At 55.5% G+C, this 57671-nt stretch carries 55 protein-coding genes (2 of these 55 running past the window's edge); 13 read left to right on the top strand and 42 right to left on the bottom strand.

The window, feature by feature from the left end; translation table 11 throughout:
- Together ptrB and BJ887_RS05035 are read right to left on the bottom strand one after the other, a co-directional pair.
- On the bottom strand, positions 1-99 hold the 5' end (the start) of the coding sequence (gene ptrB / locus BJ887_RS05040; RefSeq protein ID WP_121339443.1) for an oligopeptidase B. Its footprint begins 1962 nt before the window's first position; the window shows 99 of its 2061 coding nt (coding positions 1-99); the start codon lies at positions 97-99; the stop codon falls past the left edge of the window.
- Between the two features lie 85 nt (positions 100-184).
- Positions 185-835 (bottom strand): tellurite resistance TerB family protein, encoded by a 651-nt coding sequence (locus tag BJ887_RS05035; protein ID WP_014170628.1) that lies wholly within the window; start codon positions 833-835, stop codon positions 185-187.
- A 170-nt stretch (positions 836-1005) separates the two neighbouring features.
- On the opposite strand from BJ887_RS05035, the gene purT reads away from it, so the two are divergent.
- Positions 1006-2184: a formate-dependent phosphoribosylglycinamide formyltransferase gene (gene purT / locus BJ887_RS05030; RefSeq protein WP_121339441.1), complete on the top strand. Its 1179-nt coding sequence runs from the start codon at positions 1006-1008 to the stop codon at positions 2182-2184.
- 41 nt (positions 2185-2225) lie between these two features.
- Here purT and kdgA read toward each other — a convergent pair whose 3' ends face one another.
- The 3 genes from kdgA to zwf form a co-directional block, all read right to left on the bottom strand.
- Positions 2226-2867, bottom strand: a complete 642-nt coding sequence (kdgA, locus tag BJ887_RS05025) for a bifunctional 4-hydroxy-2-oxoglutarate aldolase/2-dehydro-3-deoxy-phosphogluconate aldolase (RefSeq protein WP_020883402.1) — start codon at positions 2865-2867, stop codon at positions 2226-2228.
- Positions 2868-2906: 39 nt separating this feature from the next.
- Positions 2907-4718, bottom strand: coding sequence for a phosphogluconate dehydratase (gene edd, locus BJ887_RS05020; RefSeq protein WP_121339439.1), 1812 nt, complete (start codon positions 4716-4718; stop codon positions 2907-2909).
- A 234-nt stretch (positions 4719-4952) separates the two neighbouring features.
- A complete protein-coding gene (gene zwf / locus BJ887_RS05015; protein WP_020883401.1) occupies positions 4953-6428 on the bottom strand; it encodes a glucose-6-phosphate dehydrogenase in 1476 nt (491 codons plus the stop codon).
- Between the two features lie 357 nt (positions 6429-6785).
- Here zwf and BJ887_RS05010 point away from each other — a divergent pair, with 357 nt between their 5' ends.
- Positions 6786-7655 carry a MurR/RpiR family transcriptional regulator gene (locus BJ887_RS05010; protein WP_025203851.1) on the top strand — a complete coding sequence of 290 codons (870 nt, stop codon included), beginning with the start codon at positions 6786-6788 and terminating at the stop codon, positions 7653-7655.
- Between the two features lie 124 nt (positions 7656-7779).
- Positions 7780-9222: a pyruvate kinase gene (gene pyk / locus BJ887_RS05005; RefSeq protein WP_020883399.1), complete on the top strand. Its 1443-nt coding sequence runs from the start codon at positions 7780-7782 to the stop codon at positions 9220-9222.
- A 55-nt stretch (positions 9223-9277) separates the two neighbouring features.
- Here pyk and lpxM read toward each other — a convergent pair whose 3' ends face one another.
- From lpxM to znuA, 3 genes are all read right to left on the bottom strand, one after another.
- Positions 9278-10249 (bottom strand): lauroyl-Kdo(2)-lipid IV(A) myristoyltransferase, encoded by a 972-nt coding sequence (gene lpxM / locus BJ887_RS05000; RefSeq protein WP_032678429.1) that lies wholly within the window; start codon positions 10247-10249, stop codon positions 9278-9280.
- 119 nt (positions 10250-10368) lie between these two features.
- Positions 10369-11688, bottom strand: coding sequence for a murein DD-endopeptidase MepM (gene mepM / locus BJ887_RS04995; RefSeq protein WP_121339437.1), 1320 nt, complete (start codon positions 11686-11688; stop codon positions 10369-10371).
- 15 nt (positions 11689-11703) lie between these two features.
- Positions 11704-12648, bottom strand: coding sequence for a zinc ABC transporter substrate-binding protein ZnuA (znuA, locus tag BJ887_RS04990; protein WP_025203849.1), 945 nt, complete (start codon positions 12646-12648; stop codon positions 11704-11706).
- 77 nt (positions 12649-12725) lie between these two features.
- Here znuA and znuC point away from each other — a divergent pair, with 77 nt between their 5' ends.
- Complete coding sequence (gene znuC, locus BJ887_RS04985) at positions 12726-13481, top strand: zinc ABC transporter ATP-binding protein ZnuC (RefSeq protein WP_014170638.1); 756 nt, start codon at positions 12726-12728, stop codon at positions 13479-13481.
- Positions 13478-14263, top strand: coding sequence for a zinc ABC transporter permease subunit ZnuB (gene znuB / locus BJ887_RS04980; protein ID WP_032680775.1), 786 nt, complete (start codon positions 13478-13480; stop codon positions 14261-14263). The genes znuC and znuB overlap by 4 nt, the downstream gene beginning before the upstream one ends.
- A gap of 39 nt (positions 14264-14302) precedes the next feature.
- Here znuB and ruvB read toward each other — a convergent pair whose 3' ends face one another.
- The 6 genes from ruvB to aspS all read right to left on the bottom strand — a co-directional run bounded on the left by ruvB (position 14303) and on the right by aspS (position 19570).
- Positions 14303-15313 (bottom strand): Holliday junction branch migration DNA helicase RuvB, encoded by a 1011-nt coding sequence (gene ruvB / locus BJ887_RS04975; RefSeq protein ID WP_014170640.1) that lies wholly within the window; start codon positions 15311-15313, stop codon positions 14303-14305.
- An 8-nt stretch (positions 15314-15321) separates the two neighbouring features.
- Positions 15322-15933, bottom strand: coding sequence for a Holliday junction branch migration protein RuvA (gene ruvA, locus BJ887_RS04970; protein WP_121339435.1), 612 nt, complete (start codon positions 15931-15933; stop codon positions 15322-15324).
- Positions 15934-16013: 80 nt separating this feature from the next.
- Entirely contained in the window at positions 16014-16535 is a 522-nt protein-coding gene (ruvC, locus tag BJ887_RS04965) for a crossover junction endodeoxyribonuclease RuvC (protein WP_025203848.1), read from the bottom strand.
- A 34-nt stretch (positions 16536-16569) separates the two neighbouring features.
- Positions 16570-17310, bottom strand: coding sequence for a YebC/PmpR family DNA-binding transcriptional regulator (locus BJ887_RS04960; RefSeq protein ID WP_014170643.1), 741 nt, complete (start codon positions 17308-17310; stop codon positions 16570-16572).
- Positions 17311-17337: 27 nt separating this feature from the next.
- The gene (gene nudB / locus BJ887_RS04955; protein ID WP_014170644.1) at positions 17338-17781 is read right to left on the bottom strand and encodes a dihydroneopterin triphosphate diphosphatase; all 444 of its coding nucleotides are present in this window, start codon (positions 17779-17781) and stop codon (positions 17338-17340) included.
- Position 17782: 1 nt separating this feature from the next.
- On the bottom strand, positions 17783-19570 hold the full coding sequence (gene aspS / locus BJ887_RS04950) for an aspartate--tRNA ligase (RefSeq protein WP_032678430.1): 1788 nt from the start codon (positions 19568-19570) through the stop codon (positions 17783-17785).
- Positions 19571-19834: 264 nt separating this feature from the next.
- On the opposite strand from aspS, the gene BJ887_RS04945 reads away from it, so the two are divergent.
- From BJ887_RS04945 to cmoB, 5 genes are read left to right on the top strand one after another with little or no spacing between them, the layout of a single operon-like run.
- A complete protein-coding gene (locus BJ887_RS04945) occupies positions 19835-20401 on the top strand; it encodes a hydrolase (RefSeq protein ID WP_032678431.1) in 567 nt (188 codons plus the stop codon).
- Entirely contained in the window at positions 20398-21216 is an 819-nt protein-coding gene (locus BJ887_RS04940) for a DUF72 domain-containing protein (RefSeq protein ID WP_121339433.1), read from the top strand. The genes BJ887_RS04945 and BJ887_RS04940 overlap by 4 nt, the downstream gene beginning before the upstream one ends.
- 51 nt (positions 21217-21267) lie before the next feature.
- Positions 21268-21663, top strand: a complete 396-nt coding sequence (locus tag BJ887_RS04935; protein WP_020883391.1) for an MAPEG family protein — start codon at positions 21268-21270, stop codon at positions 21661-21663.
- 40 nt (positions 21664-21703) lie between these two features.
- Complete coding sequence (cmoA, locus tag BJ887_RS04930; RefSeq protein ID WP_020883390.1) at positions 21704-22447, top strand: carboxy-S-adenosyl-L-methionine synthase CmoA; 744 nt, start codon at positions 21704-21706, stop codon at positions 22445-22447.
- Complete coding sequence (cmoB, locus tag BJ887_RS04925) at positions 22444-23415, top strand: tRNA 5-methoxyuridine(34)/uridine 5-oxyacetic acid(34) synthase CmoB (RefSeq protein WP_020883389.1); 972 nt, start codon at positions 22444-22446, stop codon at positions 23413-23415. Before cmoA ends, cmoB begins: the two co-directional genes overlap by 4 nt.
- A 177-nt stretch (positions 23416-23592) precedes the next feature.
- Here cmoB and cutC read toward each other — a convergent pair whose 3' ends face one another.
- Both cutC and BJ887_RS04910 read right to left on the bottom strand, forming a co-directional pair.
- A complete protein-coding gene (cutC, locus tag BJ887_RS04915; protein WP_121339431.1) occupies positions 23593-24336 on the bottom strand; it encodes a copper homeostasis protein CutC in 744 nt (247 codons plus the stop codon).
- 76 nt (positions 24337-24412) lie between these two features.
- Positions 24413-24973, bottom strand: a complete 561-nt coding sequence (locus BJ887_RS04910) for a VOC family protein (RefSeq protein ID WP_121339429.1) — start codon at positions 24971-24973, stop codon at positions 24413-24415.
- 239 nt (positions 24974-25212) lie between these two features.
- Between BJ887_RS04910 and argS the strand changes: the two genes are divergently transcribed.
- A complete protein-coding gene (gene argS, locus BJ887_RS04905; protein ID WP_121339427.1) occupies positions 25213-26946 on the top strand; it encodes an arginine--tRNA ligase in 1734 nt (577 codons plus the stop codon).
- 34 nt (positions 26947-26980) lie between these two features.
- On the opposite strand, the gene BJ887_RS04900 is transcribed toward argS, so the two are convergent.
- The 16 genes from BJ887_RS04900 to BJ887_RS04825 form a co-directional block, all read right to left on the bottom strand.
- A complete protein-coding gene (locus tag BJ887_RS04900) occupies positions 26981-28120 on the bottom strand; it encodes a glycoside hydrolase family 105 protein (protein WP_121339425.1) in 1140 nt (379 codons plus the stop codon).
- 4 nt (positions 28121-28124) lie between these two features.
- Complete coding sequence (locus tag BJ887_RS04895) at positions 28125-29708, bottom strand: MFS transporter (protein WP_025203842.1); 1584 nt, start codon at positions 29706-29708, stop codon at positions 28125-28127.
- Positions 29709-29972: 264 nt separating this feature from the next.
- Positions 29973-30368 (bottom strand): flagellar protein FlhE, encoded by a 396-nt coding sequence (locus BJ887_RS04890; RefSeq protein ID WP_123266835.1) that lies wholly within the window; start codon positions 30366-30368, stop codon positions 29973-29975.
- Positions 30365-32443, bottom strand: a complete 2079-nt coding sequence (gene flhA, locus BJ887_RS04885; protein WP_014170658.1) for a flagellar biosynthesis protein FlhA — start codon at positions 32441-32443, stop codon at positions 30365-30367. Before flhA ends, BJ887_RS04890 begins: the two co-directional genes overlap by 4 nt.
- A complete protein-coding gene (gene flhB / locus BJ887_RS04880; RefSeq protein ID WP_121339423.1) occupies positions 32436-33584 on the bottom strand; it encodes a flagellar biosynthesis protein FlhB in 1149 nt (382 codons plus the stop codon). Before flhB ends, flhA begins: the two co-directional genes overlap by 8 nt.
- A gap of 277 nt (positions 33585-33861) precedes the next feature.
- Positions 33862-34506 (bottom strand): protein phosphatase CheZ, encoded by a 645-nt coding sequence (cheZ, locus tag BJ887_RS04875; protein WP_013096065.1) that lies wholly within the window; start codon positions 34504-34506, stop codon positions 33862-33864.
- Between the two features lie 13 nt (positions 34507-34519).
- Positions 34520-34909, bottom strand: a complete 390-nt coding sequence (gene cheY / locus BJ887_RS04870; RefSeq protein WP_000763862.1) for a chemotaxis response regulator CheY — start codon at positions 34907-34909, stop codon at positions 34520-34522.
- 17 nt (positions 34910-34926) lie between these two features.
- A complete protein-coding gene (locus BJ887_RS04865; RefSeq protein ID WP_014170663.1) occupies positions 34927-35976 on the bottom strand; it encodes a chemotaxis response regulator protein-glutamate methylesterase in 1050 nt (349 codons plus the stop codon).
- A complete protein-coding gene (cheR, locus tag BJ887_RS04860) occupies positions 35973-36839 on the bottom strand; it encodes a protein-glutamate O-methyltransferase CheR (RefSeq protein ID WP_014170664.1) in 867 nt (288 codons plus the stop codon). Before cheR ends, BJ887_RS04865 begins: the two co-directional genes overlap by 4 nt.
- Positions 36840-36858: 19 nt before the next feature.
- Positions 36859-38460, bottom strand: a complete 1602-nt coding sequence (gene tap, locus BJ887_RS04855) for a methyl-accepting chemotaxis protein IV (protein WP_086532357.1) — start codon at positions 38458-38460, stop codon at positions 36859-36861.
- 44 nt (positions 38461-38504) lie between these two features.
- On the bottom strand, positions 38505-40169 hold the full coding sequence (tar, locus tag BJ887_RS04850; RefSeq protein ID WP_121339421.1) for a methyl-accepting chemotaxis protein II: 1665 nt from the start codon (positions 40167-40169) through the stop codon (positions 38505-38507).
- An 84-nt stretch (positions 40170-40253) separates the two neighbouring features.
- Positions 40254-41216: a spore coat U domain-containing protein gene (locus BJ887_RS04845; RefSeq protein ID WP_032680768.1), complete on the bottom strand. Its 963-nt coding sequence runs from the start codon at positions 41214-41216 to the stop codon at positions 40254-40256.
- The gene (locus BJ887_RS04840; RefSeq protein ID WP_121339419.1) at positions 41213-43597 is read right to left on the bottom strand and encodes a fimbria/pilus outer membrane usher protein; all 2385 of its coding nucleotides are present in this window, start codon (positions 43595-43597) and stop codon (positions 41213-41215) included. Before BJ887_RS04840 ends, BJ887_RS04845 begins: the two co-directional genes overlap by 4 nt.
- Complete coding sequence (locus BJ887_RS04835; RefSeq protein ID WP_014170669.1) at positions 43573-44334, bottom strand: molecular chaperone; 762 nt, start codon at positions 44332-44334, stop codon at positions 43573-43575. The genes BJ887_RS04840 and BJ887_RS04835 overlap by 25 nt, the downstream gene beginning before the upstream one ends.
- Positions 44335-44350: 16 nt before the next feature.
- Entirely contained in the window at positions 44351-44899 is a 549-nt protein-coding gene (locus BJ887_RS04830) for a spore coat U domain-containing protein (protein ID WP_121339417.1), read from the bottom strand.
- 12 nt (positions 44900-44911) lie between these two features.
- Positions 44912-45484, bottom strand: coding sequence for a spore coat protein U domain-containing protein (locus BJ887_RS04825; RefSeq protein ID WP_020883378.1), 573 nt, complete (start codon positions 45482-45484; stop codon positions 44912-44914).
- A 430-nt stretch (positions 45485-45914) separates the two neighbouring features.
- On the opposite strand from BJ887_RS04825, the gene BJ887_RS04820 reads away from it, so the two are divergent.
- Positions 45915-47174, top strand: a complete 1260-nt coding sequence (locus BJ887_RS04820; RefSeq protein ID WP_025203835.1) for a dicarboxylate/amino acid:cation symporter — start codon at positions 45915-45917, stop codon at positions 47172-47174.
- 189 nt (positions 47175-47363) lie between these two features.
- On the opposite strand, the gene cheW is transcribed toward BJ887_RS04820, so the two are convergent.
- From cheW to flhD, 6 genes are all read right to left on the bottom strand, one after another.
- A complete protein-coding gene (gene cheW, locus BJ887_RS04815; RefSeq protein ID WP_014170674.1) occupies positions 47364-47867 on the bottom strand; it encodes a chemotaxis protein CheW in 504 nt (167 codons plus the stop codon).
- A gap of 19 nt (positions 47868-47886) precedes the next feature.
- Positions 47887-49920, bottom strand: a complete 2034-nt coding sequence (gene cheA / locus BJ887_RS04810) for a chemotaxis protein CheA (RefSeq protein ID WP_014170675.1) — start codon at positions 49918-49920, stop codon at positions 47887-47889.
- A 4-nt stretch (positions 49921-49924) separates the two neighbouring features.
- Positions 49925-50854 (bottom strand): flagellar motor protein MotB, encoded by a 930-nt coding sequence (motB, locus tag BJ887_RS04805; RefSeq protein WP_014170676.1) that lies wholly within the window; start codon positions 50852-50854, stop codon positions 49925-49927.
- Positions 50851-51738: a flagellar motor stator protein MotA gene (gene motA / locus BJ887_RS04800; RefSeq protein ID WP_008500417.1), complete on the bottom strand. Its 888-nt coding sequence runs from the start codon at positions 51736-51738 to the stop codon at positions 50851-50853. Before motA ends, motB begins: the two co-directional genes overlap by 4 nt.
- Positions 51739-51861: 123 nt before the next feature.
- A complete protein-coding gene (gene flhC, locus BJ887_RS04795; RefSeq protein WP_014170677.1) occupies positions 51862-52440 on the bottom strand; it encodes a flagellar transcriptional regulator FlhC in 579 nt (192 codons plus the stop codon).
- 2 nt (positions 52441-52442) lie between these two features.
- A complete protein-coding gene (gene flhD / locus BJ887_RS04790; RefSeq protein WP_020883374.1) occupies positions 52443-52793 on the bottom strand; it encodes a flagellar transcriptional regulator FlhD in 351 nt (116 codons plus the stop codon).
- 796 nt (positions 52794-53589) lie between these two features.
- Between flhD and uspC the strand changes: the two genes are divergently transcribed.
- Positions 53590-54018, top strand: coding sequence for a universal stress protein UspC (uspC, locus tag BJ887_RS04785; RefSeq protein WP_121339415.1), 429 nt, complete (start codon positions 53590-53592; stop codon positions 54016-54018).
- Positions 54019-54033: 15 nt separating this feature from the next.
- Here uspC and otsA read toward each other — a convergent pair whose 3' ends face one another.
- The 4 genes from otsA to araG form a co-directional block, all read right to left on the bottom strand.
- Positions 54034-55458, bottom strand: a complete 1425-nt coding sequence (otsA, locus tag BJ887_RS04780) for an alpha,alpha-trehalose-phosphate synthase (protein ID WP_121339413.1) — start codon at positions 55456-55458, stop codon at positions 54034-54036.
- Positions 55433-56236 carry a trehalose-phosphatase gene (gene otsB / locus BJ887_RS04775; protein ID WP_121339411.1) on the bottom strand — a complete coding sequence of 268 codons (804 nt, stop codon included), beginning with the start codon at positions 56234-56236 and terminating at the stop codon, positions 55433-55435. Before otsB ends, otsA begins: the two co-directional genes overlap by 26 nt.
- Before the next feature lie 176 nt (positions 56237-56412).
- Positions 56413-57393, bottom strand: a complete 981-nt coding sequence (araH, locus tag BJ887_RS04770; RefSeq protein WP_014884358.1) for an arabinose ABC transporter permease AraH — start codon at positions 57391-57393, stop codon at positions 56413-56415.
- 14 nt (positions 57394-57407) lie between these two features.
- Positions 57408-57671: the 3' end of an L-arabinose ABC transporter ATP-binding protein AraG gene (gene araG, locus BJ887_RS04765; RefSeq protein ID WP_020883372.1), read on the bottom strand. It continues 1251 nt past the right edge of the window; the window shows 264 of its 1515 coding nt (coding positions 1252-1515); the start codon falls outside the window, past its right edge — the gene reads right to left on this strand; its stop codon occupies positions 57408-57410.

Here is a 57671-nt window from a genome sequence, read left to right as displayed (position 1 = left end):
CCGGGAACGGGAGTCGTCCCGCAGCCAGTAATAGTTATCTATACGCGTATCGCCATGCGTGGTGATCGCATACGGAGTACGTCGGGCTTTCGGTGGCATGTCATCATTCTTTTGAGTTTTACACCCTATAAGGTTGGCAAAACCCACGCATGATGCAAGCGAAACATGGCTGCGACGGCGGCAGTTAGCCCTGTAACGCCCGTTTTTGCTCCTGAATATCCTTCTCGATCCCGTCCCGGACATCTTGTGGGATCTTCAGGGCATCACCCAGCGCATTGAGATAGCTGCGCTCCATAAAGTGATCGATATCGATGGCGGCACAGCTCAGAAAATAGAGCTCAAGCGCCTCTTCCTCATTTTTCACGCTTTGCGCCAGACGCTGCGGTTCGAGTGGCTGTTCGATGGCCTGCGCCACCAGCGCTCTGCCCTTTTCTTCGACACCGGCTTCGCGCAGTTGCTGCTCAATCGCCGATCGTTCCTGGTCATCAATGTGCCCGTCGCTTTTCGCCGCGAACACCAGCGCCAGGATGAGCCGTTCGGTACGCAGATCCAGCGGCGAGGTCTGCTCACCAAAGTGGGGTTCGTCGCTGTGCGCGGTCCGCACTCTGTCCTTGTATTTGTTCCACAGTACGGTACCCGCAATAGCGCCGCCGCCCGCCAGCAGCGCGCCGGTACCATACTTTGCCAGTAACTTACGCGAGGATTTATTGGCAACCAGCAGTCCAGCCAGCCCGCCAAGCGCCCCCGGTACCAGGAGTTTGCTCAGCCCCTGCTCGCCGGATGACGACGTTTTCTGTCCCAACATGGATTGCAATTGATTTAGCCAGCCTGACATGGTTTCCCTCACTTAACGGTGAATATGTCTCCCAGCGTAAGCGAGCAGGCGTCAGGAAATGTCTGCCACGGCTAAAGAAGCGCAAATTTCTTAACCGCTCTCGGGCCCTGAACAAGACAGACGCAAACGTTTACGTTTATAATGCGCGCAACTTTTTCAGGGGGATTGTTATGACTCGTTTAGGAACCGCGCTGCGACCTGCGGCGACGCGTGTGATGCTGTTAGGATCGGGCGAACTGGGTAAAGAGGTCGCCATTGAGTGCCAGCGTTTGGGCGTGGAAGTCATTGCAGTGGATCGTTACGCTGACGCACCTGCCATGCACGTCGCCCACCGTTCTTATGTGATCAATATGCTGGATGGCGATGCCCTGCGTACGCTGATTACGCAGGAGAAACCGGATTTCGTGGTACCCGAAATTGAAGCCATTGCCACCGATACGCTGATCGCCCTTGAGCAGGAAGGCCAGCGCGTGGTTCCCTGCGCAAAAGCGGCCAAACTGACCATGAACCGCGAAGGCATTCGTCGTCTGGCGGCTGAAGAGCTGTCCTTACCTACCTCAGGTTACCGTTTTGCCGGCGATAAAGCCGCTTTCCTGCAGGCTGTCGACGAAATTGGCTACCCGTGCATCATTAAGCCCGTCATGAGTTCCTCCGGTAAAGGACAGAGCTTTATCCGCGACAGCAGCACTCTGGATAAGGCGTGGGAGTATGCCCAGCAGGGAGGACGTGCCGGTGCCGGTCGCGTGATTATCGAAGGCGTCGTAAAGTTTGATTTCGAAATCACGCTGCTGACGGTCAGCGCCGTTGATGGCGTCCATTTCTGCGATCCGATTGGCCACCGCCAGGAAGATGGCGACTATCGTGAATCCTGGCAGCCGCAGCGGATGAGCGACCTGGCGCTGGCACGTGCGCAGGAAATTGCCCGTAAAGTGGTTCTGGCGCTGGGCGGTTACGGATTGTTTGGCGTGGAACTGTTTGTCTGCGGCGACGAGGTAATTTTCAGTGAAGTCTCCCCTCGCCCGCACGATACCGGGATGGTCACGCTGATTTCACAGGACCTTTCTGAATTCGCCCTGCATGTGCGCGCCTTCCTCGGCCTGCCCGTTGGCGGCATTCGTCAGTACGGCCCGGCGGCTTCGGCGGTGATCCTGCCGCAATTAACCAGCCAGAACGTCACCTTTGATAACGTCGAAGGGGCTATGGGTGCAGGCTTGCAGGTTCGTCTGTTCGGGAAACCGGAGATTGACGGCACGCGCCGCCTTGGCGTGGCGCTAGCGACCGGTGAAAACGTGGATGAGGCTGTGGCAAGAGCCAAAACAGCCGCCGCGAATGTGAAGGTTGCAGGATAAAAAAAACGGGCCAGCAGGCCCGTTTTTCATACTGTCTTCGCTTACTGCTTCGCACCTTCAACCGCTTCGCGAGCCAGTTTAGTGATGCGATCCCAGTCGCCTGCTTCCAGCGCATCCGCAGGAACCAGCCATGAGCCGCCGATGCACAGGACACTTTTCAGCGCCAGGTAGTCACGGTAGTTTGCCGGAGAGATACCGCCCGTCGGGCAGAAGCGAACCTGAGAGAATGGACCCGCAATAGCCTGCAGCGCTTTGGTGCCGCCGTTAGCTTCAGCCGGGAAGAATTTGAACTCTTTCAGGCCGTAATCCATACCCATCATCAGTTCAGATACGGTGCTGATACCCGGGATCAGAGGGATCGTGCCTTCGGTTGCAGCTTTCAGCAGCGGCTCGGTCAGGCCAGGGCTGATAGCAAACTGCGCGCCCGCTTCGGTCACGTCAGCCAGCTGCTGTGCGTTCAGTACGGTACCCGCACCGATGATCGCGTCCGGCACTTCTTTGGCGATAGCGCGAATAGCGTCCATCGCGCAGGCGGTACGCAGGGTCACTTCCAGAACACGAACACCACCCGCAACCAGGGCTTTCGCCATCGGGACAGCATGTTCCAGCTTATTCACCACGATTACCGGCACGACAGGGCCAGTGGTCAGGATTGCTTCTGCACTTGTTTTCCAGTTTTTCATCAGAGTTTTCTCTCGCCAGATCGATAAAATCAAGTCGTCTTAAAACGTAATACAGGTTGCGCCCTGCTCCGCACCGGAGAGTTTCTCACGCAGCGCACCAAACATTTCGCGTCCGGTTCCCACGCGCGATGCGCTCAGGTCAGGAATATGTGGCTTACGTGCCGCCAGTTCAGCGTCATCCACCAGCAGGGTTAACTCACCTGTCTGACCGTTAACGCGGATCATGTCTCCATCACGAACTTTCGCCAGCAAACCGCCGTCGTAAGCTTCCGGGGTCACGTGGATAGCAGAAGGCACTTTACCTGATGCGCCAGAGAGGCGTCCATCGGTCACTAACGCAATTTTGAAACGGCGGTCCAATAATACACCAAGTGGCGGCATAAGTTTATGTAATTCTGGCATCCCGTTCGCTTTTGGCCCCTGATGGCGCACCACAACGACGCAATCTTTGTCGAGCAGACCGGCATCAAACGCAGGCAAAACGTCATGCTGGCTTTCAAACACCACGGCCGGCGCTTCGATAATCTGGTTCTCTTCCGGTACGGCGGAGGTTTTCATCACCGCACGTCCCAGGTTACCGCTGAGCACTTTGGTGCCGCCGTGACGAGAGAACGGTTGTTCAAAGGTGGCGATAACCTGTGCGTCAAGCGAGGCGGTGGCGCCTTCACGCCAGTCAAGCTCACCGTTATTGAGCCACGGCTCATGGGTATAACGCTGCAAACCAAAGCCCGCCACGGTGTTCACATCTTCATGCAGCAGACCGCCTTTCAGCAGCTCGCGCATCAGCACCGGCACGCCACCGGCAGCCTGGAAGTGGTTGATGTCAGCCGGGCCGTTCGGGTACAGGCGCGCCATCAGTGGCACCACAGACGAGATATCAGAGAAATCATCCCAGTTAATCAGGATGCCCGCCGCGCGCGCCATTGCCACCAGATGCATGGTGTGGTTGGTTGAGCCGCCGGTTGCCAGCAGCGCAACGATACCGTTGACGATCACTTTCTCGTCGACCATTTTACCCAGCGGCATCCACGCGTTGCCGTTACCGGTCAGACGCGTTACCTGGCGGGCAGCTGCTTCAGTCAGGGCCTTACGCAGTGGCGCATCCGGCTGAATGAAAGAGGACCCAGGAAGCTGCATCCCCATAAATTCCACCACCATCTGGTTGGTGTTGGCCGTGCCGTAGAAGGTACAGGTGCCCGGCGCATGGTAGGAAGCGGCTTCCGCTTCCAGCAGTGCCTGACGATCTGCTTTACCTTCCGCATACAGCTGACGGATACGCACTTTTTCTTTATTTGGCAGGCCGCTTGCCATCGGACCTGACGGCACGAAGATCGCAGGCAGATGACCAAACGACAGCGCTGCCATGGCCAGCCCCGGGACGATTTTATCGCACACGCCGAGGTACAGCGCGCCATCAAACATATTGTGAGACAGGCCCACTGCGGCCGACATCGCAATCACTTCGCGGCTCAGCAGAGAGAGCTCCATCCCATCCTGACCCTGCGTCACGCCATCGCACATGGCCGGCACGCCGCCCGCGACCTGGCCTACCGCATTGACGCTGTGCAGCGCTTTACGGATGATCTCCGGATACACTTCGTACGGCTGATGCGCAGAAAGCATGTCGTTGTAGGAGGTAATGATGGCGATATTGTTACGCAGCATGCTTTTCAGCGAGGCTTTATCGTCGGGCTGGCAGGCGGCGAAACCGTGCGCCAGGTTACCGCAGGCGAGTTGTGAGCGATGAACGGTATTACTTCTGGCCTGTTCAATCCGGGCGAGGTAGGCAGAACGGGTCTCTTTCGAGCGCTCAATAATGCGTTGTGTTACGCGTAACAATGTCGGATTCATAAAAGCTCCTCTAATTTATCTGTCCGGGCTCGGGAGTTTACAAAGTCGCTGGCGATTATTAACAACGCTGAAACGCTTGCTGTCCGGAGCTCAGGGGCAAAATCACTTCCGGCAGTGTAATAAAAAAAGCTCCGCGGGTGAATCCACGCGGAGCTTAAAAGTTTATAAATTGTGCCACGAGCTGTGTTAGATCATGTTACCGGTAAAATAACACCTAAGAGGCAGCTGATTATTTTACTCAAACTCATTCCAGGAGCGGCCATCACGGGTGATCATCGCGACGGACGCGACAGGCCCCCAGGTGCCCGCCTGATACGGTTTTGGCGCATCCTGATCCGCAGCCCAGGCTTCGGTGATGGAGTCGACCCATTTCCACGCCTCTTCCACCTCATCGCGACGCACGAACAGCGCCTGGATACCGCGCATGGTTTCCAGCAGCAGACGCTCGTAAGCATCGGCAAGGTGCGTCTGATTGAATGTTTCGGAGTAGCTCAGGTCCAGCTTGGTGGTCTGCAGGTTATGTTTGTGATCCAGGCCCGGCACTTTGTTCAGGATCTGGATGTCCACCCCTTCGTCTGGCTGCAGACGAATGGTCAGTTTGTTCTGTGGCAGCTCCTGCCAGGACTCTTTGAACAGGTTGAGTTCAGGGTTTTTGAAGTAAACGACCACTTCAGAGCATTTGGTCGGCAGACGTTTACCGGTACGCAGGTAGAACGGAACGCCCGCCCAGCGCCAGTCATCGATATCCACGCGGATCGCCACAAACGTCTCGGTATTGCTCGCCTTGTTGGCACCCTCTTCTTCCAGGTAGCCCGGCACTTTTTTACCCTGAGCAAACCCTGCGGTGTACTGGCCGCGTACCGTTTTCTCACGCACGTTTGAGCGATCGATGCGACGCAGCGACTTCAGCACTTTCACTTTAGCATCACGGATGCTGTCCGCCGTCAGGTCAGACGGTGGAGACATGGCAATCATGCAAAGGATTTGCAGCAGGTGGTTCTGGATCATGTCGCGCATCTGACCGGCCTGGTCAAAGTAACCCCAGCGGCCTTCGATACCTACCTCTTCGGCCACGGTGATTTCCACATGGTCGATGGTACGGTTGTCCCAGTTATTCACAAACAGGGAGTTGGCAAAACGCAGTGCCAGCAGGTTCAGTACCGTCTCTTTACCGAGATAGTGGTCGATACGGTAGACCTGGCACTCTTCGAAGTACTCGCCGACCTGGTCGTTAATTTCGCGGGAGGTTGAAAGAGAGGTCCCCAGCGGTTTCTCCATCACCACGCGTGCCGGTTTAGCGTTCAGCTTCGCTTCGCCCAGGCCTTTGCAGATTGCACCGAAAGTGCTTGGCGGCATGGCGAAGTAGTTAATGGTGACACGGTTTTTCTGATCCAGCATCGCGCCTAAACGGTTAAACGCGCTGACGTCGTTCACGTCCAGGTTACAGAAATCAAGACGTCCGCTGAGGGTATCCCACAAACTTTCATCAATCTTTTCCTTCATGAAAGTTTCGAGCGCCTCGCGTACGACCTTGGTATAAGCTTCCTTGTCCCAGTCGGCGCGCCCAACGCCCAGGATACGCGTATCCGGATGAATTTGGCCCGCTTTCTCCAGTTGATACAGGGAAGGCAGCAATTTCCGGCGTGCAAGATCGCCTTTCGCGCCGAAAATGACCAGGTCACATGCCTGGGCTGTTTGCGTTACCGCCATGTCATTCTCCTCAGTTGGATCACCTGGTACTTCTGCCAGGTATCGTTGTAATTTTATTACGTTGCACTGTACTGCTTTTACGTCATTCCCGAAACCATTAGCGCTTAACCTCGCGTGCGATACCGCGATTTTTTCGCCGTCAGACGCGTGTGGTGGCGGAATCACGCAAAAAGCGTTGATTCTTTGAACTACAGGGTCATAACAAAACCCGACACCGATCAAGTAATGAAAAAAAACAACAACATTATCTTGTCGACTGTTACCCTTTATGGAAGCCACAGGGGTAATATCGGCTAAATCGAATCAGGATTTCATGAATTAATGAAATCGTTTCCACCCATGAGCGCCCTGTTAATAATGAACATGCTGGAAAAAATCCAGTTCCAACTGGAACACCTTAGCAAATCCGAGCGAAAAGTGGCCGAAGTCATTCTTGCTGCTCCTGCTCAGGCGATTCATTCAAGCATCGCCGCTCTGGCGCAGGAGGCAGGCGTCAGCGAACCGACGGTTAACCGCTTCTGCCGTAGCCTTGAAACGCGCGGCTTTCCTGATTTTAAACTGCATCTTGCACAAAGTCTGGCAAACGGCACGCCTTATGTTAATCGCAATGTGGATGAAGACGACAGTGTTGATGCCTATACGGCAAAAATATTTGAGTCGGCCATGGCTACGCTTGACCACGTTCGCCAGTCCCTGGATATGAATTCCGTGAACCGCGCGGTAGATTTACTGACCCAGGCCAAGCGCATTGCGTTCTTTGGCCTCGGCTCGTCGGCGGCCGTGGCGCATGACGCCATGAATAAGTTCTTCCGCTTTAACGTCCCGGTCATTTATTCCGATGACATTGTCCTGCAACGCATGAGCTGTATGAATTGCAGTGAAGATGATGTCGTGGTACTCATTTCGCACACCGGGCGCACCAAAAGCCAGGTGGAGCTGGCGCAACTGGCGCGTGAAAACGATGCCATGGTTATTGCCCTCACGACGGCGGGCACGCCGCTGGCAAGAGAAGCAACGCTCGCCATCACCCTTGACGTCCCGGAAGACACCGACATGTATATGCCGATGGTCTCCCGTCTGGCGCAGCTCACGGTGATTGACGTGCTGGCAACCGGTTTCACCCTCCGTCGTGGCGCAAAATTCAGAGATAACTTGAAGCGTGTCAAGGAAGCGCTTAAGGAATCGCGTTTTGATAAAGAATTGCTTATGAAAAGCGATGTTCCCTAAATAGTTTAATAACTACGATGTAACGATTTACGGCATTCGGTCCTCTCTCTGTTGCCTTGCAGCAGATGAAGGCCGATTTAATGTTCACGCAACACCAAAGTTGTTTCAGTCAACGGAGTATTACATGTCCAGAAGGCTTCGCAGAACCAAGATCGTAACCACCTTAGGCCCGGCCACTGACCGCGATAACAATCTCGAGAAAATTATCGCCGCGGGTGCCAACGTGGTGCGTATGAACTTCTCTCACGGTACGCCAGAAGACCATAAATTACGTGCCGACAAAGTGCGTGAAATTGCGGCCAAACTTGGTCGTCATGTTGCTATCCTCGGGGACCTGCAGGGTCCAAAAATTCGTGTTTCAACCTTCAAAGAAGGTAAAGTCTTCCTCAATATCGGCGACAAATTCCTGCTCGATGCCAACCTGGGTAAAGGCGAAGGCGATAAAGAAAAAGTTGGGATCGACTATAAAGGTCTGCCGGCTGACGTTGTGCCTGGCGATATCCTGCTGCTCGACGACGGTCGCGTTCAGCTGAAAGTGCTGGAAGTTCAGGGGATGAAGGTATTCACCGAAGTCACCGTCGGCGGCCCGCTCTCAAACAACAAAGGCATTAACAAACTCGGCGGTGGCCTCTCAGCCGAAGCGCTGACCGATAAAGACAAAGCAGATATCGTGACCGCTGCGCTGATTGGCGTTGACTACCTGGCCGTCTCCTTCCCACGCTGTGGCGAAGACCTGAACTACGCGCGCCGTCTGGCACGTGATGCGGGCTGTGATGCCAAAATCGTTGCTAAAGTGGAACGTGCGGAAGCCGTTTGCGATCAGGACGCGATGGATGACGTGATTCTGGCCTCTGACGTGGTGATGGTTGCCCGTGGCGATCTGGGCGTGGAAATTGGCGACCCTGAGCTGGTGGGGATCCAGAAAGCACTGATCCGCCGTGCACGTCAGCTTAACCGTGCCGTGATCACCGCAACCCAGATGATGGAATCCATGATCACCAACCCGATGCCGACCCGTGCAGAGGTGATGGACGTGGCTAACGCCGTGCTGGACGGTACCGATGCCGTAATGCTTTCTGCAGAAACCGCAGCCGGCCAGTACCCTGCAGAAACTGTAGCCGCGATGGCACGCGTTTGCCTGGGTGCTGAAAAGATCCCAAGCATCAACGTCTCTAAACACCGTCTGGACGTGCAGTTCGACAACGTGGAAGAAGCGATTGCGATGTCTGCCATGTACGCCGCTAACCACCTGAAAGGCGTAACGGCGATTATCACCATGACCGAATCTGGCCGTACCGCGCTGATGACCTCCCGTATCAGCTCCGGTCTGCCCATCTTCGCCATGTCCCGTCACGAGCGTACGCTGAACCTGACGGCGCTGTATCGCGGTGTCACGCCGGTGCACTTCGACAGCACCAACGACGGTGTCGCGGCTGCCCACGACGCCGTGAACCTGCTGCGCGACAAAGGCTATCTGGTCTCCGGTGATATCGTGATTGTGACTCAGGGTGACGTGATGAGCACCATCGGCTCGACCAATACCACTCGCGTATTAACCGTCGAGTAAGCACGCCCCTGTTAAAAAGCCCGCTCTTTTCGGAGCGGGCTTTTTTTATTTCTGCTTATTTCTTCGGGAAAAGTTCTTTGCGTTTGTACGGCTCTGTTTCACCGGGCTTACGCGTTTTGAGCAACTTCAGTATCCACGTGTATTGCTCAGCATGCGGTCCCACCAGAATCTCGACCTCTTCGTTCATTCGGCGCGCAATGGTGTGATCGTCCGCCGTCAGTAAATCATCCATCGGTGGACGCACTTCAATGCTCAGGCGATGGGTTTTCCCGTCGTATACCGGAAACAGCGGAATGACGCGCGCACGGCAGACTTTCATCAGGCGGCCAATCGCCGGCAACGTGGCTTTATACGTCGCGAAGAAATCCACAAACTCACTGTGCTCGGGGCCGTGGTCCTGATCCGGCAGATAGTAACCCCAGTAGCCCTGACGCACGGACTGTATAAACGGTTTGATGCCATCATTACGCGCATGCAGACGGCCACCAAAACGGCGCCGCACGGTGTTCCAGACGTAATCAAAGATCTTATTGCCCTGGTTATGGAACATTGCCGCCATTTTCTGCCCCTGTGACGCCATCAGCATCGCAGGAATATCCACGCCCCAGCCGTGAGGAACGAGGAAGATCACCTTCTCGTTGTTGCGGCGCATCTCTTCGATGATTTCCAGCCCTTTCCAGTCAACACGCGTCTGAACTTTCTCCGGCCCTTTGAGCGCCAGTTCGGCCATCATTGCCATGGCCTGCGGCGCGGTCGTGTACATGTCGTCAATCAGCGCTTCACGCTCGGCGTCACTCTTCTCCGGGAAACAGTACAGGAGGTTAATCTGCGCACGGCGACGGGCACTTTTACCAAACCGGCCCGCCAGGCGGCCTATTTTTCCCAGTACCGGATCGCGAACCGAGGCAGGTAACATCGCAATCCCCGCAAATGCGTAAACGCCAAGCCAGGCACTCCAGTTGCGCGGGTGGCGAAAGGATTTTTCAAACTCAGGAATGTACTCAATATTGTTTTTTTGGGTTTCCATGCTGGTTCCAGGGTCTGGTGACGCAAAATTTCATTCAGATAGTGTAGCGAGGCAGCCGCTCGCGTACAAAACAAAAAGCCGGCACATACTGAGGCCGGCTTTTTCACTAAACAGAGGGCTTAATCAAAGCGCAGCTGCGGAATCACCTCTTTCACCTGCGCCAGGTAATCGGAACGATCTTTACCTGTCAGGCCTTCGGTACGCGGCAGTTTCGCCGTAAGCGGGTTCACTGCCTGTTGGTTAATCCACACCTCATAGTGCAGATGCGGCCCGGTAGAGCGCCCGGTATTCCCGGAGAGCGCGATACGGTCGCCACGTTTCACTTTCTGTCCCGGCTTAACCAGCAGCTTACGCAGGTGCATATAGCGGGTGGTATAGGTACGACCATGACGCACCGCGACATAATACCCGGCTGCACCGCTGCGTTTTGCAATCACCACTTCGCCATCACCCACAGCCAGCACAGGTGTCCCCTGCGGCATGGCAAAGTCAACGCCACGGTGCGGCGCAACACGCCCGGTGACCGGGTTCAGGCGGCGCGGGTTAAAGTTGGATGAAACACGGAATTGTTTAGCCGTCGGGAAGCGCAGGAAGCCCTTCGCAAGCCCGGTACCGCTGCGGTCGTAGAACTTACCGTCTTCAGCACGAATGGCGTAGTAATCTTTGCCATCAGAGCGCAGACGCACGCCCACCAGTTGGCTCTGCTCACGCTTGCCGTCAAGCATTTCACGGGACATGAGAACGGAGAATTCATCGCCTCTCTTCAGTTTGCGGAAGTCCATTTGCCACTGCATGGCTTTGATTACCGAGCTGATCTCGGCGCTGGTCAGCCCCGCATCGCGCGCGCTGGAGACAAAGCTTGCGCCTACGGTCCCTTTCATCACGCTGTTCACCCAGTCGCCTTTCTGCATTTCACTGGTCATTTTGAAACCGTTTGCAGTGCGATCGTAGGTGCGGGTTTCGCGACGGGACATCTCCCAGGTCAGGCGTTGCAGATCGCCATCAGCGGTTAACGTCCAGGAGAGCTGTTGACCAATTTTCAGGTTACGAAGATCTTTATCCGCCGCCGCCAGCTGGCTGATGTTTCCCATGTCGATACCGTACTGGTTCAGAACGCTGCTTAACGTATCACCCGTCGAAACGACATATTCGTGGATCCCCGCTTCATTCTCGGTTTTATCGTCCAGCTCATCCTGCGGAATGGCTTCATCTTCCTGAGCCGCCTGGTCGATAGGTTCACTGGCCTCAGGGAGGAGAGAGCGGATCTCGCTCTTCTCAAGCTCGATGGTTTTGATGATTGGGGCAGAACTCGGATGGTAAACATAGGGCCGCCAGACGGCGACCGCTAACGTGAGAACTGTAAGAGACCCCAGCATAACGCGATGGGGTCGAGGCAGATTGTTAAATGCCAGGGCGACAGAGCGGGCTATCTGTTGCACGTATTCACTTCCTCGTTAATCTCCTTTCAGGCAGCTCGCATACTGGTTCGCCAGTTGGCTGAGAAACTGCGAATAGCTCGCTTTGCTCAACTGGATATTCGTTCCTAGCGGGTCAAGGGTTCCCATGCGCACGGATGTTCCCCTGGCCACGGCTTCTACGACCGCTGGCCTGAACTGTGGCTCAGCAAAAACGCATGTCGCTTTCTGCTCAACCAACTGTGTTCTGATTTCATGTAAACGCTGCGCACCAGGTTGAATTTCAGGGTTGACGGTAAAGTGCCCCAGCGGGGTCAGGCCGTAGTGTTTCTCGTAATAGCCATAGGCGTCATGAAAAACGAAATACCCTTTTCCTTTCAACGGTGCGAGCTCATTACCCACCTGCTTATCAGTTGCGGCTAATTGTGCCTCAAAATCCTTCAGGTTGGCGTCTAGTTTGGCTCGACTTTGCGGCATAAGTTCCACTAATTTGTCATGGATTGCAACCGCCGAAAGCCGCGCTATCTCTGGGGATAGCCAAAGGTGCATGTTGTACTCGCCGTGATGGTGATCCCCATCACCTTTTTCGCCGTCGGCGTGTCCGGCATCATGTTCATCACCGTCGTCGTCAGCCCCTTTCATGAGCAACGGTTTCACGCCCGGGAGTTCGGCAATGGCGACCTGTTTTTCGCCCGGCACCTGTTTTGCCGACTTCTGCATAAACGCTTCCATCTCTGGACCAATCCAGACAACTAAGTCCGCGTTTTGTAAGCGTTTTACATCAGATGGACGCAGGGAATAATCATGCTCGGAAGCCCCATCAGGGAGCAGAACCTGGGTGTCAGTAACCCCGTCTGCAATCGCGGAAGCAATGAAACCGAGCGGTTTAAGCGAAGCGACAACAGCAGCGTTAACATCTTGTGCTGTTGAACCCCAAAGGGCAGCGGATAATGCTGCGAAAAGAAGCGTATTTTTATGTAACATAATGCGACTAATCATCGTAATGAATGCGTGGGATGTGATATTATAACATTCGTTGACTTCTGCAAGCTTAAATTGACATGACAACTTTGGTTTCTCTCGACAATATTTCGGTCTCATTTGGCCAACGCCGCGTCCTCTCTGACGTGTCGCTGGATCTGAAACCCGGCAAAATTCTGACGCTGCTCGGCCCCAATGGCGCAGGGAAATCCACCCTGGTGCGCGTGGTGCTGGGTCTGGTAACACCTGACGAAGGGGTTATCCGCCGTGAGGAAAAATTACGCATCGGCTATGTGCCGCAAAAACTCCACCTCGACGCCACACTGCCGCTGACGGTTAGCCGCTTCCTGCGTCTGCGCCCCGGGACACATAAAGCCGATATTCTTCCGGCGCTGAAACGCGTGCAGGCAGGCCATCTGATTGATGCCCCACTGCAGAAACTGTCCGGGGGTGAAACCCAGCGCGTATTGCTTGCCCGCGCCCTGTTGAGCAGCCCACAGCTTCTGGTGCTGGATGAGCCGACGCAGGGTGTGGACGTCAATGGTCAGGTCGCACTTTACGATTTAATCGACCAGCTACGCCGCGAACTCAACTGTGCGGTGCTGATGGTTTCCCACGATCTCCATCTGGTGATGGCCAAGACCGACGAAGTGCTGTGCCTTAACCATCACATCTGCTGTTCCGGCACGCCGGAAGTGGTGTCAATGCACCCTGAATTCATCTCCATGTTCGGCCCTCGCGGCGCTGAGCAGCTGGGAATTTATCGCCATCATCACAATCACCGCCATGATTTACAGGGACGAATTGTCCTGCGCCGGGGAAATGGACACTCATGATTGAACTGTTACTGCCCGGCTGGCTGGCCGGGATTATGCTTGCCTGCGCCGCGGGCCCGCTGGGCTCGTTTGTGGTGTGGCGCAGAATGTCCTATTTTGGCGATACGCTGGCACACGCGTCTCTGCTGGGCGTTGCCTTTGGCCTGTTACTGGACGTGAATCCCTTCTACGCGGTGATTGTGGTTACGCTGCTGCTGGCCGCAGGGCTGGTATGGCTGGAAAAACGCCCTCACCTCGCCATCGATACGCTGCTTGGTATTATGGCCCACAGCGCCCTGTCGCTGGGTCTGGTGGTCGTGAGCCTGATGTCGAACATTCGTGTTGATCTGATGGCCTACCTGTTCGGTGACCTGCTGGCCGTGACGCCTGAAGATCTGATCTCCATCGCCGGTGGTGTGGTGGTTGTGCTGGGTATTCTGCTCTGGCAGTGGCGTAATTTGCTGGCAATGACCGTCAGCCCGGATCTGGCGTTTGTCGACGGCGTGAAGCTGCAGCGCGTGAAGCTGTTGCTGATGCTGGTGACGGCGTTAACGATTGGTGTGGCGATGAAATTCGTCGGCGCGCTGATCATCACTTCCCTGCTGATTATCCCCGCGGCCACTGCGCGTCGTTTTGCCCGTACGCCGGAGCAAATGGCCGGTGTGGCGGTTATCATCGGGATGATTGCGGTAACGGGAGGGTTAACCTTCTCGGCGTTCTACGATACCCCTGCCGGCCCGTCTGTGGTGCTGTGTGCGGCGCTGCTGTTTATCTTCAGTATGATGAAGAAGCCTGCAAGCTGATCGCCTCTCCCCTCTCCCACCCGGGAGAGGGGACCTCTGCTACGGCATCGCTGGCGGGGTAATACCAAAATGGTTCCACGCCCGCACCGTTGCCATACGACCGCGCGGGGTACGTTGCAAGAAACCCTGCTGGATCAGATACGGCTCAAGCACATCTTCAATTGTCTCGCGCTCTTCACCAATCGCTGCCGCCAGGTTATCCAGTCCGACCGGACCGCCAAAGAACTTATCCAGTACCGCCAGCAACAGCTTACGGTCCATGTAGTCAAAGCCTTCGGCATCCACATTCAGCATATCCAGCGCCTGCGCTGCAATCTCAGCCGAGATCGTGCCATCGTGCTTTACTTCGGAAAAGTCACGTACGCGACGCAACAGGCGGTTCGCAATACGCGGCGTCCCCCGCGAGCGCTTCGCTACCTCAAACGCCCCTTCCTCGCTCATCTCCAGCCCCATATAGCGGGCACTGCGGCCAACGATATGCTGAAGATCCGCAACCTGATAGAACTCCAGACGCTGAACGATACCAAAACGATCGCGAAGCGGAGAGGTCAATGACCCGGCGCGCGTCGTCGCGCCAATCAGGGTAAACGGAGGCAGATCGATTTTGATGGAACGTGCTGCCGGACCTTCACCGATCATGATGTCCAGCTGGTAATCTTCCATTGCCGGATAGAGCACCTCTTCCACGACCGGCGACAGACGGTGGATCTCATCGATAAACAGCACGTCATGCGGTTCAAGGTTGGTCAACATTGCCGCCAGATCGCCCGCTTTTTCCAGCACCGGGCCAGAGGTTGTGCGCAGGTTAACGCCCATTTCATTGGCGACAATGTTCGCCAGCGTGGTTTTCCCCAGACCGGGAGGGCCAAAAATCAGCAGGTGATCGAGTGCATCGCCGCGCAGTTTTGCCGCCTGGATGAAGATCTCCATCTGAGAACGAACCTGCGGCTGGCCAATATACTCATCAAGCAGTTTCGGGCGGATGGCGCGATCCACCACGTCTTCTGCCTGAAGGGTGCCTGCCGATACCAGGCGATCTGCTTCAATCATCCTTTACCTCACAATGCCGCGCGTAGCGCTTCACGAATCAGGGTTTCACTGCTGGCATCCGGTTTGGCAATTTTGCTCACCATCCGGCTGGCCTCCTGAGGTTTATATCCCAGCGCCACCAGCGCAGCAACCGCTTCCTGTTCAGCATCGTCAGAGGCTTGCGCGCCCGGCGAGGTAAGCATCAGATCAGCGGCTGGCGTAAACAGATCGCCATGCAGACCTTTAAAGCGGTCTTTCATCTCGACAATCAGACGCTCCGCGGTTTTCTTGCCGATACCCGGGAGTTTAATCAGCGCAGCAGGATCTTCGCGCTCAACGGCATTGACGAACTGCAGAGCGGACATGCCGGACAAAATAGCCAGCGCCAGCTTCGGCCCGACGCCGTTGGTTTTGATCAGCTCGCGAAACAGCATCCGTTCCTGTTTGTTGTTGAAGCCATACAGCAACTGGGCATCTTCACGCACCACAAACTGGGTAAAGACAATCGCCTCTTTGCCCGCGTCCGGCAACTCATAGAAGCAGGTCATCGGCATATGGACTTCATAGCCCACGCCACCGACTTCCAGCAGCACTAACGGGGGTTGTTTTTCAATGATGATGCCTCTGAGTCTGCCTATCACATGACGCTCCTGCGTTCTGGAAGAAATTAACTGCCGACATAATAAAAAAAGGCTGGATAAACATCCAGCCTGATTTGTCATTATCGTAACCTGCCTCGCGCCAGATTAAGCCGCGATTCGCTCATCTGAACCGCGTTCTGGCTTATATGACAGTGGGTAATGGCTATCGCCAGCGCATCGGCGGCGTCTGCCTGCGGGTTCGCGGGAAGCTTCAGGAGCGTGCGCACCATATGCTGCACCTGACTTTTCTCCGCGCTACCAATCCCCACGACGGTCTGTTTGACCTGTCTGGCTGCGTATTCGAACACCGGAAGATCCTGATTCACCGCCGCCACAATGGCAACGCCCCGTGCCTGACCCAGTTTTAACGCTGAATCGGCGTTTTTCGCCATAAAGACCTGCTCGATGGCAAAAAAGTCGGGCTGAAACTGGGTGATGATCTCCGACACGCCAGCATAGATTAGCTTCAGGCGCGACGGCAGATCGTCCACTTTGGTCCGAATACAGCCGCTGCCAAGGTAGGTTAACTGGCGCCCTACCTGCCGGATGACGCCATAACCGGTGACGCGCGAGCCGGGGTCAATCCCGAGGATAATCGACATCACGCGTCTCCCGTAAACGGTTTATACGCTCTCATCAGAGAGTCGCTGCAACCTCATCAGAGATTTCACCGTTATGATACACTTCCTGCACGTCGTCACAGTCTTCGAGCATGTCGATCAGACGCAGCAGTTTAGGTGCCGTTTCTGCATCCATGTCCGCTTTGGTTGACGGGATCATGGAGACTTCAGCATTGTCTGCTTTCAGACCTGCCGCTTCCAGCGCGTCACGTACTGCGCCCATTTCTTCCCACGCGGTGTAGACGTCGATTGCGCCATCATCATAGGTCACAACGTCTTCTGCACCGGCTTCCAGCGCCGCTTCCATGATTACGTCTTCGTCGCCTTTCTCGAAGGAGATGACGCCTTTTTTGCTGAACAGATAGGCCACGGAGCCGTCAGTGCCCAGGTTACCACCGCATTTGCTGAAGGCATGACGCACTTCCGCTACGGTACGGTTACGGTTGTCGGACAGACATTCAACCATCACCGCCGTACCGCCAGGACCGTAACCTTCATAAATGATGGTTTCCATGTTCGCGTCTTCATCACCGCCTACGCCACGTGCGATAGCACGGTTCAGGGTGTCACGCGTCATGTTGTTGGACAGGGCTTTATCCACTGCCGCGCGCAGACGCGGGTTAGACGCCGCATCGCCGCCGCCCAGACGTGCCGCTGTAACCAGCTCACGAATAATTTTGGTGAAGATCTTACCGCGCTTGGCATCCTGTGCCGCTTTGCGGTGTTTGGTGTTGGCCCACTTACTATGACCTGCCATAAAAATTTCCTCAAAGAGCGCGCCTTTTCAGGCTACGTTAATTACAAATTCTTCAATCGCCTGCCGGTTGCTCCACGATTTGGTCAGTGCAGCGGCATCCGCCGCATCCACCCAGCGGTAGGTCAGGTGTTCGGTAAACACGATCTCCCGTTCATGGGGGAGCGCGAGACAGAACCACGATTCCGTATTGCGCTCAATACCCGGCGCATAGCGATGACGTAAATGGCTAAAAATTTCAAACTCCACCGTGCGCTGACAGTCCTTCAGGGTCAGTTGCTCGCAAGCAACGTCAATGGTGACCTCTTCCTTTACTTCGCGCGCGGCGGCCTGCGACGCGGTCTCCCCCTCTTCCAGGCTGCCGGTAACCGACTGCCAGAAATCAGGGTCATCGCGCCGTTGCAACATCAGCACCCGTTTCGTATCTTCTGCATAAATGACAACCAGAACCGAAACGGGACGCTTATACTGCATATTATTCGTTCTCCGAAATCTCTTTTGAAGCTTTCGGAAGCACCTGAATGCCCAGCTCAGCCAGCGCGGCCGGGTTGGCAAAGCTTGGGGCTTCCGTCATCAGACAGGCCGCAGCCGTGGTTTTCGGGAAGGCGATAACATCACGAATGTTGTCGGTGCCGGTCAGCAGCATGGTCAAACGGTCAAGACCGAATGCCAGACCCGCGTGTGGCGGCGTACCGTATTTCAGGGCGTCCAGCAGGAAGCCGAATTTCTCGCGCTGTTCGTGCTCGTTGATTCCCAGAATACCAAACACGGTTTGCTGCATTTCGCCGCTGTGAATACGCACGGAACCGCCACCCACTTCGTAGCCGTTGATAACCATGTCATACGCGTTTGCTACCGCATCTTCCGGTGCCGCTTTCAGCTCTGCCGCCGTCATGTCTTTTGGCGAGGTGAACGGGTGGTGCATTGCGGTCAGGCCGCCTTCACCGTCGTCTTCGAACATTGGGAAGTCGATTACCCACAGCGGAGCCCATTTGCTCTCGTCCGTCAGGCTCAGGTCTTTACCCAGCTTCAGGCGCAGCGCGCCCATTGCGTCAGCAACGATTTTCTTATTGTCTGCGCCAAAGAAGATCATGTCGCCATCCTGTGCGCCGGTGCGCTCGAGGATCGCTTCCACGATTTCCGCGTTCAGGAATTTCGCCACCGGGCTGGTAATGCCTTCCAGACCTTTCGCACGTTCGGTCACTTTAATATAGGCCAGACCTTTCGCGCCGTAGATCTTGATGAAGTTGCCGTAATCGTCAATCTGCTTACGGCTCAGCGCCGCACCGCCCGGTACACGCAGGGCAGCCACGCGACCTTTTGGATCGTTAGCCGGGCCGGCAAATACCGCGAACTCAACGGATTTCACCAGGTCTGCAACGTCCACCAGCTCCATCGGGTTACGCAGGTCTGGTTTGTCAGAGCCGTAGCGACGTTCAGCTTCAGCGAAGGTCATGATGGGGAAATCACCTAGTTCCACGCCTTTCACGTCATTCCACAGACTGCGCACCAGGGCTTCCATCACTTCACGCACCTGCTCGGCCGTCATGAAGGAGGTTTCCACATCGATCTGGGTAAATTCTGGCTGACGATCAGCACGCAGGTCTTCGTCGCGGAAGCATTTTACAATCTGATAGTAGCGATCGAAGCCGGACATCATCAGCAGCTGTTTAAACAGCTGAGGAGACTGTGGCAGCGCGTAGAATTTGCCTTTGTGTACACGGGAAGGAACCAGGTAATCGCGCGCACCTTCCGGCGTGGCTTTGGTCAGCATTGGGGTTTCGATGTCGAGGAAACCGTGGTCATCCATAAAGCGACGCACCAGGCTGGTGATTTTCGCACGGGTTTTCAGGCGCTGAGCCATTTCCGGACGACGCAGGTCCAGATAGCGGTATTTCAGACGCGCTTCTTCAGTGTTGACGTGGTTGGAGTCCAGCGGCAGCGCTTCAGCACGGTTGATGATAACCAGATCCGACGCCAGCACTTCAATTGCGCCGGTCGCCATGTCTGCGTTAACGTTTTTCTCGTCACGCGCACGTACGGTGCCGGTGACCTGAATGCAGAACTCATTACGCAGCTCAGAAGCCAGCTTCAACGCATCTGCGCGATCTGGGTCGAAGAACACCTGAACGATACCTTCGCGGTCGCGCATATCGATGAAGATAAGGCTCCCAAGATCACGACGACGATTGACCCAACCACACAGGGTTACCTGCTGTCCAACGTGGGACTGACGCAGCTGCCCGCAATATTCTGTACGCATGAGATATCCCTTAATTAGCCGCAGGCTAAATGTCGCCTGGAATGCAGGCTACTATGTCGCAGCTTTCTGTATGTCACAACTGGATGAAAAAAGGCGGCTATTATACTGGAAATTCCGCCAGACGATAAGAGCGAACCACGGCCAGACGGTCGTTTGCTGCGCGCTTATTGCGTATTCTCACAAAAATTAACAAAATTATCCGACCGATAACAGGTCATTACGTCGTAAGGTGTAGCGGAAGCGACTCATTTCACTGGAGTTACCATGTTAACACTTAATGCCCGCAAAACCGCGCTTGTGGTGATTGATTTACAGGAAGGGATCCTGCCGTTTGCCGGAGGCCCGCACAGCGCCGAAGATGTTGTCAGCCGCGCCGCGCGGCTGGCAGAAAAATGCCGTGCCAGCGGTGCCCCTGTGATCATGGTGCGCGTTGGCTGGTCAGCGGATTTCGCTGAGGCCTTAAAACAGCCTGTCGATGCTCAGGTTGCAGCACATTCACTACCTGAAAACTGGTGGACCTATCCGGTTTCGCTCGGCAAACGGGACAGCGATATCGAAGTGACCAAACGCCAGTGGGGCGCATTCTACGGCACCGATCTTGAGCTGCAGCTGCGTCGGCGCGGTATCGACACCCTGATTCTCTGTGGGATCTCCACCAACATTGGCGTGGAATCCACCGCCCGAAACGCCTGGGAACTGGGCTTTAACCTGGTGATTGCTGAAGATGCATGCAGCGCAGCGTCTGCGGAGCAGCACCAGGGCAGTATGACCCACATCTTCCCGCGCATTGGCCGCGTGCGTAGCACGGACGACATTATAAGCGCCCTATGATCTACCTTGGCCTGCCCCAGTGGTCGCACCCGAAATGGGTGCGCCTGGGTATTACCAGCCTTGAAGAATATGCCCGTCATTTCAACTGCGTCGAGGGCAATACCACCCTCTACGCGTTGCCCAGAGCAGAGATTGTTGAGCGCTGGCGCGACCAGACGACCGATGATTTCCGCTTCTGCTTCAAGTTTCCGGCGACGATCTCCCACACCGCTGCGCTGCGAAACTGCGGTGATTTGACCGACGAGTTCTTTGGCCGGATGTCACCGCTGGCGAACCGCATCGGTCAGTACTGGTTGCAGCTTCCGGCCACCTTTAGCCCACGCGACCTGCCTGCGCTATGGCAGTTTCTTGATACCCTGCCCAAAGACTTTACCTACGGCGTTGAGGTGAGACATGCGGCGTTTTTTGCCAAGGGAGAGGCTGAAACGGCGCTTAACCGTGGCTTACATGCGCGCGGGGTGAACCGGGTGATTCTTGACAGCCGTCCCGTGCACAGCGCCATTCCGCATAACGAGGCCATCATTGATGCCCAGCGTAAAAAGCCCAGAGTGCCTGTTCACGCCGTGGTCACCGCGCAAAACCCGATGGTCAGGTTTATCGGCAGCGATAACATGCAGCAAAACCAGGAGATGTTCGCCGTCTGGCTGCAAAAATTAGCAAAATGGGAGCAAACCACCACGCCGTATCTCTTTCTCCATACGCCGGATATCGCTCACGCCCCCGAACTGGTCGATGTTCTCTGGCAGGCCTTGCAGGCTGTGGTTCCGTCTGTAGGCAGCGCCCCTTCTATCCCACAACAATCTTCTCTTTTCTGATATCAGCCCCTATCATAGGAAGGTGCCATCTGCCAAAAACAGGGAGTTAGTATGGTCAGCGCGCTGTATGCGGTGTTAGGTGCATTACTGCTGATTAAGTTTTCATTTGATGTTGTGCGCCTGCGAATGCAGTACCGTGTTTCTTACGGTGACGGCGGTTTTTCGGAGTTACAAAGTGCTATCCGCATTCACGGTAACGCGGTTGAGTACATCCCCGTTGCGTTAATTTTGCTGCTGTTTATGGAAATGAACGGCGCGGAAACCTGGATGGTGCACGTCTGCGGCCTGCTTCTGATTGCCGGCCGGCTAATGCATTATTACGGCTTTCACCACCGCTTATTCCGCTGGCGTCGTTCCGGCATGAGCGCGACCTGGTGTTCGCTTTTGCTGATGGTGCTGGCTAACCTTTGGTATATGCCGTGGGAGTTGGTTTTCTCCTTCCATTAGCGCACAATACGCCACTTTATTTTTCCCGGATTTTTACGTTATGTCAGATCGCGACACGCTTTTTTCCGCGCCTATCGCCAGCCTGGGCGACTGGACCTTTGATGAACGGGTAGCCGAAGTCTTCCCGGATATGATCCAGCGCTCTGTTCCCGGTTATTCCAATATCATCTCTATGATCGGCATGCTGGCTGAGCGTTTCGTTCAACCCGGCACGCAGGTATATGATCTGGGCTGCTCGCTCGGCGCGGCAACGCTGTCTGTTCGTCGTAACGTTCACCATGAAGGCTGCAAAATCATTGCCGTCGATAACTCCCCGGCAATGGTGGAACGCTGCCGTCGCCACATCGACGCGTATAAAGCCCCGACGCCAGTCGAGGTTGTGGAAGGTGATATCCGTGATATCGACATCAATAACGCGTCGCTGGTGGTTCTGAATTTTACTCTGCAGTTCCTGGTGCCTGAAGACCGTCAGCTGTTGCTGGACAAAATTTATAAAGGCCTGAAACCCGGTGGCGCGCTGGTGCTGTCCGAGAAATTCAGCTTTGAAGATGCCGAAGTGGGTGAGTTGCTGTTCAATATGCACCACGACTTCAAACGGGCCAACGGCTATAGCGAACTGGAAATTAGCCAGAAACGTAGCATGCTCGAAAACGTGATGCTGACGGACTCCGTCGAAACCCATAAAGCACGCCTGCGTCAGGCAGGCTTCGAGCACAGCGAACTGTGGTTCCAGTGCTTCAACTTCGGCTCGCTGGTGGCGCTGAAAGGTGGGGACATCGCATGATCGAGTTCAGTAATTTCTATCAGCTGATTGCCAAAAACCACCTCTCCCACTGGCTGGAGACGCTGCCTGCACAAATTGCTGCCTGGCAGCGGGATCAGCAGCATGGTCTGTTAAAGCAGTGGTCCAACGCGGTGGAGTTTCTGCCGGAACTGACCCCACACCGTCTGGATCTGCTCCACAGTGTTACCGCGCAAAGCGAAACGCCGCTTCCGCCCGGGCAGATAAACCGCATTGAAACGCTGATGCGTAACCTGATGCCGTGGCGCAAAGGTCCGTTCTCACTCTACGGCGTTAACATTAATACTGAATGGCGTTCTGACTGGAAATGGGATCGCGTACTGCCTCACCTTTCCGATCTCACCGGGCGAACCATTCTGGATGTTGGCTGCGGCAGCGGGTACCACATGTGGCGCATGATTGGCGCAGGCGCACATCTGGCAGTAGGGATTGACCCTATGCAGCTATTCCTGTGCCAGTTTGAAGCGGTGCGTAAATTGCTGGGTAACGACCAGCGCGCGCACCTGCTGCCGTTGGGTATTGAGCAGCTCCCTGCCCTGAAGGCGTTTGACACCGTGTTTTCGATGGGGGTCCTGTACCACCGCCGCTCCCCACTCGAACATCTGTGGCAGCTGAAAGATCAGCTGGTCAGCGGCGGCGAACTGGTGCTGGAAACGCTGGTGGTAGAGGGTGATGAAAATACCGTTCTGGTGCCGGGCGATCGCTATGCGCAGATGCGGAACGTTTACTTTATCCCTTCCGCGCCGGCGCTGAAAAACTGGCTGGAGAAATGCGGTTTTGTGGATGTCCGAATTGCCGATGTTTGCGTAACGTCAACTGAAGAACAGCGTCGCACCGACTGGATGATCACCGAATCGCTGGCGGAATTCCTCGACCCGGCAGACCACAGCAAGACTGTCGAAGGGTATCCTGCGCCAATGCGCGCGGTGTTGATCGCGACGAAACCGTAGATTCCCCCGGTCCTCTTCCCAAAGGGGCGAGGGAGAAAAGACCGCACCGTACTGTCCCTCTCCTCTTTGGGGAGAGGGTTAGGGGCATAAAAAAAGGCCCCTGTTGAAATTGCAGGGGCCTGGTACAAGCAAGCATCATATTGGGCGACATGATGCGCGGTAAAAATCGGTACGTTGCTACACGTGATGACGTTCAATCATCGATTTCATTACCGCAACCGACTCTCCCTCTACACCGTAGCGTGAATACTCATCCGCTTCAGCATCCGTCGACATTGACAACCCTGTGTTGCGATAACGCATGGGCGATGGCATCCATTTGCCTGCAGAGCTGTGAAGCTCCTCTACCCCGGCGTTTAAAAACAGTTCCATATTGCTGGCACGTACTCCCGCACCCGCCATTATTATTGGAACACCGGAATGTGCTTTTAGTTCCGTAATTAATTGCAGTCCTTTTTCAGCAGAGGACTGCTGACCCGATGTCAGAACCCGCGCCACGCCAAGTTCAGCAAGAATATCAAAGGATTGCAGGGGGTCTTTACACATATCAAACGCACGATGAAAAGTGACCGCCATCCCTTTTGCCGCGTTCATGACCTGACGCATGCGCGGCAGATCGACATTGCCGTCTTCATCAAGCAACCCAATAACCAGGCCGGGGAATCCCAGATCGCCAACGAGAGTGATATCTTCAAGCATGGCACTGAACTCGCCCGGCGTGTAACAGAAATCGCCGCCGCGAGGACGAATAATCGGGTGTACCGGAACGGTGACAGCCTGACGGGCAGACTTCAGCATCCCGTATGAAGGCGTTAACCCCCCCTCTTTGGGTGCGGCACACAGTTCAATGCGGTCAGCCCCGTGCTGTTGCGCGGTGACGGCACACTCCACGCTGTAACAACAAATCTCCAGCAGCGCCATTACATCCTCCTTAATATCCACTTAACGCACCATCATGACACGCAGGCTACGCCCGGTCTCAGCGTACGGTCACATCTTATGCTTCGCTGGCAACAATCTGTTCAATCGTCCAGGGATGGAACTTCACGGTAACCTGTCCGTCAGTGACGGCCAGAGTAGGATTAGGCAGACGCTCTCGTTCGCCTTTCGGGGAACTTGTTTTCACAAAAATGCCAGGCTTGCTCAGGCCCTCGTCAGACAACAGCGCCAGTGCACGAGCATTCAGCATTTCGGGCTCACCCGGCAGGACAATTTCGATATGCTCCCAGCCTTCATGCGGGTAGCGTTTCTCGCCCGGCCAGGGCAATTCGACCACACTGAACTGCCAGTGAGCCACGCAAACCGGTTCTTGCAGTTTGAACAGGCAGATGGGGCGACCGTTGATGATGTTCTCTGAGAGTAACTCGCCACACTGTTCAAACCCGCGACGCCAGCGCTCGGCGGTTGCGTTCTGATGGCAGCGCAAGGAGATGTGATCGGCCTCAAGCGGCGCAATATCCAGACCAAGGCGGGTGGCAAGTTCTGTGAACGCCTGGGTGAAGCGCGGTAAATCTGCGGAAATATCATGCAGTTCGTCAATGGAGTGCCAGTTCGCCATACGTCAGTCTCTTATCGTGTCGCAAAGCCGCTAATTTACTCTGTTGCCCTCTTTCGACCAACCTCTGAATAGCGGTTTTTACGACTGCATGTTTATGCATGCTTTCTTAGCCTGGATTCTGCGCAATCTTCGGCCCCCGCAATGCTGACGCCAGAAGGCATTTGCAGTATACTCCCGCCCTAAATTCTTTAACTGGCGCGGGCGGTTATTTGCCCGCATCAAAAATGTAAGGTATCCAGGTGAATATTCAGGCTCTTCTCTCCGAAAAAGTCAGTCAGGCACTGATTGCCGCAGGTGCGCCTGCGGATTGCGAACCGCAGGTTCGTCAGTCAGCAAAAGTACAGTTTGGCGACTATCAGGCTAATGGCGTGATGGCAGTGGCTAAAAAACTGGGTATGCCGCCGCGACAACTCGCTGAGCAGGTGCTGACTCATCTGGATCTCACCGGTATTGCCAGCAAAACTGAAATCGCCGGCCCTGGATTTATCAACATCTTCCTTGAGCCTGCATTCCTGGCACGCCACGTTGACGCGGCGCTGAAATCTGACCGTCTGGGTGTCTCCCAGCCAGAAGCGCAGACCGTGGTGATTGACTACTCAGCGCCAAACGTGGCGAAAGAGATGCACGTCGGGCACCTGCGTTCCACCATTATCGGTGACGCGGCCGTGCGTACCCTGGAGTTCCTCGGTCACAAAGTGATCCGCGCGAACCACGTGGGCGACTGGGGTACCCAGTTCGGGATGCTGATTGCTTACCTGGAAAAACAGCAACAGGAAAACGCGGGTGAGATGGCCCTGGCAGACCTGGAAGGGTTCTACCGCGAAGCTAAAAAACACTACGACGAAGACGACGCTTTTGCCGAGCGCGCGCGCAGTTACGTGGTAAAACTGCAGGGCGGCGACCCGTACTTCCTCGAGATGTGGCGCAAACTGGTTGACATCACCATGTCCCAGAACCAGCTCACCTATAACCGTCTGAACGTCACCCTGACCCGTGACGATGTGATGGGTGAAAGCCTCTATAACCCGATGCTGCCTGGCATTGTGGCTGACCTGAAGGCCAAAAACCTGGCGGTTGAGAGCGAAGGCGCGACGGTCGTGTTCCTTGATGAGTATAAAAACAAGGAAGGCGAACCGATGGGCGTGATCATCCAGAAAAAGGATGGCGGCTATCTCTACACCACCACCGATATCGCCTGTGCGAAATACCGTTACGAAACGCTGCATGCGGACCGCGTGCTGTACTACATCGACTCCCGTCAGCACCAGCACCTGATGCAGGCGTGGACTATCGTGCGCAAAGCAGGCTACGTGCCGGATTCCGTGCCGCTTGAACACCATATGTTCGGCATGATGCTGGGTAAAGACGGTAAGCCGTTCAAAACCCGTGCGGGCGGTACCGTGAAGCTGTCCGACCTGCTGGACGAAGCGCTGGAACGCGCCCGCCGTCTGGTGGCCGAGAAGAATCCGGATATGCCTGCCGATGAGCTGGAAAAACTCGCCAACGCCGTGGGTATCGGTGCAGTGAAGTACGCGGATCTCTCCAAGAACCGTACCACCGACTATATCTTCGACTGGGATAACATGCTGGCCTTTGAAGGTAATACTGCGCCGTATATGCAGTATGCCTACACCCGCGTGCTCTCCGTGTTCCGTAAAGCCAATATCGATGAAAGCGCGCTGGCCAATGCTGAGGTGATCATTTCCGAAGATCGCGAAGCCCAGCTGGCGGCACGTCTGCTGCAGTTTGAAGAGACGCTGGCCGTTGTCGCACGTGACGGTACCCCGCACGTGATGTGCTCTTACCTGTACGATCTGGCGGGTCTGTTCTCCGGTTTCTACGAACACTGCCCTATCCTGTCTGCGAAAAGCGAAGCGGTCCGCAACAGCCGCCTGAAGCTGGCTCAGCTGACGGCGAAGACCCTGAAGCTGGGTCTGGATACCCTGGGTATCGAAACCGTAGAGCGCATGTAATAAACAAACCCGGCCATCGCCGGGTTTGTTATGTTCAAAAATATTTGCGCAGGTATTCCGTTAAACACAGGATTGCCATGGCCTGTCCATAGGGCATCGACGTGAGTGGGATCTGGCGATAGAACGCCAGATCGCTGCCCATCCCCGTACCGAACGACGTCTGCAGTAACTCCCCTTCCGGCGAGATATTTTCCACAATGCCGCGAATTGCTTTCTCCGCCACCATAGCATATTCCGCGCTGACATAGCGTTTACGCACCGCTTTCAGAATACCGTAGGCAAAGCCTGCCGTGGCTGACGCCTCAAGGTAGGCGTGCGGATCGTCGAGCAGCGTATGCCACAGGCCGCTATCGTCCTGACATTTGGCGAGGGCCGCAATCTGCGCGTTCAGCACCTGCACAAGGTAGCGACGAACGGCGTTATGTTCAGGCAAATCCACCAGTTCAAGGAAATCCGGGATCACGATGGTCAGCCAGCTGTTGCCTCGTGCCCAGCGTGCCTTCGCAAAGTTATGGTGGCCTTCGTAATTCCAGCCGTGGAACCACAGGCCGGTTTCACGATCCATCAGGTTTTGCACATGCAGCAGAAACTGATACACCGCCTCTTCAACGTACTCCGGTTTATTAAGGAGCTTGCCGATTTTCGCCAGCGGCAGAACCGTCATCATCAGCGTGTCATCCCACATCTGCTGAGAATTCTCTTCCGCCAGGGTGATGTGCTGCATGCCGCCATGGTCGGTGCGCGGCATCTCATTCATGGCCCACTCCGCCCAGCTTTCCAGCCACGGCAGCCAGGCCGGGTTTCTGGTCTCTTCGTAACGATATGCCAGCGTCAGGAACGGTGACATGGTATTCACGTTTTTGGTGGTCGCCCCTTCCCTGAAACGATCGGCAAACCAGCGGTCAATGATGTCACGCATCGCTTCGTCGCCCGTCTGGCAGTAATACTGCCAGATACCGTATAACCCCACGCCGTGGGTCCACTCCCAGCCTGCCCATCCTTTGGTGTCAATGACCCTCCCGTCGTCCAGGCGCAGTAAAAACTCACCTGTTGTGTCGTGGATATTAACGAGGTTATGCGTCACCTTTTCAATCAGCGATTTCAGCTCGTCCCGGGCGATGAAATGCGCAGGCTGACGCAGGAGTGGACTGTGTTTGACCGGCCAAACTTTCATTATCTTAACCTCTGTTGTATGTCGAATTCAGTACCGCGCGCCCCTTCAGCGAAGGTGCCGCAGGCTTATTACGATTCAGATAACCGATGTTGTTATTGCCCCACAGCGACGCATAAGGCATACCGGCCAGCATCTCCACGGTGGCGCGGGCTTCCGGTGTCGCACTCTCAGGAATGGCGCGGCCAGATGCGCGCATTTTGGCGGTCTCTTCACGCAGCGTGGTGTGGGTGTGCAAATTGAGTTTGAAACGCAGCGAGACCAGGAAGCCGCAGAACAGAACCAGAAGCGTTCCCACGCTCAGGATCAGCAGAATGGTGTGGCTCACTTCCGCGGGCTGGGTCTTTTGTCCGCTTACAAAGCCGGACATCTGCATCACAATGCCCACCAGCATTACCGCCCCCGCCTGCGAAGCTTTGCGCGTCAGCGTCATGATGCCGGCGAAAATCCCTTCGCGGCGCTGGCCGGTGATCACTTCATCGACATCAGCAATGTAGGTGTAGGTATTCCACGGCACATAGTTGATCCCACCGCGTCCCAGACCGGCAACTGCAGAGACCAGCAATAACAGAGAGTAGATATCACTCAGGCCCGCGTAATACAGTACGGCGTAGGAAAGCGATGCCAGGCCAAACAGCACCACGACCATCCGATAGGACGGCGCGGGTCCGAAGCGAATGCACAGCGGGATCATGGCGATAACCGCAATAAACTGGAAGATGGCCATCGTGCCGAGCAGGCTGGAGGCCATGGATGCTTCCTGCATCAGCACGAAAACCACGTAGTAGGTAAACACGGCATTAAAGACGTCCTGAGCGATATACCCGCCAAGGTACATCCCCAGATGCTGACGAAAAATTCTCACGCGCAGCGTTGAGCTCAACTCCACAAACAGGCGGTTGAGGCTCTGCCCGAGCGACAGTTTCTTCTTCTCTTCTTCGGCACGCAGGGCGGCTTCGCTCCACTCTTCCCGCGGTCGCTCCCAGGTGAAGAACCAGACGAGCATCAGCATCAGCGCGCACAGCACGGAGAAGACCAGGCTTGCATAGAAAAAGGAGACCGCGTTGTCTTTGCCGAAATGCGTGAGCAGGATCCCCGGCAGGAATGAGGCCAGGATGGCAGACATTTGCGCCATCGAGATACGGGCACCTGAGAAGCGGGTTTTCTGTTTAAAGTCATCGGTCATTTCCGGCACCAGCGTTTCGTACGGCACCAGAATCATGGTGTAGACGATATCGAACACCAGATAGGTCAGCAGGTAATACCAGAAACTCATCTCCCCCACCCACATCAGGGAGTAGCTGAACACGCACGGGATCCCCAGCAGAATAAAGAACTTACGCCGACCGAAGCGCTTGCCGAGCCAGGTCGTGCCAAAGTTATCGGTCAAAAAGCCCATCAAAGGGCTGACGACGGCATCCAGTACCCTTGCGGCGGCAAAGATGAAGGTTGCTTCAATCGGGGAGAGTCCACAGAACGTTGTATAAAAATACAAAAGCCAGGCCGCCGTCAGGGCGGTGGTTCCCGCCCCGAGGAAATCGCCTGACCCGTAAGCAAGATAATTTGCGAGTCCAATTTTTCGTGTTTTCATTGCCGTCAACCCTACTCAGTTTTGGGAGACTCCCTGTAAGCAAAATCTGATCCGGGAGTTATTACACGGCTACAGTAAGAGTATCGACCTGGTGATACCTTTCTGTTTTTGCCATCACCGGCAAGCGGCTGGCAAAAATGCAAAGAGTGTCGTTACGCGTGTCACTGATTTATAAAACAGCGTTTCTTTTACATCAAAAGAGGAGGTCATTTTTTGCGAGCCAGCCATCAGAAATGGCTGATGGCTGTCGTAGTAAGCGGGGTATTAGCGGTAGTTGACGATGACGGAATTACGCTGAACTTTCAGCGCAGGGATCAGGCGTCCGCCGCCCGGCACTTCCCAGATAAAGCGCAAAGGTTCGACAGCAGGCACGCCGTTGAAGGCCTGAGTGGTGCCATTCTCTCCGTCAATTTCCGTACAGCGTGTCTGGGAGCACAGCCGTACCCGAAGCCCGGCAGGCGTTGGGCCAATAAGCGTGTAGTTCCAGACCACCAGGGTCATCAGACCGGACACCGGCTCAGTCGGTGATAGCGGTCGCGAAGACATGGCGACACCGCGGTTGCTGAGGGTCACGCCAATGCTGCTGGCCTGCCAGGTCCCTTCCCCGGCGGCCTGGGCCACCAGCGGAAAAAGTAAAATCCATAACCACTTACGCATTATTTTCCTCCGATCGTCGCCGTCATACGGATATGACGGTTATCCGACAACTCCATATTCGACAGCACGACCAGCTGGTTCAGGCTACGGCGCAGGAAGCGCGACAGCAGCGGACGCAGCGCATGGTTCACCAGCAGAACCGGTGGCGCACCCAGCATCTCCTGACGCGCCAGCGCCTCTTGTGTTTGCTCCAGCAGACGGTCGGCCAGGCCAGGTTCCAGCCCTCCACCGCCCTGCAGAGCCTGCAGCAGCAGACGTTCAAGCGGCGTATCGAGGCCGATAACCTGCACTTCCCCGGTGCCCGGGAACCACTGCTGCGTGATCGCCCGCCCCAGTGCCACGCGCACCACCGCCGTGAGCTCGTGTGGATCGCTTTGCAACGGTGCATGCTCGGCGAGGGTTTCCAGAATGGTACGCATATCGCGGATCGGCACTTTTTCCTCGAGCAGGTTTTGCAGCACCTTGTGCAGCGTGGTCAGCGTCACGACGCCTGGCACGAGATCTTCCGTCAGCTTCGGCATCTCCTGCGTGACGCGGTCGAGCAGTTGCTGGGCTTCCTGACGACCAAACAGCTCTGCCGAGAATTGTCCAATCAGATGGTTCAGATGAGTCGCCACCACGGTACTCGCCTCCACCACGGTGTAGCCCTGAATTTGCGCCTGCTCTTTCAGCGCGCTTTCAATCCAGATGGCAGCCAGGCCAAAGGCCGGGTCGATGGTTTGCTCGCCCGGCAGCGTACCCGCCGCGGTGCCTGGGTTAATGGCCAGCCAGCGGCCAGGATAAGCATCACCGCTGCCAATCTCTACGCCTTTCATCAGAATACGATAGCGCGCAGGCGGCAGATCCATATTGTCGCGGATGTGAACCACCGGCGGCAGGAAGCCCATGTCCTGGGCGAATTTTTTACGGATGCTGCGGATTCGGCCCAACAGTTCGCCATCCTGCTGGAAATCGACCATCGGGATGAGGCGATACCCTACTTCCATTCCCAGCGAGTCTTCCAGTTGAACGTCGTTCCAGGTCGCTTCCACGGCCTGCGTGTTCTCCGGCATTTTTACCGGAGCAGGTTCCGCTGCCGGGGTCATCTCACGGCCACGCATCCACCAGGCAAGGCCCAGCAATGCCGCAGTGAACAGCAGGAACACCAGGTTTGGCATTCCCGGCACCAGACCGAGCAGGCCCAGCACCGCGGCGGCCAGCAGCATCACGCGCGGGTTGCTGAAGAGCTGCCCGACCATCTGCTCGCCAACATCCTGATCGGTACTGACGCGGGTCACGATAACCCCCGCCGCCGTTGAGATGACCAGCGCCGGGATCTGAGCCACCAGACCGTCACCAATGGTCAGCAGCGTATAGCTTTCCGCCGCGTGGCCCATGTCCATGCCGTGCTGCAGCACGCCCACCAGCAGGCCGCCGACCACGTTAATCACCATGATCAGGATGCCCGCAATGGCATCACCGCGAACAAACTTACTCGCACCGTCCATTGAGCCGTAGAAGTCAGCTTCCTGCGTCACTTCCGAGCGGCGCTTTTTGGCTTCATCTTCGGCAATAAGCCCGGCGTTCAGATCCGCGTCGATGGCCATCTGCTTGCCCGGCATCCCGTCAAGCACAAAACGCGCGCCCACTTCCGCGATACGTCCGGCACCTTTGGTGATAACCATAAAGTTAATGATGACGAGAATGACGAACACCACGATACCGATGGCAAAGTTACCGCCGACCAGGAAGTGGCCGAATGCCTCAACCACTTTACCCGCCGCAGCAGCACCGGTATGGCCTTCCATCAGGATGATACGGGTTGACGCCACGTTCAGCGCCAGCCTTAACAAGGTGGTAAACAGCAGAATGGTCGGGAATGCGGCGAACTCAAGGGTGCGCTGGGTGAACATCGCCACCAGCAAAACCATAATGGACAACGCAATGTTGAATGTGAAAAGCAGGTCGAGGATGAACGCCGGAAGCGGCAAAACCATCATCGACAGAATTAGCAGGATGAGAATCGGTCCGGCAAGGATCTGCCATTGCGTCGATTTCAGGTTGCCGGGCAGGCGCAACATTGCCACCAGATTAGCCATCAGTGTCCTTCTCGTTCATAAAATCCAGCGCGTCAGGCACCGGAAGGTTCTCAGGTTTCATAGGCCGTTGACCGCCAGCCAGACGCCAGCGTTTCAACTGCCATACCCAGGCCAGCACTTCCGCCACCGCGGCGTAGAGTTGTCCTGGGATCTGTTGTCCAATTTCCGCATGGCGATACAGCGCGCGCGCCAGCGGAGGCGCTTCGAGTATGGGCACCCGGTTTTCGGTACCAATTTCACGAATACGCAGGGCGATAAGCCCCGCCCCTTTCGCCACCACTTTCGGCGCGCTCATTTTGTTTTCGTCGTACTGCAGCGCAACGGAATAGTGTGTCGGGTTAGTCACAATGACGTCGGCTTTTGGCACATCTTCCATCATCCGTCGACGGGCGGCAGCACGCTGCATCTGGCGGATACGCCCTTTCACGTGCGGGTCACCTTCCATCTGCTTATATTCATCCCGAATATCCTGACGAGACATGCGCAGTTTCTTGAAGTGGCTGTAAAGCTGGAAGATAACGTCAAAACCCACCATGGGAATAATGCTGAGCACCACCAGCAGGGCACAGAGCCCGGCCAGGTTCAGCGCATTGCTCATCGCGGTTAACGGCGATTCGCTGATAAGGCGCATCATTTCCGGCCAGTGGTGCCACAGAAAAAAACCGCCGGTACTGCCCATCAGGACCGATTTCAGAATCGCTTTAAGCAACTCCGCACCGGTTTGCGCCGAGAACATTTTCGCAATCCCCGGCAGCGGGTTCAGTTTCGAAAACTTGGGTTGCAGCGATTTCCCGCTAAACACCAGACCGCCCAGCATTACGGGCGAGACCAGCGCCACCAGCACGACGCCGGTAATCAGGGGCAACAGCGCAAGCATGGCATCTTTAACGAGCAGGATTATCTGGCTGAGGATCAGGTTAGGGTCGTTGACCATACTGTGGTCAAAACGTAGGCCAGCCGAGAGCATTCCCGCCAGTTTGCGGGCGAGCGCCTCCCCACCCCACCAGATAATGCACACGCCTACGATGAGGATCAGCAGGGATGTCAATTCTCGGGATCGGGGGACCTGCCCTTCCTCACGCGCTTTTTCTAGTCGGTGGGGTGTGGGGGCTTCCGTTTTGTCGTCGTTCTCTTCTGCCACAGTGCCTGCTCGCAGCCCATTTAGTCACGGGTATCATGCCAGCCTGACCTTTCATCAATGGGTTGAAAAAACCCAATAACCGGGTTCTTTTAGCCAGTTCAGCGTCGGAGCAATCGGGTGATGAGTAAAAAACGGCAAAAAAAAAATTTGAGATAGCGTTTGGCAACACTGTCAGCAAGCAGGGCGTGAGCAAGGGCCAGCCACCCCAGCGTTATGCACTCAAAATTAAGCGGCATACCCTCAGGTTGCGCACGCAACCTGAGGGTCATCACCTCAATCAGAAACCAAGGCTGTCCAGCAGATCGTCTACCTGATCCTGGCTTGCCACAACGCCCGCTTTGGTGGCGTCGAGCTGTGGACCGTTGAGCAGGCTTTCGTTCTCGCGTTTTGGACGAGCGGCCGGTTCCGGAATGTTCTCCAGCAGCACCATCAGCAGCTGACGTTCAATTTCCTGAATCACATCCATCATGCGCTTGATAACCTGGCCCGTGAGGTCCTGGAAATCCTGCGCCATCATGATGTCCAGCAGCTGCGCGTTGGTAAAGCTGGTGTGGCCCGGCACATCGCCCAGGAACTGACGGGTATCCGTGACCAGCTCGCGGGCATCCGCCAGCTCGATTGGATTCTCAAACCACTCATCCCAGCGTTTGGTCAGCGCTTTCGCGCCTTTCTCCATCGCATCCTGATGCGGTTGTGACGCTTCAACGCTGTTCAGCGCACGTTCAGCCGCCTGAGCGGTCATCTGCACAACGTAGTCCAGACGATCGCGGGCATCCGGAATGGCTTCCGCCGCTTCAGCAATTGCCTGGTCCAGCCCCAGTTCACGCAGGCTGTCACGCAGCATGCGTGTCAGGCTGCCGATGCGGGCAATGATATCGCTGGGCGAGTGTTCTTCAACGGGTTTCATAGCAGGTTGCATCATCATAACCAACACCTCACATGCCGAGTTTCTCGAAGATCTTACCGAGCTTCTCTTCCAGGGTGGCCGCAGTGAACGGCTTCACAACATAGCCACTAGCGCCCGCCTGTGCTGCGGCAATAATGTTCTCTTTTTTCGCTTCTGCGGTCACCATCAGAACCGGCAATGACGCCATTCCCGCGTCCGCACGGATGGTTTTCAGCAGTTCCAGACCGTCCATGTTTGGCATGTTCCAGTCGGAGATAACAAAACCAAACCCGCCCGCCTGCAGTTTGTTCAGCGCATCAACGCCGTCTTCTGCTTCTTCAACGTTGTTGAAGCCCAGCTCTTTCAGCAGGTTGCGTACGATACGACGCATGGTGGAAAAGTCATCCACAACCAAAAACTTAAGCTCTTTATCCGCCATAAAATAATACTCCTGAGTCAAATACGTATTGCCTGTCCGGCACTGATTTTCGCCAGCATCTGCTGGCTTACCTGGCTAAGATCGACCACTTCGCTCACGCCACCCATATTGATGGCCTCGCGCGGCATGCCGAACACCACACAACTTGCTTCATTCTGCGCAATCGTCCAGGCGCCAGCCTGGTGCATTGCAAGCATTCCGGCGGCACCGTCGTTACCCATCCCCGTCAGGATCACCCCAACGGCGTTGCGCCCCGCATGTTTCGCCACCGAATGAAACAGCACATCCACCGACGGACGGTGCCGGTTTACCGGCGGCCCGTCATGAATTTTGATTTGATAGTTAGCGCCACTGCGCGCCAGCTCCATATGCTTGTCACCCGGTGCGATATACGCATGGCCGGGGAGTACGCGCTCACCGTCTTCCGCCTCTTTCACGCTGATCTGACACAGCTTGTTCAGACGCTCGGCGAACGAGCGGGTAAAGCCTGGCGGCATATGCTGCGTGATCAGAATACCCGGACTTGACAGCGGCAATGGCTGGAGTACATGACGAATTGCCTCTGTTCCCCCGGTTGACGCCCCAATCACCAGCAGTTTTTCCGAACTGAGTAAAGGACCGGCCTTCAGCGTTACCGGTGCATCCATCGGTTTGTGCGCGGCAAGCTTCGCACGTGACGCGGTGCGGATCTTCTCGGCGATCATTTCGCTGTACGCTAGCATCCCTTCACGAATGCCAAGCTGAGGTTTGGTGACAAAATCCACCGCCCCTAACTCCAGCGCACGCAGGGTAATTTCAGATCCTTTTCCGGTCAGGGATGAGACCATCACCACCGGCATGGGCCGCAGGCGCATCAATTTTTCCAGGAAATCAATGCCATCCATGCGCGGCATTTCGACATCCAGCGTTAACACGTCGGGGTTATATTTTTTAATTAAATCCCGCGCTACCAGCGGATCAGGCGCTGTCGCCACCATCTCCATGTCGCTGTGGCTATTGATAATTTCAGTCATGATCTGGCGCATCAGCGCAGAATCGTCGACAGACAACACCCTGATTTTACTCATGCTTTTTCCTTACTCAGCGCATATACCGTTTGCCCACGCAGGCTAAACTCACGCACGAGGTTGCTGAAGTTTTCCGAGTGCCCGGCAAACAGTAAACCGTCAGGCTTGAGCAACGGAACAAACCGACGCAGAATGTCCTGTTGCGTCGTTTTATCAAAATAGATCATGACGTTACGGCAAAAAATAGCGTCGAATGGCCCCGGCACGTTGTACTGCTTATCCAGCAGGTTAACGGGCGCGAATTCGACACAGTTCGCCAGCTCCTGGCGCACGCGCACCAGGCCTTCATGCGGGCCGGTTCCGCGCATGAAGTAACGCTGCAACTGCTGAGGTGACAGCGTTTTCAGCTCATCCTGGCGATACACGCCGTTGCGTGCCTTTTCCAGCACTTCGGTATCAATATCACTGGCGTAGACTTTCCAGCGTCCAGGCGCCATACCCAGCGTGTCGGCAAGGGTGATCGCCAGCGAGTACGGCTCTTCCCCGGTTGAGGCGGCCGCACTCCAGACGCGATACTCCCCGCTGCGGCGACGCGCGTGCTCCGCCAGGACCGGGAAGTGGTGAGCTTCACGGAAAAATGCGGTCAGGTTGGTGGTTAACGAGTTAATAAAAGCCTGCCACTCTGCGCTGTTCTGGTTCGCTTCGAGCATGCTCAGATAGCGACCAAAATCGTCCAGCCCCAGCGTACGCAAGCGCCGCACCAGACGGTTGTAGACCATGTCTCGCTTATGATCGGCAAGCACAATCCCCGCACGCTGGTAGATTAACTGACATATCCGACGAAAATGCGCGTCGGACAGCGCGAGGCGCTGTGTCATCTGCAACAGTAATGACGTTTGCCCTGGGGGCATTGGTGATGTCATAGCGCCTTCTTAATTACATTCAGGATACAACTGGCACGGCCTGCGACCGCCCGACTTCTGTTACTGCTTCAACGTGCTCTTTCACATTAAATACCGCGACCAGCCCGGTCAGATGATCCGCCTGGCTGGCCAGCTGATCGGTTGCCGCTGCCGCTTCCTCAACTAACGAGGCGTTTTGTTGCGTGACCTGATCCATCTGGCTTACCGCCTGGGCCACCTGCTCAATTCCGCGACGCTGTTCATCGGACGCAGAAGCAATCTCGCCCATGATGTCGTTAACCCGCGTAACGGAGGTGACGATTTCGTGCATGGTTTTCGCCGCCGTGTCCACCAGGGCAGAACCTTGCTGGACGCGCGAGACGGACTCTTCAATCAGCCCTTTAATTTCTTTCGCGGCGTTGGCGCTGCGGCTCGCCAGATTACGGACTTCACCGGCCACAACCGCAAAACCACGCCCCTGTTCACCGGCTCGTGCCGCTTCAACGGCCGCGTTCAGCGCCAGAATGTTGGTCTGGAACGCAATACCGTCAATCACGCTGATGATGTCGCCAATTTTCTGTGAACTGGCGGCAATGTCCTGCATGGTACTGGCCACGTGAGAGGCCTGATCGCCCCCCTTCTTCGCCGTCATCGCCGCCTGTCTGGACAGGTCAGACGCCTGACGCGCGTTATCCGCGTTCTGGCTTACCGTCGCGGTGAGCTGCTCCATGCTGGCAGCCGTTTGCGCCAGCGAAGCTGCCTGCTGCTCGGTGCGCGATGAGAGATCGTTATTGCCTGCCGCAATCTCCGAGATCCCGGTGTGCATGGCATAACTGCCCTGTCGCACATCGGAGACCGTTTCCCGCAGGGCGCCCTGCATCGCCTTCAGGCTGGCAAAAATCGCCGAAATTTCGTTCTTGCCGTACACCGCCACCGGACGCGCCAGGTTACCCTTCGCAATACTGTCGAAGTGGCTGCTGACGATCGCCAGCGGTTGCACAATCATTCTGCGCGACCAGTACAGGGCACCGCCGGTCAGCAGCACCGCCAGAATCACCACCACGGCAAAAATCACGCCTGACATATGGTAGTTTTTACGGCTGTCATTCCCGGCGCGTTGGACAAACTGGTTAATGTTCTGCTGCCAGGCATTAAAGCTCGCGTCAAACGCCGCCTGGGACACCTGGACTGGCGCGGTCATAAAGTCCGAGAGCTGGTTGTTCTCAAGCCAGGTCGCCTGGTGATCCAGGTCGCTGTGCCACTGATCAAAACGCTTCTTCATCGCGACTTTCAGCGCCTTCACTTCCGCGCTGCCGGCGTCCTGTGCCGCGAAGGCGTTAAACTGCGCGTCAGCCTGCTTCAGGCTGTCGCGCGCGGTCACCATCAATGCCTTGATGTCATCCGGCGGATAACTCAGGGCGGTTAAGGTTCCCGCTTTGTTCAGCGCCGTGCTTGCCTGCAACAGTACGGCGCGCGTCTGTGCCACGGCGGCGCGCTGCTGGTTACTCGCCTCAACTTCCTGCAAATTCTGATAGCCATCGCGAAACGCCCAAAAAGACAACCCGTTACTGCCAACCTGCAACACACCGCAAAGGATCAGAATCAAAAACAGTGTGGTCGAGATACGAATACGATTTAACATCCACGCTCCCATCATGCGGCAAGCAGCCGCGGTTTAAATGTCAGTCAAAATGTTTCCCAGTTTTCATGTCCGGTCGTCGCTGCAGGTTTACGGGTCGCTGCCGCTGCTGCGGCAGGCGCGAGATACGTTGCTTGCGGGGTGACCGTGTTTCCAGCGAGTGAAGCGAGACGAAACGCCGAGACGGCCATCTTCAGACGGCTTGCCTGGTCTTCCAGCGCAGCGGCCGCCGCAGCGGACTCCTGCACCAGCGCGGCGTTTTGTTGTGTCACGCGATCCATTTCCGATACCGCCAGAGCAACCTGGTCGATACCACGACTCTGCTCATCCGACGCAGAGGCGATTTCACCCATGATGTCCGTTACGCGGGTAACGGCATTCACGATGTCATTCATGGTTTCCCCTGCGCTTTCTACCAGCACGGAGCCGGTATCGACGCGGGAAACGGAGTCTTCAATCAGGGCCTTGATCTCTTTCGCCGCGTTGGCACTGCGGCTGGCAAGGTTGCGCACTTCCCCGGCCACCACGGCAAACCCGCGCCCCTGCTCGCCCGCACGTGCGGCTTCAACGGCGGCGTTGAGGGCGAGGATATTGGTCTGGAAAGCGATGCCGTCGATAACGCTAATGATGTCGGCGATTTTCTTCGAACTGTCGGCGATTTCGTGCATGGTTTTCACCACGCCGTCCACCACGCGACCGCCTCGCTGCGCCGTTTCGGACGCGCTTTCCGCCAGCTGTGAGGCCTGACGGGCGTTGTCCGCGTTCTGCTTCACGGTCGCGGTAAGCTGCTCCATGCTGGCGGCGGTCTCTTCGAGCGCCGACGCCTGCTGTTCGGTGCGCGACGACAGATCGTTGTTGCCCATCGCAATTTCGCTGGTACCGGTATAAATGGCTTCCGATCCGTTACGCACGTTGGCGACGGTCTCAATTAGCGAGCGCTGCATATGATCAACGCTGTTTGCCAGCTCGGTAATTTCATTGCGCCCGGAGACGGTCAGCGTTTTGGTCAGGTCACCACCGGCAATCTCGCGAATGTGGGCAATGACGCGACCGAGAGGATTAAGCAGGATGTGGCGAATGCCGTACCACACGCCCACCAGCACGATGACCAGCGCCAGCGCCATGACGGCCATCTGCCATTTGGCAAAGCGGTAATCATTCTGGCTTTGCGTAAAGGCCGAGTGATACAGGTCGCCACTGGCTTTGGCGTATTCCCCGAGTGCCACACCAAGGGCGTTTTGCATCCCCTGGGTAGGTTGCGCGAAATACGCGTCCATGTTGCCGCTTTCCAGGAACTGAATAAGCTCCGTCAGACCGGCATAGTAGGCGTTGTACTTTTCATCGATATTCTGGCTCACCTGCGCCATGGCAGGCTGTGGCGTGATTTTCTTAAAGGCGTCGTAGTGTTTCGCTGCGTCAGCAAGGGTCGCCCGCGCATTTTTCAGCAGTTCCGTTTTCGCACTGCTCTGCTGATTATTTGGATCCATCATCATGCGGGCGGAAGAGCGGCTCAGGTTGATACGCGTTTGCAGCATCAGATCCCACGTCGACGTCAGTTCACTCTGCTGTACGCGGAGATCGTTCGAGGCGGCGAAACTGTCCTGGTTTTGTTTAAGTGACGAGAAAAAAAGCCCGCCGGAGGTAAGCTGAAGAAGTGCGAAAATGACCAGCACCATCATAAGCATTGTGACAACGCGGATACGGTTCAACATACAACACCTTCTCATAGATTTATTAACGGTGTTATCGGCACTGACTACAGGAACTTTACATTTGAGAAAGGGAAAAGCGCGGGGTTAAAACGCAACGTCAACGATCAGCGTGTCGGTGTAGGTGCCGGCAGGCGGCGTAGACTGGCTGGTAAGGACTTTGGCCGTGTAGTTGTAGGTTCGCAATAAACCGTCGGTACTGACCTGCGATGAGGTTGCGCTGGTCCAGCGCTCAGTACCGCTGCCACCCCAGCGGTTGGTCGTGGCTTCTTTATAAATGTCGTAACTCATGTAGTTACTGCCGCTCACCATGCGGCGAACATTATTCAGCGCGTTGGCACCATTATTAATTCCGATAGTGTAAGTGCTTCCTTTGGTACAGGTGACGGCAATCGCCTGCGAGACAGTGGGGAAACTTTGCACCAGCGGCGCACTGTTGAAGTTGACGTCAGGCGTGGTCATGGCGCTGCAGTCGTTGGTAACGGTCATGTTGAGAAGAATACTGGTGGTCGCCGTGCCTGTCTGGGGAACGGTGCAAAGGCCCAGCACGCCCACGGAACAGACGCTGTAGTTGATGCTGAAGGTGAGCAGCACCTGATAGGGCCCGGCTGTGACGTTTTGTCCGGCAACGGTGCGGAAATAAAGCGGAATGCTGTACTGTTTTGACCCCAGTAATCCCAGCAGGGTGTTGCCGCTCCAGGTATAAGCTTTGCTGATTTGCACTTCGCTGTTGCCCGAACACCCCGTTAACCCGCACAACCGGGTGGGGATCACATCCGTGATGGCCGCATTATCGGTGCGTTTCATGGTGGCACGGCTGTTGCCTGAAACCGACGCGGCGGTGTAGTTCAGCGTCACCGAGTCGTTGGTCAGAAGATTGAGCACAGCGTCGCATGCCACGATCAGCCTGCCGGTGGTTTCGACCTCCCCGGTTCCGCTGAGCGCGAACGAGGTGACGCTACCAAATGACGCATTTACCGTACTGACGGTACACGCCGCCCAGCCGCCGCCAGAAAACAGCAGCAGCATCAATAGCAGTAAGCGCTTCACCGTTCCTCCCGGCAAATCAGCGGTCCGTATGTCTGCAGCTTATGTTCCGGGTTGGCCCCCACGGTCAGCGTGGCCGAGCAGTGTTTTCCGTCTGGCGTAATCACCTCAAGCGGGTTCACATCGCTGAGATTTTCCAGCCAGGCGATGCCGTCATACCCCACCACCGCATTGTTGCGCGAGGCACGTCGAACCTGGCTTCCCACCGGAATAGCCTGCCCCTGCTTGTCATGCAGAATGACGCTTGCCACCCGCTCCTGCTCCATCGGGAAATCGACCAGATAACCGCTGTGGCGGCGAATAGCGATCCGCCGCTCTGTCTCTTTCAGCCGGGTATCCGCGGGCAGATTAAGGGTATCAATGCGATAACTGGCCGGGTAATAAGCCGATACACCGCTGACCAGCAGGTAGCCGTTATTGTTCGTTTTGCCGACCGGCTGGTTTTCATAACTGACGGGAACGTCCGGGTGACCGTCGGTGCTGATCACCACAAACGCATCGTTGATTTTGTTTGCCGCAAATAGCTCGCCGTCCATCAGCACAATCGCGCCCATCGCCTCTCCCCACCAGGTCATCATGCCCCTTTCGCCATAACCACCGCCCTGAAGTTCGATGTTGTTATTGCGCCAGCCCAGCGTTCCCTGCTGATAATCATTGGCTTTCGACTGGTTGGCCCATGCCATGTTCCAGCTAAAGCCACCGTCGGAAGGCATGGAGTGGTTGTAGTTGATACGCTGCGTGCTGCCGGCATCTGGCGTGTTTTCATAGGTTACGGCGGCACTGTCACGCTCTCCCAGCGGCACCTGAAGCGACATGGCCACCGTCCAGTCTCCCCGCTGCTGATCGCGGCTTGCAGCCAGATAAATACTGCTCGCCCCCCACAGATTGCGGCTCCAGGAGAGATTCAGCAGTTCGGTTTTTTGGTTGTCAAAGCTCTCCACGCCGATCCACGCAGCACCGAGACTTCCATACTCGCCCAGGTTAAAGGTGAGAGAGTACTGGTCGGTGTTGCGACTAAAACTGGCGATGGGCCGGTCATTTTCGTCATAGACCGTCGGTTGGTCATAGAGGGCGAGGTTGCCAAAGTCGCGATCGCGCCGCGTATGCTGTGTCGCTACACTAAATTCACTGGTACTGTACTGATAGCCCCAGTTGATTTGCCCGCCATTATCTCCACGCATGCGGCTTTGAGAGTACGCGGTATTCACGACGCCAAACCGACCCAATTTAACCACCGTCCCCATCCCGCCCAGCGCCAGCGCTTCTGCCCCTTCGGCATGGCCCTCCAGCGTCAGCCAGTCCGTAACGCCGTAGCGATACGACCCACTACCCGCCGCCGGGCCGTAGTCAAAATTCTTGATGCCGTAATTACGCCGCAGGCTGCCGAGCGTCACCGCCCCGTCGCTCAGGCCTTGTTTCAGCAATTCGCTGGTGACGTAAAACGGCAGCGTGGTACTCACCTGGCGCCCCAGCGCATCGGTGGTGACCAGTACCGCGTCCCCTGCTCCGTTGATATAGGGCAGATTGGTCAGGGTGAACGGTCCCGGCTGAAGCTGGGTCGAGCCGGAACGATAGCCATTGATAAAGAGATCCACCGAGGTGGGAACCGCCGCTTCGCCCGAGAACTCTGGGAGTGGCCAGGTCACGAGGTCAGGACGCAGGGAGAAATCCCGCCCGTAGCTGATCCCGCCCATGCGCACGCTGGTGCTCCAGCTCAGGGCATCGCTGATCACATCCCCGGCGGTCCAGGTCGTGGCCTCGTCCTCGTTCGTCATCAGAAGCGTCGTGTCATAGCGCACATACCCTTCCTGCTGACCGTCGTTTCCGGTGAAATTTTCCCGGGCATAGCCGGTTGAAGAAAAGGAGCCGTTCTCATTGAAGTAGCGGAATTCATGCCAGAGCGAGGCCTGTCCGCCGACATGTTCCGTATGGTTGGTGTAGAGATCGTAATTGAGCAGCGCTCCACGCCCGAAGTGTGGTTTGCTTTGTGACATTTGTCCGCTGAAAGGGGTCACGCGTGAGGCGACCCAGTCGGCCGGAACGCCCAGCAGCAGACGCTGCGCGGCGCTGTCGTACTCTACGCGCACCTGCGGCAGGGTAGAAAGGTTCACGTCTCCGGCAGGCACATGCTCCGGCGGAAGCCCTGCCCGCAGCAGGTCGGCGCTGGAAATAAAGAATGCCCCCTCGCGCTGCGTCACGGGCACCACCATACCGGTGTCGTAGTGATTCAACACAATCGAGAGCTGAAAGACCGCTTCGCCGTTCAACGCCTGAGCCTGCGGCGGCGGCGGTAAACTGTCATCGCCGGGCTCAGCCCAGGTGCTGGTACTGACGCAGAGCAGGATCATCATCGCCGGTTTCAGTTGACGGGCGTCGACTGCCATTGCGTATCCCTGGCATTAATCTGCGCGCTCAGCCGGTCTGGCTGACCTATTCCGGCCGGGATTGACCAGGTGCGGGTGCTGCCCGCAAGAACATACCCGAGTAATCCGTCTGCAACCGTCCGCTTCTGCCCGCCCTGCTCCAGCGCCACCTGGCTGAGTTTGACGTGCACATCCCCCTGATTACGGACCTCCAGGGCAGGATGTCCCTTCTCCTGCGTCACCCGCCAGCTCAGATTTTTGGTCTCCACCAGCGCATGATGTGCCCCCTCTTTTAGGGTCGGGATCCCCTGTCCATAAACGAACAAAGGAATGGAGTAGCGCATTTGCAATTTCAGGCCAATGGCCGGCTCGGCTTTGGCATCCGGCTGGGGGATTTCATCCACAATAATGCGGTAGGCCTGTTCGACGCCGAGCGGCACCGTACCCTGCTTAATCAAACGAATAAGCTGCTTACTGCCTTTGCCAATGGTGACGATGGGCGGGCTGGCCACCACGTCCTGCTGTGCGGAGTAGCGTTCATAACCGCCCTCCTGCTTCCAGCGCACAATGCGGACCTGCATTGTCGTTGCGCTGTTCCCCTGATTCTGGATCCATAATTCAGTGGCTTTGGCATCCGCTGACAGCCACGGATCGATGGGCCACAACAGAATGGTTGCCGCCGCCTGCGCCTGGCCTGTCGCCGCAGCCATTCCCCCCAACAAACTCACCAGACAAAGGTGTCTGAAAAATGGCTTCATCGACTGTCTCCCTTTATCACCATGACAAGGTCACGGTGAGCTGATCAGAATACGTTCCTGCCGGGCTAAACCCGGTCAGCAGCGCCACGCCAAAAAGCGGCAGCGCAATGTTATTACTGTTGGTATAGGTCACCGGTATTGCCTGATTGACGCCAATTTCGCTGTTCGCCGCCAGCGAACTGCTGCTGTAAAGGCGATATCCCACCACTTCCGTTCCCCCTGAGCGCTTCATACGCCGAACGGAGGAGTAATTCTGTCCGCCGTTAATGCTCATACTCAGCGCCACGCCGGGCGTGCAGGCGATGGACAAGGCCCCGTTAGGCACAAAACTGGTGCTCACCGGGGAACTTTCCACCCCGTTGTGGGTACCGAAATCGAGCGTACCGAAAACTCCTCCGCTGCCCGTGGATACCGCGCACCCGGGCACAATGGTCGCGCTGACCTTAAATGACTGTGACGTCACAGCCCCCGCCGCAGGCACCAGCATCAGGCAGACGATCAGCGCGTACAAAGGCTGCACGATCCCCTCCGCGCTGTTGCGCAGACGCAAAATGGATGCCTTCATGGCTGCGTGAAACTAGTAGGTGACGCTGACGTTAATCGTGTCGGTGTAGGTACCCGGAACGACCGTAACGCTGTTACCGCCCCCGGTAATGCGCCCGTAAAGTGTGTAACTGTCGATGCCCCCGGCGGTTGACGCTATTGGCAGTGCCGCGTTGTTGGCAACGACGTTGTTAAATCCGCTGTCGCTATACAGGCTGTAAGCCACACCCTGTGCAGCATTGGTGGTGTTGACCAGATAGCGCGCAGGCGTGCCTGGCGTCCCCACGACGGTACCCGGCGCGGTGGAGTTGGTATTCCCGGTGATCGCCACCGTATAGCTGGCGGTCGTACATTGAATGGTGAACGTGTTACCGCCGCTGGCACCGGTCAACTGCGTCGTCAGGGTGGAAAACGTTGCGGGATGGGTGCCGAAATCCAGGGTCCCGAAGTTAATGCCATTTTGCGTGGGCGAGCCGTTTATCAGACAACCGTTCGTCAGGGTTAACGTCGCGCCAATAGTACCGCTGCTGGTCACCGCCAGCGCCTGTTGGGCTGTTGTCGCCGTCAGCAACGTGCCTGCACAGATCAAAAGGAGTTTTCTTTTCATTTACCACCCTCCAGAAGACATTTCCGTTCGCTTGCCACATTTTATTTTTGCTGTTCAAGATGTTAGCCCCACTTAACGTTCCTCTTCCGGGGGTTATTGAGAATTTAGTTTATGGATACCGCTTCGACCACCCGTGCCGTGGAGGGCAAGACTAATGGCTTATTGACTGAATATTTATTTATAAAACAGGATGTTAATACTTTGTAAATGCCTTATTTCTCGTATACGCTGAGGATATATCCATTTAAATGTGATCTGCATCACAATATATCGTCGAAGCATTAACAACAAAATTAATAAAAATTAAAAACTAGTTGTATCTCCCTCCGCTTTACTTCAATTTATGTGCCGAATAATTTCCTGCGTCGTAATAAAAAATCTATATACATCGGCGCAGACGGCAACCAAAGCGCATAGAGGGTCTTTTTTCGTGGCAAGTGCAAACAAACTCACACTCTTCATCGTGATATTCATGCTGGCGGGTATTCTTTCAGGGGCGGCGATTCATGAGTACGCCTCTGCGGATGCCATCAAAGCATGGTCGGATAACATCACGCTGCTGACCGATATTTTCCTGCGTCTGATTAAAATGGTTATTGCGCCACTGGTCTTCAGCACGCTGACCGTGGGCATTATGAAACTGGGTGAAACCTCCACCATTGGTCGCGTGGGCGGCAAAGCGATGGTATGGTTTATTAGCTCATCCGTGCTTTCCATTCTGGTGGGACTGTTTATCGTCACGCTGGAGCGCCCGGGCAGCGGCCTGAACCTGGCTATCCCGAAAGAGGCGGTAGACACCGGCCTTGCGGTGGGGGGGATGACGCTGAAAGCGTTCTTGTCCCATACCATTCCGACCAGTATCGCCGGTGCGATGGCGAACAATGAAATCCTGCAGATTGTGGTCTTCTCTATGTTCTTCGGCATCGCCGGCGCGTCGCTGGGGCAAAAATTCAATGCCCCGCTGGTGGCCGCGCTGGATGTGGTCTCCCATATCATGCTGAAGGTGACGGGTTACGTAATGTACGTCGCCCCGCTGGCCATTTTCGCCGCCATCTCCTCAGTTATTGCCACTCAGGGTCTGGGCATTCTGCTGAACTACGCCTCCTTTATTGGCGGCTACTACGTGGCAATCCTTCTCACCTGCATGGTGCTGCTGGCCGTCGGCTATATGGTGCTGAAGAAAGAGGTGTTCCGCCTGGTCAGCATGCTGAAGGACCCGGTGCTGGTGGCGTTTACCACCAGCAGCTCAGAAGCGGCGTATCCAAAAACGCTGGAGCAGCTTGAGCGTTTTGGTTGCTCGCGCAATATCGCCTCCTTCGTTCTGCCGATCGGTTATTCCTTTAACCTGGTGGGCTCTATGGTGTATTGCTCTTTCGCCTCGATGTTTATCGCCCAGGCGTACAATATTCACCTGAGCTTCACCGAAGTGACCGTGCTGATGCTGACGCTGATGCTGGCTTCAAAAGGGATTGCGGGGGTGCCTCGTTCGTCGCTGGTGGTGCTGGCGGCAACCATCCCGAGTTTCAATATTCCGGTGGCGGGTATTTTGCTGCTGATGGGGATCGATCATTTCCTGGATATGGGACGTTCAGCGATTAACGTGCTGGGTAACGGTATTGCGACTGCGATGCTGTCGCAAAATGAAGGGGCGCGTGAAGCGGAGACTGAGCTGGTAGAGCAGGAAGCGTAACGGGTTGGCGGAATGGTTTCGTTCACCTTAAGACCAGCAGAAAATACTACGTCTGCAGTAAGTGAATAAGATAAGGGGGCTGCAATAGCCCCCGTAATATGTTCACCGTAGCGGGCGAATCAGATAACCGAAATGCCCGACTGAACGAAACGGTTCCACGAAAGCCTCACAGAACCGTTTAGAGAAACATTACGCCACGTGATTCGCCGCGATATCCAGCAGCGCCATCTCATCACTGTTCAGCAGCTTCTCAATATTCACCAGAATCAGCATACGCTCCCCCAGCGCTCCCAGCCCCGTCAGATACTCGGTAGACAGCGTGACCGCAAACTCCGGCGCCGGACGGATTTGATCGGACGTCAGGGACAGCACATCAGATACGCCATCCACCACGATCCCAACCACGCGCTGCCCCAGATTCAGGACAATCACCACGGTGTTCTCGTTATAGTCCACGTCACCCTGGCTGAACTTCACGCGCAGGTCAACGATAGGCACAATCACGCCGCGCAGGTTGGTGACACCTTTAATAAAGGCAGGCGTGTTCGCGATGCGGGTAACCTGGTCGTAACCACGAATTTCCTGCACTTTCAGGATATCGATGCCGTACTCCTCATCGCCTAAAGTGAATACCAGGAATTCCTGCCCTGATGGCTCGCCCGCCAGTTTCGTTACATTACTCATACCGGTCATGTTATTACCTTCTACTTAATCAGGCGGCTGTGTACGCCACACGTTGTTCACGATTTAATCCCTGAAGCGCCGACACATCAACGATCAGCGCCACGCTACCGTCACCCAGAATAGTGGCGGCAGAAATACCTGGCACTTTGCGGTAGTTGCTTTCGAGGTTCTTCACGACCACCTGGTGCTGGCCAATCAGCTGATCAACCAGCAGCGCGTAGCGGCGACCCGCACTTTGCAGGATCACCACGATCCCCTGCGTGGCCTCGGTTTTCGCGCCATCCACTTCGAACACTTTCCACAATTCGACCAGCGGCAGGTACTCACCGCGCACTTCAAGAACGCGCTCGCCACCCGCCAGCGGATGCAGATCTTCTTCACGCGGCTGCAGCGATTCCATCACTGCGTTCAGCGGCAGGATAAAGACTTCGTCCGCCACTTTCACCGACATGCCGTCGAGGATTGCCAGCGTCAGCGGCAGCAGGATACGAATGGTGGTGCCGGAACCTTGCTTAGACTTGATCTCAACGTGGCCGCCCATCTCCTGAATGTTACGCTTCACCACGTCCATTCCCACGCCGCGGCCGGAAACGTCCGTCACCTGCTCTGCGGTCGAGAAGCCTGGCGCGAAGATCAGCATGCCCACTTCTTCGTCAGTCATGTTTTCGTTGACCGCCATTCCCTGCGAAATGGCTTTCGCCAGAATGCGCTCACGGTTCAGGCCCGCACCGTCATCGGTCACTTCGATGCAGATATTCCCGCCCTGGTGTTCGGCGGAGAGGATCAGATTCCCGACCGGGGATTTTCCGGCGGCAATGCGGTTTTCCGGCAGTTCGATACCGTGGTCGAGGCTGTTACGCACCAGGTGCGTTAACGGGTCGATAATGCGTTCGATCAGGCTTTTATCCAGCTCGGTGGAGCTGCCCATCAGCGTCAGTTCAATCTGTTTATTCAGTTTGCTGGCCAGGTCACGCACCAGACGCGGGAAGCGGCTGAAGACATATTCCATCGGCATCATACGGATGGACATCACCGATTCCTGCAGGTCGCGGGCATTACGTTGCAACTGCCCCATGCTGGTGATCAGATCGCCGTGGGTCACCGGGTCCAGTTCGTTAGACCGCTGTGCCAGCATCGACTGGGTAATCACCAGTTCACCCACCAGGTTAATCAGCTGGTCAACTTTCTCGACGGCGACGCGGATGCTGGTGGATTCACTGGAGCGCGCGGCCGGTTTGTCACCACGGCCTGGTGCGGCGGCATCTTTTGGCACCGCTTTCAATACCGGCGCAGCAGGCGCAACGGCAGGCGCGGCCGCCTGAGGAACAACCGCCACCTCTTCCACTGCCGCTGGCACGTCCACCGCCGCCGTTTCGGTTTCAAACGCGATCTGGTCGGCTTCGATAACAAAGCACAGGACCGCCACAATATCGTCCTGGCTGATCCCCTCTTCCAGCGTCGCACTCAGGCTGTCTTTGCCTTTCACCACGTTGCTTAATTTCGCCAGGTTACTCAGCTCTTCTTCAAGAAGGTCAACTTCGTTCTCTTTGAGGCGTGACAGCACCACGCGCACTTTACTCGCAGCGGCGGCCGGGGCCGCCTCTTGTGCGGTAACGGCATCGACAACGCTCAGTTTGGCTGCCGGAACAACGGCTGCGGCTGCGTCACCTTTGGCTTCCAGCGCGAGCTGGCGCAGCGCATTGCAGATGTATTCAAAGCTGGCGGCATCAGGCTCTGCCGAGCTTTTATAGGCGTCGAGCTGTTCCTGCATAATATCTTTGGTTTCCAAAAACAGGTTGATAATGTCGGTATTGAGCTGCATCTCACCGCGTCGTGCTTCATCCAGCAGGTTTTCCATTAAATGGGTCGTTTCCTGCAGGATGGTAAATCCAAACGTTCCGGCTCCGCCTTTAATCGAGTGCGCCGCACGGAAGATGGCATTGAGCTGCTCGGAGTCCGGTGCTTCAGGCACCAAATCCAGCAAGTGTTGCTCCATATCGGCCAACAATTCGTCGGCTTCATCAAAGAATGTCTGGTAAAAATCGCTAATATCCATGCTCACGCTATCACCTCGGATTGGCTGGTGGCGATGTTGGAACGGCAGCCGAAGGAACGGCCCCAGGCTGTTTTAAATCGTCCAGTGACTCATTCTGACTTTCGGCGTTTTCGTGCAGGATGGCCTGCTCCGCCTGCTGGTTCAGCACTAAAAGACTGATACGACGGTTGATGGCGTCATCCGGCCCGCGGTCAGTGACACGCATGGTTGATGCCATGCCGACCACGCGCAGTACCTTGCCATCATCAAGCCCACCTGCCACCAGCTCGCGACGCGAGGCGTTGGCACGATCGGCAGAAAGCTCCCAGTTGCTGTATCCCTTCTCACCCGTGGCGTACGGGAAGTCATCCGTGTGTCCAGACAGGCTGATACGGTTAGGAATACCGTTCAGCACTGGCGCAATGCCGCGCAAAATGTCGCGCATGTATGGCTCAACTTCCGCGCTGCCCGTTTTGAACATCGGGCGATTCTGGCTATCAATAATCTGTATACGTAAACCTTCCTGCACCAGATCGATCTTCAGGTGTGGTCGCAGGGCACGCAGTTTAGGATCCGCCTCAATCAGCTGATCGAGATCGCCGCGCAGTTTCTTCAGGCGTGCTTGCTCCATGCGTTTTTTCAGCTCGTCGATGTTCGGCTCTTTCTTCACCTCACCCTTCTGCTGGGTGTAATCATCGCCGCCGCCAGGGATCGGGCTGTCGCTGTTAGAGATTCGCTGCCCACCGGTCACGGCGGTCGCCAGCGGCGTTCGGAAATACTCGGCAATCTGGATCAACTCTTTCGGGCTGGAGATGGAGATGAGCCACATCACCAGAAAGAATGCCATCATTGCGGTCATAAAATCGGCGTACGCGATTTTCCAGGAGCCATGCGCGCCGTGCCCATGCCCCTTGTGCTTGCGTTTTTTTACGATGACGATCGGATGGGACTGATTTTTCATGCGTCCTCAGTTGTCGTCTGTTGGTTTGGGTTTTTCACCGCGCGCACGTGTTCTTCAAGCTCGATAAACGACGGGCGCTCGCTGGAATAAAGCGTTTTACGGCCGAATTCAACTGCGATAGGTGGCGCATAACCGTTGAGGTTAGAGAGCAGCGTGATCTTCACGCACTGCATCATTTTGGTCGTTTCCGCGCTCTTCTGACGCAGAACGCTGGCCAGCGGAGAGATAAAACCATACGCCAGCAAAATACCGAGGAAGGTGCCCACCATCGCATGCGCAATCAGCGCGCCCAGCTCTGCCGCAGGACGATCCGCCGAGGCCAGCGCGTGTACCACGCCCATCACCGCCGCGACGATACCGAACGCAGGGAGGGAATCGCCCACCAGCGCCAGGCTGTTTGCCGGCACTTCGGATTCGCTTTCATGCGTTTCAATCTCTTCGTCCATCAGCGCTTCGATTTCGAAGGTGTTCATGTTGCCGCTGATGATCAGTCGCAGGTAATCGACGATGAAATCCAACATCATTGCGTCAGCGAGAATGCGCGGGTAGCTGGCAAAAATTTCGCTCTCTTTCGGGTTTTCAATATCCCGCTCAAGCGAGAACATACCCTGCTGACGCGACTTCGCCATCAGACGATAGAGCAGCGCAAGCAGATCCATATACATGCTTTTGGTGTATTTAGAGCGACGGAACAGCAGTGGAATAGCTTTTAGCGTGCCCTTGATCGATTTACCGTTATTACCAACGATAAAAGCCCCTACCCCTGCGCCGCCGATGATAATAAGTTCAGCCGGTTGATAGAGTGCTCCAAGGTGCCCGCCGGTCATCATGTAACCGCCGAAAACTGTACCGAGAACTACCAGGTAACCTAATAAGATAAGCACGACATCATCCTTCCGCTAGTGACTATGGCAAGGATGTTCAGCTCGCAGCGTTTACCGTTTGCGGGGTAAAAAAAAGCAGCGGTAATTGCTTACCGCTGCTGGAATCTTGCCCACACGTTCGGGTTAAACAGCTTGTTCGATCTGTTCATCCAGCAGTTGTGGAATAATATCGGCAGCTTCCCGGGAAAGTTTACGTCTTTTTACTGCTCGGGATGGAGGCTGGCATAAACTACAGGCGAAGCTGCCTGCAGGCTGATGCGCATGGGTAATAAAATTGCCATCGCAGCAGTTACAGCGCGACAGCTCAAGCATTCCGCTTTCAACAAAACGCACCAGCGTCCATGCGCGGGTGAGCGCCAGCAAAGGACCCTCGTCCTGCTGCGGGCATTGTTCAAGGTAAAGTTTATACGCTTTGATCACGGCATCAACGCCGCTACACAAACCGGTTTTGAGAAGGTACTGCCAGGCATTACAGAACATGGAGGCATGAATGTTCTGTTCCCAGGTCATAAACCAGTCCGTTGAAAACGGCAGCATTCCTTTCGGCGGGGGACTACCACGTAACTCTTTATACAATTTGATGAGGCGACCACGACTCAGCTGAGTCTCGCTTTCCAGCATTTGTAAACGAGCACCGAGCGTAATCAGCTCCATTGCTAACTGTATGTCACGCGCTTCCTGAACAATGCTTTTCTCGCTCATTGCTAGGCCCTTTTCTTACGGGCTGCGTCATCAGGCTGGCTGATTTCGGTAAGCAAGCGAGTGGAAAGAAGAATACCGGTATGGATCTGTTGAAGATCGTCAACACGGGAATCCTGCGTCAGACGCGTGATAGTCTGAGGATTGTCAAAACGGAACTGGCAAACCAGTTGGTTTGTTTCCGCCAGTTTAACCATTTGAGGAAGGGTTAACCCACCCAGCATGGTTGCCATTTCTTCATTAATACCCAGACGAAACATCGCGGACGCCTTGTCCTGACTAATCAAACGCTGCGCGAGCAGTAAATACGACAAATTGATGTCATAGATATGTTTTAGCAACTCGGATGTATGCATTGTTCCCATCCCGAATAACCAACTATTATTTTTATGCGGAAAGACCGCACCCCGTGATGTCGCCGGGAAATCACCCGGTATAAAAAAGAAAAGGCTAAATGCATAGTCGAATTTAGGTTTGTATTCATTGAAACGCGCAACAGCTGAAACGCGGTTACGTCTCTTACACGTTTTATCATTTCTTACAAATAACTAAGATTTTTCCTAATTCGACGCAAACTCTACTCGTCAGTTTTGACACATACAATGCAGCCACCCCCAAATTTAAAAAAAATGTGATCTACGTCACACAATTTAAGTGAATATCTCCCATAAATCCATCAGTATGACTTGTAAATTGGTTATTTTTTGAACGATCGACACTGTTTTCTATTCTTTATGGGCGAATACTCATGCAGGAGTATGAGCAGAAGTGGCATGACATGTGCTGTTCGAAACGTGTCAGCGACCGAATGCGCGTTACACCGAATCCATCGTAAGGTCACATTTTCATTATCTATAAAAAACATGTAGTTATGCAAAACGCCTATAACAATTGTTTCACATGGTAATCATTAGAAATGTGTTTATAACGCGTTAAAACGATTTAACACAGGAAACGTAAAAAAGTGTGATTCAGGTTAAGTTGTTAATTTTTTTCATTTAGGCACGTTTTCCCGTTATTCTTCTTATAAGAATAATTAATGAATAATTATGATTAGCTTCACACTTATGTCGTATTCACCTCTTGCAGATCCGGTGAAATCGCGGTAATGGTGACTAAGACGCTGTCTTTCAGACACCTAAGGAGTGCGTTATGAGTTACTCCCATCTTCTTGTTTCTGTTGCGGTTTCGCCCGAAAGCCATGAACTCATCGCCCGGGCGGTTTCCATTGCCAGACCGCATAATGCCCGTATCAGCCTGATCACCCTCGAGGCCGAGCCTGAGATGTATAATCAACTGGCTGCCCCCATGCTGGAAGATATTCGTGAGGTCTTACAGGAAGAAACGCAGCAATTTATGCGAGAGCTGGTAGAAAAGGCGCAATATCCTATATATGACACCATTATTGCGACAGGGGAGCTTAATGCGCATATTCTCAGCATGTGCAGTAAGCAGAATATTGATTTAGTAATATGCGGGAATCATAACCACAGCTTTTTTTCTCGCGCAGCCTGTGCGGCGAAATCGATTGTGGCGTCAAGCCTGGTGGATGTGTTGTTAGTGCCTCTTGGGGGTCGTTAAACCCCCAGAGGAAAATCAGGCGAGTTTAGGGAATGTCGCGATCTTTTTTTGCAGATGGCCTTCATTACTCTGCGGCGCAATATCACGAAGATCGCGAATAAAACGCGCCTGCCAGTGGTTAATATCGTTCTTACGGATCGTTTCCATCATCTCGGCATGGCGGGAAATACGCTCCGTGAGCGGCATCGTCAGCGCACGGTTGAGGGCATTCGCCACGTCGTCACGATCGTAAGGGTTAACGATAAGCGCAGACGTCAATTCATTGGCGGCCCCGGCAAACTGGGAAAGCACCAGCACACCCGGATCGGCGGGGTCCTGGGCGGCGACGTACTCTTTCGCGACCAGGTTCATCCCGTCCCGCAATGGCGTAACCAGCCCGACATCCGCATAGCGGAACACTTTCATCAGGATCTTACGGTCAAAGTGTTGATTGAGATAAAACAGTGGCGTCCAGCCCAACTGACCGTAGCGGCCATTAATGCGCCCTGCTTCCGTCTCCAGCTGGTGACGAATATCCTGATAAGCCTGCACTTCACCGCGCGAGGTGGGCGCTATCTGCGTATAGCGGATTTTACCGTGATGCTGCGGGTACTTCTCCAGCAGCGTTTCATACGCCAGGAAACGTTCCGGCAGCCCTTTGGAATAATCAAGACGCTCCACCGAGAAAATATTCTTCACGTGCTTGAGTTCATTCTTAAGCTGCGCCAGTTTGGGCGGCAGCGGACCGGAAGCCTGCTCGGCAATCTCTTCAGGTTCAATACCGATGGGATACACTTCAGTGTGGAATGTCTTGCCCCAGGCCGTATGGGTTTTCCCCCCTTTGGTCAGCACTCGCGTTTTGCCGGACACAGAATCAAGGAACGCAAGTCGATCATTCTCGGTCTGGAAGCCCAGCAGATCGTAGTCACACAGCGCATCCAGCAACTCTTCATGCGGCGGCAGCGCGGTAAAGATTTCCGGCGTCGGGAACGGAATATGCAGGAAAAAACCAATCCGGTTATTCACTCCCCTTTTACGCAACTCTCTGGCGAAGGGCAGCAGGTGATAATCGTGGATCCATAAAATATCGTCTTCCTCGATTAAAGGCAGCAGTTTATCCGCCAGCAGCGAATTCACCCGCGTGTAGCCTTCAAAGGACTCGCGCTGGAATTTGACCAGATCCAGACGATAGTGAAACGCTGGCCACAGCACAGCATTGGAGAACTGCGAGTAATACTCGTCATAATCTTTTTCGTTTAACGCAAACGACGCCCATGTAATATTTCCGCGCGTCACTTTCTTGAGCGGTTTCTGTTCTTCACTGATTTCACCATTCCAGCCAAACCACAGCCCACCGGCGGCTTTTAAGGCACCTAATACCCCAACCGCCAGGCCACCTGCACTGGATTTTTTATCATCAGGCGGTGCAATTCGGTTAGAGACGACGACTAAGCGACCCATAATGGTTTCCCCCTTTGTTTTGCGCTATTTTTTGTTGTTGCTGGTTAGCGATGTCAGATATCCACTGCCAGACGCTGGCGACATCCGCCAGACGCCATTCGGCGACAGTCTCACCAGGCCCGACCTTGATGGCGATCCCTCCGGCCTGATTCACCACACGAAACCCTGCCTCATCGGTCAGGTCATCCCCAATAAAAACGGGCGTCCTGCCGTTAAAAGGCGGTGTCGCCATAAACGCCGCAATCGCCGCGCCTTTATTGATCCCTTTAGGTTTAAGCTCCACCACGCATTTACCCGGCTGCAGCGCCAGCTCCGGATGTGCATTTGCTATAGCGGTCGCAAGCGCAAGCACAGCCGCTTCGTGCTGCGGCGCCTGGCGATAATGCAGGGCAAAGGCCATCCCTTTGGCTTCAAGCTCCGTACCGGGCAGTTCTGCCAGCGCAGACGAGAGTTGTACCTGTAGCGCCTGGATTAATGCGTCGGGGAGTGAAACGATATGCGTTTGATCATGGATGTCGCGGCGCTCCGCTCCGTGTACACCGGCCAGCGGAAAGCGATAAGGCCTGGCAAGCTGGTCCAGTTCGGCCATCGAGCGCCCTGATATCAATGCCACTGCTCCCTCAGTCATCTGCGAGAGCTGATGCAACTTCTGAAGAACCGTGGCGGGGATCGCCACCAGGTCAGGATGCGGCTTTATCTCGGCGAGCGTACCGTCGAGATCAAAAAAGAAAGCATAGTGTCCGGGCAGTACAGGCGGTGCAGTTAACAAGTCAGCCACCCTATTCCTCCTTACGGTTTACGAGAGGTAAACGCCTTTACCTCTTTCATAGCCATGTAAGTATAGACAGTGTGACGTCGCTCGCCATTTGACAACCGCCCCGCCAGCAAAACTGGCGAGGCGGTTCGGGGGTCAGCTAAGGTTATTAGTTGAGCAATATAAAGATAGGAAAAACCTCAGACGGTACGCTTCGCTTTTTGCTTGTAACGGTCGAATATCACCGCTGCCAGCAGGATCAGCCCACGAACGACGTACTGAGAGAATGGCGAAATATTAAGCAGGTTCATGGCGTTCTCTACCGTCCCCAGGATCAGAATACCGGCCACCACATATGAGATTTTTCCGATGCCGCCTTTCAGGGAAACGCCCCCCAGAACACAGGCTGAAATGACGATCAGCTCATAACCGATAGAGGTCATTGGCTGGCCACTGGTCATTCGCGATGCCAGAATAATCCCTGCGGCTGCAGAGACCAGCCCGGAGAGAACAAAGATAATAATCTTGGTACGCACAACCGGCACACCGGCCAGACGTGCGGCTTCTTCATTGCCCCCGATAGCCAGGGTATTACGGCCAAACGTGGTCCGGTTGAGCAGGAACCCGAACAGGATAAGACAGGCCACGGTCAGCCAGATTGGCGCTGGCAGCCCCAGCCAGTTAGCGTAACCGAGGGTAAAGAAGCGCTCGTCTTCAATCCCCACCGCTTTACCGTCAGAAATGATATAGGCAAGACCTCGCACAATTTGCATGGTCGCAAGCGTTGTGATCAGGGCGTTAATCTTCAGACGAGCAATGACAAAGCCGTTCACCAGACCGCTGAGCACGCCCAGTAACAGACCCGCCAGCACACCAATCCACAGGCTCTCCGTCATGTTGATTACCACAGCCGTGGTGACACCGGCACAGGCAATAACCGAGGCCACCGACAGGTCAAAATCGCCCGAGGCCAGACAGAACAGCATACCGCAGGCCACCATGCCGGACATGGAAATGGCCAGCCCCAGCCCTTTCATATTAATAAAGGTGGCAAAATTAGGAACGAAGATCGCACAGGCGACAAACAGGGCGGCAAAGACCACCAGCATGCCGTACTGATCCCAGATTCGGCCAAAACTGAACGCCGACTTTGGCGCTCCGGATGTAGTAACAGAGGACATCATTAACTCCTTACTCAGGCGACAGCCTGGCTGACTTTAGGCATGGCGAGATTCAACGCCTGTTGTTCATTCGCCTGTTCATGAAGCAATTCACCGGCAATTTCACCTTCACGCATGACGACAATGCGATCGGCGACGCCAAGCACTTCAGGCAGATCGCTGGAGGCGAAGAGCACCGCCACGCCGCGTTTTGCCAGTTCATAGATCACGTTATAAATCTCGTGTTTTGCCCCCACATCGATACCGCGCGTCGGTTCGTCCAGTAAAATGACCTTCAT

Origin of the sequence: Enterobacter sp. WPR_3_1, from assembly GCF_003635055.1 — a bacterium.
Classification (GTDB): domain Bacteria; phylum Pseudomonadota; class Gammaproteobacteria; order Enterobacterales; family Enterobacteriaceae; genus Enterobacter; species Enterobacter ludwigii.
This window is presented reverse-complemented; position numbering and strand designations above follow the sequence as displayed.

What these genes read in the sequence shown, in the direction of transcription:
- BJ887_RS04935 (WP_020883391.1), top strand. Translation starts at nt 21,268, where the DNA reads ATGGTCAGCGCGCTGTATGCGGTGTTAGGTGCATTACTGCTGATTAAG.
- BJ887_RS05035 (WP_014170628.1), bottom strand. Translation starts at nt 835, where the DNA reads ATGTCAGGCTGGCTAAATCAATTGCAATCCATGTTGGGACAGAAAACG.
- kdgA (WP_020883402.1), bottom strand. Translation starts at nt 2,867, where the DNA reads ATGAAAAACTGGAAAACAAGTGCAGAAGCAATCCTGACCACTGGCCCT.
- uspC (WP_121339415.1), top strand. Translation starts at nt 53,590, where the DNA reads ATGAGTTACTCCCATCTTCTTGTTTCTGTTGCGGTTTCGCCCGAAAGC.
- flhA (WP_014170658.1), bottom strand. Translation starts at nt 32,443, where the DNA reads ATGGCTAATCTGGTGGCAATGTTGCGCCTGCCCGGCAACCTGAAATCG.
- cutC (WP_121339431.1), bottom strand. Translation starts at nt 24,336, where the DNA reads ATGGCGCTGCTGGAGATTTGTTGTTACAGCGTGGAGTGTGCCGTCACC.
- cheR (WP_014170664.1), bottom strand. Translation starts at nt 36,839, where the DNA reads ATGACATCACCAATGCCCCCAGGGCAAACGTCATTACTGTTGCAGATG.
- lpxM (WP_032678429.1), bottom strand. Translation starts at nt 10,249, where the DNA reads ATGGAAACCCAAAAAAACAATATTGAGTACATTCCTGAGTTTGAAAAA.
- zwf (WP_020883401.1), bottom strand. Translation starts at nt 6,428, where the DNA reads ATGGCGGTAACGCAAACAGCCCAGGCATGTGACCTGGTCATTTTCGGC.
- znuA (WP_025203849.1), bottom strand. Translation starts at nt 12,648, where the DNA reads ATGTTACATAAAAATACGCTTCTTTTCGCAGCATTATCCGCTGCCCTT.
- BJ887_RS04910 (WP_121339429.1), bottom strand. Translation starts at nt 24,973, where the DNA reads ATGGCGAACTGGCACTCCATTGACGAACTGCATGATATTTCCGCAGAT.
- edd (WP_121339439.1), bottom strand. Translation starts at nt 4,718, where the DNA reads ATGAATCCGACATTGTTACGCGTAACACAACGCATTATTGAGCGCTCG.
- znuC (WP_014170638.1), top strand. Translation starts at nt 12,726, where the DNA reads ATGACAACTTTGGTTTCTCTCGACAATATTTCGGTCTCATTTGGCCAA.
- BJ887_RS05010 (WP_025203851.1), top strand. Translation starts at nt 6,786, where the DNA reads ATGAACATGCTGGAAAAAATCCAGTTCCAACTGGAACACCTTAGCAAA.
- cmoA (WP_020883390.1), top strand. Translation starts at nt 21,704, where the DNA reads ATGTCAGATCGCGACACGCTTTTTTCCGCGCCTATCGCCAGCCTGGGC.
- BJ887_RS04940 (WP_121339433.1), top strand. Translation starts at nt 20,398, where the DNA reads ATGATCTACCTTGGCCTGCCCCAGTGGTCGCACCCGAAATGGGTGCGC.
- BJ887_RS04960 (WP_014170643.1), bottom strand. Translation starts at nt 17,310, where the DNA reads ATGGCAGGTCATAGTAAGTGGGCCAACACCAAACACCGCAAAGCGGCA.
- araH (WP_014884358.1), bottom strand. Translation starts at nt 57,393, where the DNA reads ATGTCCTCTGTTACTACATCCGGAGCGCCAAAGTCGGCGTTCAGTTTT.
- BJ887_RS04825 (WP_020883378.1), bottom strand. Translation starts at nt 45,484, where the DNA reads ATGAAAAGAAAACTCCTTTTGATCTGTGCAGGCACGTTGCTGACGGCG.
- pyk (WP_020883399.1), top strand. Translation starts at nt 7,780, where the DNA reads ATGTCCAGAAGGCTTCGCAGAACCAAGATCGTAACCACCTTAGGCCCG.
- BJ887_RS04840 (WP_121339419.1), bottom strand. Translation starts at nt 43,597, where the DNA reads ATGGCAGTCGACGCCCGTCAACTGAAACCGGCGATGATGATCCTGCTC.
- BJ887_RS04945 (WP_032678431.1), top strand. Translation starts at nt 19,835, where the DNA reads ATGTTAACACTTAATGCCCGCAAAACCGCGCTTGTGGTGATTGATTTA.
- otsA (WP_121339413.1), bottom strand. Translation starts at nt 55,458, where the DNA reads ATGGGTCGCTTAGTCGTCGTCTCTAACCGAATTGCACCGCCTGATGAT.
- nudB (WP_014170644.1), bottom strand. Translation starts at nt 17,781, where the DNA reads ATGCAGTATAAGCGTCCCGTTTCGGTTCTGGTTGTCATTTATGCAGAA.
- flhD (WP_020883374.1), bottom strand. Translation starts at nt 52,793, where the DNA reads ATGCATACATCCGAGTTGCTAAAACATATCTATGACATCAATTTGTCG.
- ruvC (WP_025203848.1), bottom strand. Translation starts at nt 16,535, where the DNA reads ATGTCGATTATCCTCGGGATTGACCCCGGCTCGCGCGTCACCGGTTAT.
- BJ887_RS04835 (WP_014170669.1), bottom strand. Translation starts at nt 44,334, where the DNA reads ATGAAGCCATTTTTCAGACACCTTTGTCTGGTGAGTTTGTTGGGGGGA.
- znuB (WP_032680775.1), top strand. Translation starts at nt 13,478, where the DNA reads ATGATTGAACTGTTACTGCCCGGCTGGCTGGCCGGGATTATGCTTGCC.
- cmoB (WP_020883389.1), top strand. Translation starts at nt 22,444, where the DNA reads ATGATCGAGTTCAGTAATTTCTATCAGCTGATTGCCAAAAACCACCTC.
- cheY (WP_000763862.1), bottom strand. Translation starts at nt 34,909, where the DNA reads ATGGCGGATAAAGAGCTTAAGTTTTTGGTTGTGGATGACTTTTCCACC.
- purT (WP_121339441.1), top strand. Translation starts at nt 1,006, where the DNA reads ATGACTCGTTTAGGAACCGCGCTGCGACCTGCGGCGACGCGTGTGATG.
- BJ887_RS04895 (WP_025203842.1), bottom strand. Translation starts at nt 29,708, where the DNA reads ATGAAAACACGAAAAATTGGACTCGCAAATTATCTTGCTTACGGGTCA.
- flhC (WP_014170677.1), bottom strand. Translation starts at nt 52,440, where the DNA reads ATGAGCGAGAAAAGCATTGTTCAGGAAGCGCGTGACATACAGTTAGCA.
- BJ887_RS04900 (WP_121339425.1), bottom strand. Translation starts at nt 28,120, where the DNA reads ATGAAAGTTTGGCCGGTCAAACACAGTCCACTCCTGCGTCAGCCTGCG.
- BJ887_RS04865 (WP_014170663.1), bottom strand. Translation starts at nt 35,976, where the DNA reads ATGAGTAAAATCAGGGTGTTGTCTGTCGACGATTCTGCGCTGATGCGC.
- cheZ (WP_013096065.1), bottom strand. Translation starts at nt 34,506, where the DNA reads ATGATGCAACCTGCTATGAAACCCGTTGAAGAACACTCGCCCAGCGAT.
- cheW (WP_014170674.1), bottom strand. Translation starts at nt 47,867, where the DNA reads ATGACCGGTATGAGTAATGTAACGAAACTGGCGGGCGAGCCATCAGGG.
- aspS (WP_032678430.1), bottom strand. Translation starts at nt 19,570, where the DNA reads ATGCGTACAGAATATTGCGGGCAGCTGCGTCAGTCCCACGTTGGACAG.
- ruvB (WP_014170640.1), bottom strand. Translation starts at nt 15,313, where the DNA reads ATGATTGAAGCAGATCGCCTGGTATCGGCAGGCACCCTTCAGGCAGAA.
- tap (WP_086532357.1), bottom strand. Translation starts at nt 38,460, where the DNA reads ATGTTAAATCGTATTCGTATCTCGACCACACTGTTTTTGATTCTGATC.
- tar (WP_121339421.1), bottom strand. Translation starts at nt 40,169, where the DNA reads ATGTTGAACCGTATCCGCGTTGTCACAATGCTTATGATGGTGCTGGTC.
- BJ887_RS04830 (WP_121339417.1), bottom strand. Translation starts at nt 44,899, where the DNA reads ATGAAGGCATCCATTTTGCGTCTGCGCAACAGCGCGGAGGGGATCGTG.
- motB (WP_014170676.1), bottom strand. Translation starts at nt 50,854, where the DNA reads ATGAAAAATCAGTCCCATCCGATCGTCATCGTAAAAAAACGCAAGCAC.